A 56,926-nucleotide genomic window follows, 5' to 3' on the forward strand; every position below is an offset into this window, starting at 1 on the left:
CCCCCCCCCCCCCCCCCCCCCCCCCCCCCCCCCCCCCCCCCCCCCCCCCCCCCCCCCCCCCCCCCCCCCCCCCCCCCCCCCCCCCCCCCCCCCCCCCCCCCCGATTTTTTTATTCACGCGGCCCCCACGGTGATATAGTGTGTGTGGGAATGTTTGACCCTCCGCGGGGGTCTGCGGATGTCGAGTGTTTGGTGAGCGGGGTGGGAGGGGGGGGGGGGGGCCGGCCCCCCCCCCGCCCGCCCCCGCCGCTCGCTCCGCGCGCCCGGCGGCGCGCCGATCCGCTTCCCGGGTGCCTCGCACCCTCCCCTGATCTCCCGCTAGGAAGGAGCACGCCATGCTGCAGGGCGCGCTCGCCGGACTCGCCGCCGGCGGACTGTACGCGGTGCTCGCCGTGTGCCTCACCCTCATGTCGCGCCTCGTGCGCGTCGTCAACTTCTCCCAGGCCGCGACCGGCATGTTCGGCGGCTTCGTGGCCGTCTGGCTCGTCACCGAGACCGGGCTGCCGATCTGGCTCGGCTCGGTGCTCGGCGTGCTCCTCGCCGGTGTGCTCTCCGGCGTCATCGGCTGGATCGCCGCGACCTGGCTGTCCGAGGCCGACACCACCACGCGCTCGGCGATGACGGTCGGCCCGCTGCTGCTGCTCATCTCGCTGTCGTTCATCCTCTTCGGCAACAAGCCGCAGCCGTTCGCCTCGATCATCTCGGGACCGGCGTTCACCGTCGGGGGCGTCGTCATCAGCCAGGTCACCCTCGTGACGGTGTCGCTCGCGATCGTCGTCGCCGTGGCGGTGCGGATCCTCCTCACCCGCACCGCGATCGGCACCCGGCTCCGGGCGCTCTCGGAGCGCCCGACGACGGCCGAGCTGCTCGGCATCCCCTCGAAGCCGCTCTCGATCGCCGTCTGGGTCGTCACCGGCGTGATCAGCGCCATCGCGATCGTCATCGTCGCCCCGACGCAGTCGAACGACGCGATCAGCCTCGCGATGCTCATCGTGCCCGCCGCCGCGGCGGCCCTCCTCGGCGGCTTCAAGCGGCTCGACCTCGCCGTCGTCGGCGGCCTCGTGCTGGGCGTGCTCTCGGGGCTCGTGGCGCAGATCGACGAGGTCGCGCTCATCCGCAACTTCCTGCCGTTCCTGTTCATCGTCGTGCTGCTGCTCTGGACGCAGCGGAAGGAGGTGTGGGATGCCGCACGCTGACGTCTCCCCCGCGCGCCCGGTGCCCCGCCCAGCTGCCGGCTCCGCCGGTTCCGCCGGCTCGCGCGCCCTGCGTCTGGCCTGGCCCGTCGGCCTCGCCGTCGTCGGCGTCCTCGCCGGGTACCTTCTGAGCGTCGGGCTCTCCGGCTACTTCGTCTTCCTCGCGGTCTCGGCCGTGACCGCCGCGATCGCGATCCTCGGCCTCGGCATCGTCACGGGCTCCGCGGGGATGATCGCGCTCTGCCAGCTCACCTTCGCCGCCGTGGGCGCCTGGGTGGTGTCGCTCCTGAACGTGCTCGAGGTGCCCGGCGGCTTCGTCGTCTGGCTGATCGCCGGCGGCGTCGCGGCGGGCGTCGTCGGCATCCTCGTCGGCCTGCCCGCGCTGCGGCTGCGCGGGGTGAACCTCGCCGTCGTGACGCTCGGCTTCGCCGCCGCGTTCGACGTCACGCTGCTGCAGGTGCAGTTCCCCGGCTCGAAGGACGGCGTGCCCGTGCTCCGGCCGGAGGGCTTCTCGACGGACCGCGGCTACTTCTTCTTCAGCATCATCGTGCTCGCGGTCTGCGGCCTCGTCGTGTTCTTCCTGCAGCGCGGTCGCTGGGGCTCGAGCTGGAAGGCCGTCGCGTTCAGCGAGCGCGGCACCGCCTCGGTCGGGCAGAGCGTGCAGCAGGCGAAGCTCACCGCGTTCGCGGTCTCCGCCGCCCTCGGCGGCATCGCGGGCGGTCTCCTCGCCGGGCAGGTGCAGCTCCCCTTCGCCTCGAGCTTCACGCCGCTGCAGTCGCTCGCGCTCTACGTGCTCGCGGTGATGAGCGGCGCGTACCTCATCGACATGGCGATCTTCGGCGGCATCCTGTGGGTGCTCGTGCCCGAGCTCCTGAAGCGCTGGGGCGTGCCGCAGGACTGGGGCTTCGTGATCTTCGGCGCACTCGGCGTGCAGGCGCTCACGAGCGGCACGAACCTCGGCCAGGGCATCCGGAACCTCTGGTGGAAGCGCGCGGACCGGCGCGCGGCCGCCGCGCGCGAGGCGGCGAAGGCGGATGCCGCGGAGCACGTCCGGCTCACGGCCGCGGCCGGGGCGGATGCCTCGACGCCGCCGGTCGAGGCATCCGCCCCGCCGGCCGCCGCCGCGGGAGGCGAGCCGGCCCTCTCGGTCGCCGGGCTCACGGTGCAGTTCGGGGCGCTGAAGGCGCTCGACGACGTCAGCCTCGAGGTGCCGGCCGGCACCGTCATGGGGCTCATCGGCCCGAACGGCGCGGGGAAGTCGACCTTCGTCGACGCGATCTCCGGCTTCCTCCCCCAGGCGAGCGGCACCGTGCGGCTCGACGGCGAGACGCTCGGCCGGATGTCGCCGACGCGGCGCGCCCGACTGGGCCTCCGCCGCACCTTCCAGCAGGACCGGGTGCCGCCCGCGCTCACGGTCGACGCCTACGTGCGCTTCGTCGCGCGCCGCCGGGTCACCGCGGAGGAGGTGGCCGAGGTGCTCGACTTCTTCGGCTGCCCGCCCGCGCGCACGCGGCTCTCGGGCGTCGACGTCGGCACCCGGCGCCTCGTCGAGGTCGCCGCGAACGTGCTCGCCCGGCCCCGGGTGCTCATCCTCGACGAGCCCGCGGCCGGTCTCTCCCACGAGGAGCACCTCGAGCTCGGCGTCCGGCTGCGCGAGGCGCCGGCCCGCTACGGGATGTCGATCGTGCTCATCGAGCACGACCTCGACCTCGTGCGCAGCGTGTGCAGCTCGCTCACCGTGCTCGACTTCGGCCGGGTGCTCGCGAGCGGCCCGCAGGACGAGGTGCTCGCGAACCCCGCCGTCATCAAGGCGTACATGGGCGAAACGGAGATGCTGTGAGTGCGTTGACCATCGACGGCGTCGCGGTGAGCCGCGGCGCGGGACCCGTCATCCAGGACGTGTCGTTCACGCTCGAGCAGGGGCGGGTGACCGCCCTCGTCGGCCCGAACGGCGCCGGCAAGACGAGCCTGCTCGACGGGATCTCGGGCGTCGCCCCGATCTCGGCCGGGGCGATCCGGATCGACGAGCAGCCGATCGAGAAGCTCTCCCGGGTCGCCCGCGCGAAGCAGGGCATCGTGCACATCGAGCAGGGGCGGGCGGTGTTCCCCTCGCTCACGGTGCGGGAGAACCTCTCCCTCACCGCGCGCACGGCCGCCGAGATCGATGCGGCCCTCGCCCGCTTCCCCGAGCTCGAGAAGCGGATCGACGCGCCGACGGCTCTGCTCTCCGGCGGCGAGCAGCAGATGGTCGTGCTCGCCCGGGCGTTCGCCGCGCGGCCGCGGTTCCTCCTCATCGACGAGATGTCGCTCGGGCTCGCGCCCGTGGTGTTCATGCGGCTGCTGCCGATCGTCTCGGAGATCGCCGAGCAGGGCGTCGGGGTGCTCCTCGTCGAGCAGTTCACGCACCTGGCGCTGGGACTCGCCGAGGAGGCGCTCGTCGTCGCGAGCGGGCGGGTTAGCTTCCAGGGGCCGGCCGCGACGCTCCGCGAGGACCCGAGTCTGCTGCACCGCGCCTACCTCGGCGGCGCGGCCGCCTGAGCCCGAGCCCGGGCGCGGGACGAACCCGGGCCTGAACCGAGAAACCCCGAGTCGCCCGACGTCCCTGGCCCGCGGGCGTCGGGGGGGTCCGGTCACCTGCCGGCGTGGTCGAACGCGTTGGTCGGCTGGTCGACGACGTGGGGGCCGCCGTCGGCGACGATCACGGAGCCCGTCATGTACGAGGACTCCCCCGAGCCGAGGAAGCGCACGATCGACGCGATCTCCGAGGGCGCCGCAGCCCGTCGCAGCGGGACGTCGGCGGTGACCGCGGCGTAGCCCGCCTCGCGTCCGCCGTCGAAGCCGGCGTGCTTCGCGAACTCGTCCATCTCCTCGTCGGCCATGGGCGTCTGCACCCAGCCCGGGCAGACGGCGTTCACCCGCACCCCGTGGCGGCCGTAGTCCCGCGCGAGCGTGCGGGTGAGGCCGATGAGCGCGTGCTTGCCGACCGTGTAGCCGGCGACCGACGGCCCCGCGAAGAGCCCCGCGAGGGAGGAGATGACGACGATCTGCCCCTTCGACTCGATGAGCGCGGGCAGACTCTCCCTCGCCATCACGAAGGCGGTCGTGAGGTTCGCGCGGATGGCGGCCTCCCACGCGGCGTCGTCGGTGTCCCCGACCGCGGCGAAGCCGTGCCCGCCCGCGTTGGCGACGAGCACGTCGAGGCGGCCGTGCCGGGCGAGCACCTCGGCGACCGCGCGCTTCGCCGACTCGGCGTCGGCGGCGTCGGCCTCCACGGCGAGCGCGCCGATCGCGTCCGCGACCCGCTCGAGCGGCTCCCGGCGGCGGCCGACGACGACGACGTGCGCCCCCTCCGCCGCGTAGCGCTCGGCGATCGCGGCGCCGATGCCGGTGCCGCCGCCCGTGATGACGACGACCTTGCCCGCCGTCGATGATCCCGCGTAGCCCATGCCGGGCTCCTTCCTGTCGTTGCGGTGCTGTGTGGTCGGTCGCGCTCCCGCCGCGTCAGGCTGGGAAGCCCGAGCGGGCGGTGAAGCCGAAGTCGCTGACGAGCGAGGTGCCGGTGATCGCCCGCGCCCGGGGCGAGGCGAGGAAGAGCACCTCGTCGGCGACCTCCTCGGGGCGCTGCACCGGGTAGCCGAGGCCGTCGAATCCGCTCTGCTGGAGGCCCAGGTCGCCGCGGCTCATCGGGGTGTCCACGATCGATGGGCAGACGGTGTTCACCCGGACGCCGGTGCCCGCGGCCTCCACGGCGGCGGCGCGGGCGAGCTGCACCACGGCGGCCTTGGACGCGCAGTACGGCGCCATGCCGGGTGCGGCGACGAGGGCGGAGTCGCTTGCGAGGAGCACGACCGCGGCGTCGCCCGAGCGCGCCGCCTCGGCGCGGAGGGGGCCGGCGGTGTGCTTCAGCAGCAGGAACGAGCCGGTGACGTTCACGGCGAAGACGGCCTGCCAGTCGCCGAGGGCGACGCCGTCGAGCATCGTGCCGACGGGGCCGGAGATCCCGGCGCAGCCGACGACCACGGCGAGCCCGCCGAGCGCGGTGGTCGCCTCGGCGACGGCCGAAGCGACGGATGCCTCGTCGGCGACGTCGGCGGCGATCGGCACGACCCCGTCGGTTCCGGCCCACGCGGCGTGCAGGCGCTCCGCGTCGCGATCGAGGGCGGCGACTCGCGCGCCCTCCTCCAGGAGTCGGTGCACGACCGCCCGGCCGATGCCGCTCGCCGCGCCCGTGACGAGTGCCGGGCGTCCCTCGAGTCCGAGTCTCATCCGGCTGGCCTCTCTGCCGTCGTGCGGTGGTGCGCCGGCGGGCGCCCCCTGATCGGCACCCGCCGGCATCCGCCATCCTGCACCGAGGGGGCGGCCGCCCGGCAGACGCGTCGCGCGACCGTGCGCTGGAACACCACTGCCGTTCGCTCGGCGTCAAGCCGACGCCTCCGCTCCAGCGCCAGAATCGCTGCTACCCCCAAGACGTGCACATCAGTTCCCGAGACCGAAGGACCAGCAGTGAGCGAACACCCTGCCCCCAATGAACTCCGGCGCAACGCCCTCGGCGTCGCCGGCATCGTCTTCCTCGTGCTCGCGGCAGTGGCGCCGCTCACGGGCATCATCGTCGTCGCCTCGCTCGCGATCGCGTTCGGCAACGGCGGCGGCACGCCGGCCTCGTTCTTCATCGTGGCGATCGTGCTGCTGCTCTTCGCGATCGGCTACGGGCAGATGTCGAAGCAGCTCGTGAACGCCGGCGGCTTCTACGCCTTCGTGGTGAAGGGCCTCGGCCGCACCGGCGGCCTCATCGCGGGCCTCATCGCGACGCTCGGCTACAACTTCTTCGTCGTCGGCACGATCGGCACGAGCGGCTTCTTCATGCAGACGATCATCGCCGACCTCACCGGGGTGAACATCCACTGGCTCGTCTGGGGCCTCGCCTCGATCGCGGTGTGCTTCGTGCTCGCCCGGATCGGCGTCGACTTCTCCTCGAAGATCCTCGGCGTCTGCCTCGTGCTCGAGGTGCTCATGCTCGTCGTCTTCGACATCTCGGTGCTCGTGCAGACCGGCTACGACGTGGCCGCGTTCAGCCCCGAGTGGGTCTTCTCCGGCTCGCTGCCGATCGGCCTCCTGCTCGCCGCGACGGGCTTCCTCGGCTTCGAGGCGACCGCGCTGTTCAGCGAGGAGGCGAAGACGCCGCTGCGCACCATCCCGCGCGCGACCTACATCGCGATCACCGCGATCGGCCTCATCCTCGGCGTCACCACGTGGGCGGTCGTGAGCGCCACGGGCGTCGCGCAGGCGCAGCAGACCGCGATCGACCACCTGCCGACGGGCGACCTGATCTTCTCGCTCTCGCAGCAGTACCTCGGCGGCCCGCTCACCACGGTGATGATGATCCTGCTGCTCGTCAGCCTCTTCGCGGCCATGCTCGCCTTCCACAACTCGGCGACGCGCTACCTCTTCGCGCTCGGCCGGGCGCGGGTGCTGCCGCAGGCGCTCGCCCGGACCGGCGCGAACGGCACGCCGAAGATCGCCGGGCTCGTGCAGGCGGCGTTCGCCGCGATCATGGCGGTCGTCTTCTTCCTCGCCGGCGCCGACCCGATCCTCACGCTCGTGCCGGCCATGCTCGGCTTCGGCACGCTCAGCGTGCTGATCCTGCAGGGCCTCGCCGCGCTCTCGATCGTGGTCGCGTTCCGGCGGCAGCGCGACTCGCGGCTCTGGTCGACGTTCATCGCGCCGGGCATCGGCTTCCTCGGCATCGCGGCCATCTCGATCCTCGCGATCTGGAACTTCAACATCGTCGCGGGCTCGGAGGAGCTGTGGATCCGGCTCCTGCCGCTGCTACTCGCGGCGGCCGTCATCGGCGGCGTCGTCTACGCGGCGTACCTCAAGCGCCGGAAGCCGGAGGTCTACGACGGCCTCGAGTCCGACCTCGAGAAGTTCAACGTGCACACCCGCGCGACCGAGGTCGTGGAGTAGGGGCGGCTCTTCGCACGCAAGGTCGAGCATCGACCGGGCCGCGCACGGCCCCGCGGCTCTTCGCACGCAAGGTCGAGCACATCGACCGGGCCGCGCACGGCCCCGCGGCTCTTCGCACGCAAGGTCGAGCATCGACCGGGCCGCGCACGGTCCCACGGCTCGTCGCGCGGCTCTTCGCACGCAAGGTCAAGGCGTCGGCACGCACGGTCAACCGTGCGGCCGGCGCCTCGGCCGATACTGGACGCAACGACCCCTGATCGAGGAACACGATGACGCCCCACGCCGACCTTTCGCTCTCCCCCAGCGGCTCGCACCGCCCCGACGTCACGCACACGCACGGCGCCCGCGTGACCACCCCGGAGCGCGCCGAGCACCCGCTCGACCCGCTGACGGCCGAGGAGATCGCGGCCGCGCGGCGGATCCTCGACGAGGCCGGGCACGTCTCGGCATCCACCCGCGTGCCGCGCATGCTGCCGGTGGACCCGGCGAAGGCGGACCTCGCGGCCTGGCGTCAGGGCGAGCCGCTCGACCGGCGGATCCGCGTCACCCTGCTCGACCGGGACACCGGCGTCGCGAGCGAGGCGATCGTCGCGGTGAGCCGCGGCGAGGTCGACGCGTTCCGCGTGCTGCCGAACACGGAGGCGCCCTACGGGCAGCCGCAGTACCTCTTCGAGGAGTACGACGACGCGGCGACGATCGTGAAGGCCTCGCCGGAGTGGCAGGGCGCGATGCGCCGCCGCGGCCTCGAGGAGCACATGGAGCTCGCGTTCTGCTCGCCGCTCGCCCCCGGCTACTTCGGCCGTGAGGACGAGGTCGGCAAGCGCATCGTGCGCTCGCACACCTACCTGCGGCTGAACGAGCAGGACAGCCCGTGGGCGCACCCGGTCGAGGGCCTCGTCGTGCACGTCGATCTCACCGAGCGCCGCGTGATCCGCATCGACGACGAGGGCGACGTGCCCGTGCCGATGCAGCACGGCAACTACACCGCCGACGCGCAGGGCCCGGCCCGCACCTCGCTGAAGCCGATCGAGATCACCCAGCCGGAGGGGCCGAGCTTCTCCGTCGACGGCAGCCTCGTGGAGTGGGAGAACTGGCGCTTCCGCGTCGGCTTCACCCAGCAGGAGGGCCTGGTGCTGAACCAGATCACCTTCCGCGACGGCGAGGAGCACCGTTCGGTCGCGCACCGGGCGAGCGTGCCGGAGATGGTCGTGCCCTACGGCGACACCTCGATCAGCCGGCACTGGATCAGCTACTTCGACGCGGGCGAGTACCTGCTCGGCAAGAACGCCAACTCGCTCGCCCTCGGCTGCGACTGCCTCGGCGTCATCCACTACTTCGACGCCTTCGTCCCCGACGACCACGGCAACCCGGTGAAGATCCCGCAGGCCGTGTGCATGCACGAGGAGGACTACGGCATCCTCTGGAAGCACACCGATCTCGAGGGCACCCCGGAGACGCGCCGCAGCCGCCGCCTCGTGGTGAGCTACTTCTCCACGATCGGCAACTACGACTACGGCTTCTTCTGGTACTTCTACCTCGACGGCTCGATCCAGGTCGAGGCGAAGGCCACGGGCATCGTGTTCGCGGGCGCCGGCATCCCCGGCAGCGACAACCCGCACGCCCCGGAGATCGCGCCCGGCATCTTCACGCCGGTGCACCAGCACCTCTTCTGCGCGCGCATCGACGCGGCGATCGACGGCGAGGACAACACGCTGCACGAGATCGAGATGGTCGGCATCCCGACCGGTCCCGACAACCCCTACGGCAACGCCTTCACCTGGTCCGACGTGCAGCTCGCGAGCGAGTCGGCGGCGCAGCGCGTCGCGAACGGCCTGACCGGGCGCGTCTGGGAGGTACGGAGCGCGCACCGCACGAACGTCGTCGGCAAGCCGACCGCGTACTGGCTCATCCCCGAGGGGAAGGCGCTCCTCGCGGCGCAGCCCGACTCCTCGGTGTACGCGCGCGCCACCTTCGCGACGAAGCACCTGTGGGGCACCCGCTTCGACCCGGAGGAGCTCTACCCGGCGGGCTTCTACCCGAACGCGCACTCCGGCGACGGCCTGCCGAAGTGGACCGCCGCGGACCGCAGCCTCGACGGCGAGGACCTCGTGCTCTGGCACGTGTTCGGACCGACGCACATCCCCCGCACCGAGGACTGGCCGATCATGCCGGTGGACTACTCGGGCTTCTGGTTCAAGCCGCACGGCTTCCTCGACCAGAACCCGGCGATGGACCTGCCGGACGGCGCGGCCGCGCACTGCGCGCCCGGCGAGGGTCGCGGCACGGATGCCTCGGCCGGCTGCTGCGGCGGCGGCGAGTGCCGCTGCGGCCACTGAGCCTCGCGAACGACTCCGCACTCCCCCCAGAACCCGGCGTTCCCGAACCGGACCACCCCGACGATGACGACGACTGGAGCATCATGACCGACACTGCCACGAACCTGTCCGACACCTCGACCTGGTTGCCGCTCGACGGCCTCGCGCCGGGCTTCGACGCGAACAAGGCCCCGCACTCGCTCGACCTCGTCGGCCGCGAGGTCGCCGTCGTCGACGAGCGCGGCACCCGCATCGTGCACCGCTTCGCCGAGGGCACCGTCGACTGGGAGTACCGGCCGGGCGCGGGCGACCCGACGGAGGCCGCCGCGAAGACCGACGCCTACGAGGCGGTGAAGGTCGACGAGGAGCTGTACTACGTGCAGTTCCACCACGAGTACCTGCCGAACGAGGCCGTCTCGCTCGTGCTCGACTTCCGCAGCGGGCACGCGCTCGCGGTGATCAGCGTCATCCTGCCCGAGCCGGAGGCCGGCAAGACCCGGGTGCAGCAGATCTTCGTGCCCTCGCGGATCGAGGGCGTCGAGCTCACGGGCGACGCGCCCGCGCCGACGACGACGCTCATCGGCCGCCGCGTGCAGTGGGTGTACAGCCCGGTGCACGCCTACGAGCACATCTACCTCTCGCCGCAGTGGTACACCTGGCAGTGCCTCGCGGGCCCCGAGCGCGGCCTCGCCGACACCGACGAGAACTCGGTCTGGCAGATCCGCCCGGGCATCTACGTGTTCGCCTGGCGCGAGAAGGTCATCCCGTGCGGCTCGGTGACGATCGCCGACCACCGCGACGCCCGCGCGATCCGCTCGCACGGCGTGCTGTTCGGCCTCGACGAGTCGGGCGAGGTGCCCACCCACTTCACCTTCGGCGCGCACGGCCGGCTGATCTCGGTCACCGTGCACCCCGACGAGTACGACACCTCCCGCTGATGGCGACGGCGAGCAGCGGTCCCGCCGAGCTCGTGCTCACGGGCGGCCGGATCTGGACGGGCGACCCGTCGTCCCCGTGGGCCGAGGCCCTCGCGGTCGGCGGCGGGCGGCTGCTCGCCGTCGGCACGGATGCCGAGGCGCTCGCCCTCGCGGGCGACGGCACCGAACGGCGCGCGCTCGACGGCGCGTTCCTGATGCCGGGCCTCGTGGACGTGCACAACCACCATGCGCTCGCGGGGCGCACCGACCTCTTCGAGCTGTCGTTCTCCTCGTCCGGCTCGGTCGAGGAGGTGCTCGCGGCGGTCCGCGAGTACGCCGCGGATCTGCCGGCCGACGCCTGGGTCACGGGCGGCGCGTGGGGCAGCAACCTCCGCACCGCGATCTCGAACGACGAGACCCGTGCCCGGCTCGACGAGGCCGCGGGCGGTCGTCCGGTGATGCTGATGGAGGACTCCCGGCACAACCGATGGGCGAACACGCGGGCGCTCGAGCTCGCCGGCATCACCGCCGACTCCGACCCCGGCGAGGGCGGCGTCATCGAGCTCGACCCGGTGAGCGGACGCCCCACGGGGGTGCTGCTCGAGTCGGCCGGCCTCCCGGTCGAGGAAGCGATGGCCCGCACCCGGCGGCTCAGCGCCGAGCAGCACCGCGCCGCCTCGAAGCGCGGCGTAGAGCTGCTGAACAGCTACGGCGTCACGGCGTTCCAGGATGCCGCGGTGTCGCTCGAGATCCTGGAGGCCCTGCGCGCCCTCGACGCGGATGCCGAGCTGGATGCCTGGGTGGTGTCCTCGCTCACCGTGAACGATCAGATCTTCGGCTACGACCCGGTCGGCGAGGGGCTCGTCTGGCGGGGCGAGGCGTTCCGCACCGAGCACCACCGCCCGGATTTCGTGAAGATCTTCCTCGACGGGGTGCCGCCGGCCCGCACCGGCGCCTTCCTCGAGCCCTACCTGCCCGACGATGCGCACGGCGACCACTTCCTCGGCGAGACGACGCTCGCGCCGGAGGAGCTCTGGGACTGGCTGCGGCGCACGGCCGAGCGCGGGCTCTCGGCGAAGATCCACTGCTCCGGGGACGCCGCGGTGCGACTCGTGCTCGACACGGTGGAGCGCCTCCGCGCCGAGGGCTTCACCGAGCCGCGGTACCAGATCGCGCACGGGCAGTTCGTCGCCGACGCCGACATCCCCCGCTTCGCGGAGCTCGGCGTCTCGGCCGACATGTCGCCGTTCATCTGGTTCCCCGGGGTGATCCCGGAGGCGATCGCGACCGTGCTGCCCGAGGAACGGGCGGGCCGGATGCAGCCCAACCGCGCGCTGCTCGACGCCGGCGCCCTCATCGCCGGCGGTTCGGACTGGCCCGTGTCGGAGTCGCCGAACGCCTGGGAGGGCATCCACGGCCTCGTGACCCGCGCCGACCCCGCCGGGGTCTTCCCGGGCACGCTGTGGTCGGAGCAGGCCATCACGCTCGACGAGGCCATGGCGGCGTTCACGGTCAACGCCGCCGAGGCGATGGGCCTCGGCGCGGAGACCGGCTCGCTCGTCGCGGGCAAGTCGGCCGACTTCGTCGTGCTCGACCGCGACCCCTTCGCGCATCCCGCGGCGGAGCTCGTGCGCACCACGGTCGCCGAGACCTGGTTCGCCGGGCGCCGCGTCTACGTGCGCTGAGCGGTTCGCTGAGCTCGTCGAAGCGGGGCGTTCCCTTCGACAGGCTCAGGGAACCACACGTTGGTCCGCTGAGCCCCGTCGAAGCGAGGCGTTCCCTTCGACAGGCTCAGGGAACCACGGGCGGATCGGGGCCGTGCCCTGCCCCGATCCGCCCGGGCATCCGCCCGCCGCCGCCGCTCAGTCCGCGATCGCGGCGACCGCCTCGTCGATCGCGCGGAGCACCCGCCGATCGTGCCGTGACGGCGCGCCGGGCACGTAACGGAGCCGTTCGATCGACCCGCCCGTGAAGCGGAACGCGCCGTGCGCCTCGTGCAGCTCCCAGTCGACCGGTCCGCCGTAGTCGTAGCCGACGCTGATGCCCGTGAACGGCGCCATGCCGAAGAGCATCGGCACCGACGGGACGACCGCGTCCGCCACCCCGTCGACGTCGAGCGACAGGCGCCAGCGCAGCCCGTCGAGCTCGTCCACCCGCAGCCGCAGCCCGTGCGGTCCCGGCCCCACGCGGCCGCCGCGTACCCGATGCATCACGCCGTAGGCGTTGTACGACAGCAGCCAGCGCCCCTCGTCGATCGCGAGGAGGTACCCGCCGCCCTGGTCGCCGTGCGCGACGACGACACCTGCGGCATCCGCGTCGGCGAGCAGCTCCGCCTCCACGGCGAAGGAGCGCAGCACGGTGAGCCGCGAGGCGCGGAAGCGCTCGAGGGGCGGGCGGAACGCGGGCAGCACGACCGGCTCCGACAGGGCCGCCTCCCCCGCGGGCCGCACCTCCTGCAGGGAGCCGTCGTCGTCGAGCGGGAACACCGTGTTGCGCCACGCCTCGGTCCGCCACCGCTCGGCGAGCTCCCGGACGAGCGCGGGCTCGCGCGCGGCGAGGTCGCGGGTCTCGCTCGGGTCGGCGGCGAGATCGTAGAGCTCCCAGCGGCCGCCCGCCGCGCCTTCCTCGCGCCCCGGCGGGGTCGGCGAGAGCGCCTTCCACTCCCCCGCCACGAACGCCCGCCGGCCGACGCACTCGAAGTACTGCGCCTCCCGGCCGGGTCCCTCGGGATTCCGGAGCAGCTCGGCGACGCTGCGGCCGTCCGGCCGCTGGGCGGGCCGGCCGCCGCGCTCGGCGAGCGGGGCGACACCGGTGAGTTCCAGGATGGTCGGCGCGAGGTCCGAGACGAAGACGAACTGCTCGCGCAGCCCCTGCACCGCGCCGGGGGCTGCGGGCCACGAGACCACGAGCGGCGCGTGCACCCCGCCCTCGTACGTCGACGACTTGAACGAGCGGAACGGGGTGTTCGACACCCGCGCCCAGCCCGTCGGGTACTGCCCGAACACGCGCGGGCCGCCGAGCTCGTCGAGCTCCCGGGGCACGTCGGACACCCAGTCCGGCGGCAGCTCCGCCGACAGCCCGAACTGGGCGAAATAGCTGCGGGTGCCGCTCGGGCCGCCCTCGGCGGTGCCGCCGTTGTCGCTCGCGACGAGGATGATCGTGTTCTCCAGCTCGCCGAGCTCGTCGAGACGGGCGACGATCCGTCCGACGCTCTGGTCGACCTCGTCGACCGCGGCGGCGTAGACCTCCATGTGCCGGGCGAACAGCGCCCGCTCGGCATCCGTCAGCGTGTCCCAGTGCGGGATGCGGTCGCCGTCGGCGAGCGCGTCCGGCGGCAGCACCGCGGCGGCCGGCACGACGCCGAGCTCGCGCTGGCGGGCGAACCGGGCCTCGCGCAGCGCGTTCCAGCCGCGCTCGTAGCGTCCCTCGTGCCTGGCGATGTCCTCGGGCTTCGCCTGGATCGGACCGTGCACCGAGGTGTGCGCGTAGTAGAGGAAGAACGGCTTCGCGGTGTCGTTCGCGCGGAGCTCGTCGATCATGGCGATCGCCTCGCACGTGAGCTCGTCGGTGAGGAAGTAGCCGTCGGGGAACTCCGCGACGTCGACGACCGAGTTGTCGCGCACGAGCCGGTGCGGGTGGTGCAGGGAGGTGAAGCCGTCCATGCTGCCGAAGTAGCGGTCGAACCCGCGCTGCACCGGCCAGCTCGAGCGGTCGGCGCCGTCGTGCAGTCGCGACTCGACCGTGAGGTGCCACTTGCCGACCATGAAGGTCGCGTAGCCGCCGGCGCGGAGCGACTCCGCGAGGGTCGGGGCGTCCTCGGGCAGTTCGCACGCGTAGCCGGGATAGCCCGGGTCGATGTGCGCCACGAAGCCGAAGCCCGCACGGTGCGGGTTCAGCCCGGTGAGGAGCGCCGCGCGGGCGGGCGAGCACATCGGCGCGGTGCGGTAGTTCGTGAACACCCAGCCGCCGTCGGCGAGCCGGTCGATGTTCGGCGTCGGGATCTCGCTGCCGAAGGGGCCGAGGTCGCTGAAGCCGAGGTCGTCGACGAGGACGACGACGACGTTCGGGGCCCCCTCGCGCGCCTGCGGCCGCGCCGGCCACGCGGGCCGGGACTCCGAGGCGAACTCGGCCGCCCGGCCGGTGAAGCGTTCGTACCCGCGCCGCACCGGTTCCGCCGCGGCGCCGGCGTCGGCGTGGGTGCCGGTGCCGGCGCCGATGCCGGCCGTCGTGCCCGACGAGGCATCCGCCGCCACCTCAGCCCGCCTTCCGGATCAGCTCGAAGACCTCGCTGCGCAGCTCCGCGAACTCCGGCACGGCCCGCGTCGTGAGCTGGTCGCGCGCGCCGCCGAAGTCGACGTCGATGATCTCGGTGACCCTGGCGGGCCGTTCGCCGAGCACGATCACCCGGTCGGAGAGGTACACCGCCTCGTCGATGTCGTGCGTCACGACGACGATCGTCATGCCGAACTGCTCGCGGATGCGCAGGCACAGGTCCTCCAGTTCGAACCGCGTCTGCGCGTCCACGGAGGCGAAGGGCTCGTCCATCACGAGCACCTCCGGCCGGTAGGCGATCGCGCGGGCGATGGCGACGCGCTGCTGCATACCGCCGGACAGCTGCCACGGGTACTTCGTCTCGGCGCCGGCGAGTCCGACCGCGGCGAGCGCGCCCCGGATGCGCTCCTCGCGCTCGGCGGCGGGCAGCCGCAGGTGCTTCAGCGGCAGGCGCACGTTCTTCTCGACGGTGAGCCAGGGCATGAGCGAGCGGGTGTACTCCTGGAAGACGAGCGCCATCTCCTCGGGCGGCCCGTCGATCGGCCGCCCGTCGATCGTCGCCTGGCCGGAGCTGATCGACTGGAGGCCGGTCAGGCACTTCAGCAGCGTCGTCTTGCCGATGCCGGAGGGGCCGACGATGCAGGCGATCTCGCCGACGCGGACGTCGAAGGTGAGGTCGGCGATCACGGGCACGCTGCCGCGCGCGGAGTCGTAGCTCTTGGCGAGGCCGCGGACGCTGAGCCGCACCGGGGCGTCGCGGAGGGTGTCGGAGGTCATGCGTTCTTCTCCTGCTGTTGCGAGGCGAGGTACCAGCGCAGCACGCGGCGCCGGAAGAGGGTGAACACGGCGGTGGTCGCGTAGCCGATCACGCCGAGGACGAGGATGCCGACCCACATGTCGGCGATCGCGAAGGACTGCTGGGCGAGCAGGGTGGCCGCACCGAGCCCGGTCGAGGAGCCGAGCATCTCGCTCGCGATCATGACGACGAAGGCGGTGATGAGGCTCACCTGCATGCCGGAGAGGATGCGCGGGCTCGCGGCGGGCAGCGTCACCGAGACGAGGCGGTCGAACCAGCCGATCCGGTACACCCGGCTCACCATGGCGAGGGTCGGCTCGGTGCCGCGGATGCCGTCCATCGTGGAGATGAGCACCGGGAAGAGCGCGGCCAGGGTGATCGCGAGGATGCGCGTCTCGTTGCCGAAGCCGATGAGCGAGACGAAGATCGGCACGAGCGCCACGGGCGGGATGGCCCGGAAGAAGTGGATGGTGGGCTCGACGAACCAGGCGAGCGCCGGCACGAGGCCGAGCGCGGCGCCGAGGAGCACCCCGATGATGCTCGCGAGCACGAAGGACAGCAGCAGGTTGCCCACCGAGGAGCCGACGTCGACGAGGAACGTCGGCGTCTGCACGAGCTGCACGAGCCGTTCGAGGATCACCTGCAGCGGCGGGAAGAAGGTGTTCGTGGAGTTCGCCGAGGCGAGCCACCAGAGCCCGAGCAGCACGATCGGCACGAGCACCTCGGCGCCGATCAGCACCCAGCGCGGGGTGCCGGTGCGCCCGGGACGGCGGGCGGCCTTCGTGCGGGCGGGGATGGACGAGGTGAAGACCATCACCTGGCCTCCTTCCGGTACTGCGGATGCCAGTGCAGCAGGCGCCGCTCGCCCCACTGGCTGAGGCCCTGCACGAGCAGGCCGAGGATGCCGAGCGCGAGCACGTAGGCGAAGAGCTGGTCCTGGTTGCCGGAGATCTGCGCGAGGAGCAGGCTCTGGCCGAGGCCGGGGCCGCCGCCGAGGAGCCCGGCGACCACGGCGACGATGAGCGAGGTGGGCGCGGCGACCCGGATGGCGGTGCCGATGTAGGGCAGTGCGCTCGGCAGCACGATGCGCGCGAGGATCTCGCCCCGGCCCATGCCGTAGGAGCGTCCGGTCGCGCGGGCGACCGGGTCGGTGTCGAAGACGCCCGCCGCCGACTGCACGGCGATCGCGACGAAGCAGCCGAAGAAGACGAGGAACACCCCCATCGCCATCGTCGGTCCGAGAACGAGCACGACGACGGGGAGGATGACGATCGGCGGGATCGGCTTCAGGAACTCGAGCGGCACCCGGGTGGCGTGCATCGCGAGCGGCGAGGTGCCGATGCCGACGCCGAGCACGACGCCGACGACCGTCGCGAGCAGGAGCCCGGCGAGCGCCATGACGACGGTGTCGCCGAGCGCGCGCCAGAGCTCGGGGGCGCCGAGGAGCTGCACCAGGGCTGCGATCGAGTCGGCCGCGCTCGGCAGCGGCGAGTCGGCGAGCGGGCCCGCGGTGGCGGCGAGCTGCCAGGCGCCGAGCGCCGCCACCGCGCCGGCGGCGCCGACCCCGGTTCGAAGGAGCGGGACGCGCATGCCGGATCAGCCCGCGACGATCACGCCGTCGAGGTCGACGGGCTTCGCGAGGAATCCGAGCTCGACCATCTTCTCGTTCGGCCGCTCGAGGTCCTCCGGCTTCACCTCGGCCGGCCAGACGGGCACCTTCACCTCGTCGAGGGTCAGCGTCGATCCGGTGTAGTCGAGGCCGGCCTGGATGGCCTCTTCGGGGTGCTCGGTGGCGTAGGCGTTCGTCTTCGCCAGGGCGCGCTGGAATCCGGCGATCGCGTCGGCCTTCTGCTCGAGGGTCGAGGCGCCGACGGTCCAGAGCCCCGTCGCGCCCTCTTCGAAGAAGCCGACGGACGGCGCGGAGATCTGCGTGGCGCCCTCGGCGCCGGCCTCGGTCGTGAAGGGGCTCACGAGCCCGGCGGCGTCGACGGTGCCGTTCTTCAGCGCGGCGACCGCCGAGGTGAAGTCGAGCACGACCCAGTTCACGCCGCTCGCCGGGTCGATGCCGGCCTTCTCGAGCTCGCCCGCGATGACGACCTCGAGCTGCGCCTTGCGCGCCGGCACGGCGATGGTCTTGCCGGCGAGGTCGGCGACCTCGGTGACGCCGCTGCCCGCCGCGGCGAAGAGCCCGGTGTCGTCGAGCGCGGCCGGGTCGTCGGAGGAGGCGGCGCCGTCGGGGTAGCCGTCGGCGGCGCCGATGACCTTCACGGGGACGCCCTGGCTGAGCGCGTTCAGCAGCGGGATGCTCGGCGAGTACGCAATGTCGACCTGGCCGCTCTGCACGGCGGCGAGGCCGGCGGGCGGGTTCGCGACGATCGAGGTCTCGAGCTCGAGCCCCTCCTCCTCGAAGAAGCCCTGCTCGATGCCCGTGAGGAGGGCCCCGTCGGAGGTGAGGCCGATGGTCGCGACCTTCAGGGTCGTGAGGCCGCCGGCGCCCTCGCTCGCGGCGGGCGCGCCGGAGGAGCAGGCCGTGAGCGCGAGCGCGGCGAGGGGGATGGCTGCGACGGCCGCCGCGAAACGGGAGGTGGTCTTCATGAGCGACTCCTTCGTCGTCGGGGGATACGACCGGTTCGATCAGGGAGGGCGGGGATCGCCACGAACGGTTAATCACCGATTGGTGACTAAACGATACCGACGTTCGCGCGGCGCTGGATCACAGAACCGTAACGATAATCACCAAATGGAGACGAAACGCCGAATCCCCGCCCGCTCCGGCGCCCCGCCGGCCCGGGGCATCCGTATGATCGTCGCGACAGGAGGTGCCGATGCCGAAGATCGTGGACCACGACGAGCGGCGCGCGCACATCGTCGAGGCGCTCATGCGGCTCATCGTGCGCGACGGCTTCGAGCGCGCGACCATGCGCGAGATCGCCGCCGAGGCGGGCTACGCGCACGGCGCCATCGCCCGGTACTTCCCCGACAAGCAGAGCGTGCTCACCGCGGCGTTCCAGCGCCTGCACACCCAGGCCAACGAGCGCATCCTCGCCGGCGTCGAGGGCCTCCGCGGGCTCGACGCGCTCCGGGAGATGTGCCTCGAGATCCTGCCGTTCGGCGAGGCCGGACCGCGGTACGCGAAGGTGGTGCTCGCCTTCTGGGACCACGCCGCCCAGGACCGCGAGATCTGGGAGATCCACCGCGAGCACAACCTGCGCTGGCGCGAGCTCATGCAGCGCTTCCTCGGCGAGGCGCGCGAAGACGGCGAGCTCGCGCCCGAGATCGACATCGCGACGGCGGTCAACGAGGTCTCCGCACGGAACGCGGGCTGGCAGATGATCGCCGTGCTGATGCCGGCCGAGGCGGGCGATCTGCACCTCGACCAGGGGCTCGACGCGCTGCTCGACCGCTTCCGCGCCCGCCCCTGACCGTTCGCCGAGCCAGCTTGGTTCGCTGAGCCTGTCGAAGCGACATCCCCTTCGACGAGCTCAGCGAACCAGGGTGGTTCGAAACGCTCGCCCCTGACCGTTCGCCGAGCCAGCTTGGTTCGCTGAGCCTGTCGAAGCGACATCCCCTTCGACGAGCTCAGCGAACCAGGGTGGTTCGAAGCGCCCGCCCCTGACCGTTCGCCTACACTGGTTGACGCGTGAGCGCCGGCGATCTGCGCCGCCCGCGCGACAACGGGAAGAGGGCCGGATGCCGAAGGTGATCGATCACGACCAGCGACGCCGCGACATCATCGACGTCACCTGGAAGCTCATCGTGAAGGGCGGCATCGAGGCTGCGACCATGCGCGAGATCGCCGCCGAGGCGGGCTTCGCGAACGGCGCCCTGAAGCACTACTTCCCCGGTAAGGACGAGATCATCCAGGGCGCCTACGAGCGCTCGCTCGGCATGATGGGCGAGCACATCGAGGCCGAGGTCGACGGCAAGCGCGGCGTCGCCGCGCTCCGGGCGATCTGCTGGGCCGCGATGCCGCTCGACGACGAGCGCGTCACCTCCGGTCGCGTGCTGCTCTCCTTCTGGGAGCGCGCCGTGTCGAACGAGACGCTGCACGAGGCCTACCTCGCCCACCTCGCGATCTGGCGCGCCGGGCTCGCGCGCTACGTCGCGGAGGGCCGCGAGGACGGCGACATCACGACCGAGACGCCCGACGAGCAGCTCGTCGACGAGATCGTGCTGCTGAACGTCGGCGCGAACATCATGAGCCTCATCTCCCCCGAGACCTCGACGCCCGCGCTGCAGGAGGCGCACCTGCGCGCCTTCTTCGAGCGCCTCTAGCTCCAGCCGCGAAACCGAGTCGCCCGACCTCCGGGGAAGTCGGGCGACTCGGTTTCGTTATCGTGGCAGCGCCACTCAGCGCGCCTCGGCGACCAGGATGCGCGGGCTCCCGGGCAGCGCGATCGTCTCGACATAGCTCCAGCCCGCGTCCGCGAGCCACTCGCGCACCTCGGCCTCGGGGAACACGACGGTGCCGTCGATGTTGTAGTACTCCCCCGCGTGCAGCGCGTCGATGCGGCGCTGGCGCGGCTCGTCGTCGAGCGTGAAGTCGAGCACCGCGAGCTTCGCGCCCTGGGCGGCCGCGGCGCGGGCGTTCGCCAGGATGGTCCGGTTCTGCTCGGCCGTGAAGCGGTGCAGCACGTGGTTCACGAAGACGAGGTCGTGCTCGCCGCCCGGCTCGACGGACTCGGTCTCGCCGCCCTCGACGACCGAGCGCGCGGCGAGGCCGGCCTCGGCGACGGCCTGGGCGACCGAGTCGGCGAAGTCGGGGGCGACGACGAAGCGCGTGCTGAGCTCGGGGTTCGCGCGCATCGCGTTGACCGCGAACGCCGGGCTGAGCCCGCCGAGGTCGAGGAGCGAGCGGCGGCCCGCGACGTCGAAGGCGCGCACGAACTCGTCGGCGTGCAGTTCGTTGTACCGCATGACGCCGGCGAGGAAGCGGCCCCAGCCGGCCTCGTCGAGCTCGAGCACGCCGGGGGCGTCGGAGTCGACCGTGCGGTCGTAGCCGCGCCACTGCTCGTAGGAGGTGTCGCCGAGGAACGCGAGGAACGGGCCGAGGTCGATCTCGGCGCGATCGCCGGTGAGGTACGCCGCGGCGTCCGGGGTGAGCGAGTAGCGGCCGGCCTCGCGCTCGAGGAGTCCCTGCGCGTTCATGCTGTCGGCGAGGATGCGCACCTGGCGGGCCGGCACCCCGGTGGCGGCGGCGAGCCCGTCGGCGTCGAGGGGCCCGTCGGCGAGGGCCGCGAACAGGCCGATGCGGCTCGCGGTGATGAGCTGCTTCGCGCCCATGAAGCCGATCGCGATGTCGACGATGGCGGCGGGGCTGGCGGCCCGCTCGGCGGGCTGGAGGGTGTCGGTCATGGCTGCGCTTCCTGTGCGGCCGCCCGCATCCGTGGGGACGGCGATGTCGTGGATTCGAGCACGATGCTACACGTTTTTCTACTAACATAGAAAAACAAATCCACCCGTTCATTCACCGTCGAAAGCGAACGCATGCCACTCACCGTCAGCACCCGCACCCTCCCGGCCGTCGCGAGCGGCGAGCCGTCGCACGCGGCCGCCCCCGTCGTGCTCCTGCACGGCTTCGCCTCCGACGGCGACACCGACTTCGCGGCGAGCGGCCTCGCCGAGGCGATCGCGGCCTCGGGCCGCGACGCGATCGTCGTCGACCTGCCCGGGCACGGCTCGGGCGGATCGATCGGCCCCGACGAGGATGCCTCGACGGGCGCGGTCGTCCGGGCCATCCGCGAGGCGCTCCCCCGGACCGGAGCGATCGACGTCGTCGCCTACTCGCTCGGCGCGCGCCTCGCCTGGGCGCTCGCCGCCGCGGAGCCCCGCGTGCAGCGCCTCGTGCTCGGCGGGCTCAGCCCGTTCGAGCCGTTCGCGGGCGTGGACGTCGCCGCCCTCGGCCGCGTGCTCGACGGCGAGCCGGCGCCCGACCCCATGCTCGGCATGATGGCCGCGATGGTCGGGGCGCCGGGCCGCGACTCGGCGTCGCTGCTGCGCCTCATCGACGGCCTCGCCTCGGCGCCGTTCGACCCCGCGCAGGACGTGCCGGCGGTGCCCGTGCTCTTCGTCGCCGGCGATGCCGACCCGATGACGACCGGCATCGACGGCGTCGCCGCGGGCGTCGCGCGCGGGCAGCTCGTGCGGGTGCCCGGGGACCACCTCGGCGCGCTCGCGAGCCCCGAGTTCCGCCGGGCCGTGCTCGACTTCCTCGCCTGACGCCTGACGCCGCCCAAACCTCGAGTTGCCCGACGTTCCTGAACGTCGGGCAACTCGAGGTTGGAGCAGGCGGGCGCGGCGCGCGCTACGCCCAGACGCCGTCGGAGCGCACGCGCTGGTCGAGCTGCAGGCCCGCCGTCGCCGCACGGATGCCCTCCGCGCCGACGCGATCGAGCAGGGCGAGCGCCCCGAGGTTGTCCTCGAACTGCGCCATCCGGCTGACGCCGAACAGCACGTTCGCCGTCGCGGGGTTCGCGAGGCAGAAGGCGATGCCGAGCTGGGTCGGCGTCGCCTCGAGCTCCGCCGCGATGCGCGCGACCTCCGGGAAGATCGCGACGATGCGCTCGCGGATGCCGCCGACGTCGGCGCCGATCTTCCGGCCGGGCGCGGTCTTGCCGGCGAGGATGCCGCCCTCGAAGGCGTCCGAGGCCTGCAGCGCGAGCCGGCCGGAGGAGAACAGCTCGCCGTACTCGGGCCCCTCCGCCATCGCCCGCCGCACGAGCCCGTACTTCAGCTGCGCGAAGCTCGGCGGCACGAGGCCCTCGCGCTCGGCGTGCTCGAGCGCGAGAACGAGGTCGTCGGCGCGCCAGTTGTTCACCCCCCAGGCGCCGAGCCGCCCGGCCTGGATCTCGGCCTGCACGTCGTCGACGACGCGGCGCACATCGATCGGCTCGAGGTAGTCGCCGACGACGGCGAACTCCGCGCGCTCGACCCCGATCCGCTCGAGCGAGGTGGTGAACTGCCCGGCGAAGCCGACGCGCGGGTACTCCCAGAGCCAGAGCTTGCCGCAGAGCAGGTAGTCCTCGCGGGCGAGGCCGGCCTCGCGCACGGCGCGACCGAAGATGAGGTCGGTGGTCGCCTGTTCGGCGTGCGGGCCCAGGTCGTAGTGCGCCACATCGAAGAACGCGGCGCCCGCCTCGCGAGCCCGGGCGATGAGCGCGACGGCGTCGTCGAAGTCCATGCGGTCCCAGGTGTTCCAGGAGCCGAGGGAGAAGACGGGAACCTCCGGTCCGCCGGGGCCGAGCTGGCGGGTGGGAACGGTGACGGTCATGCGGCCTCCTCGTCGCTTTTTTCTACGCTCGTATAATATAACCATGGCGCGCACCGCCGCGCGCCGACGGCAGAAGGAGATCCCGTGTCCGAACCTCGTATCGTGCTCATCACCGGCGGCGCCGGCGGCATCGGCCGCGGCCTCGCCGCCGCGTTCCGCGACGCCGGCGACCGGGTCGTCGTCGCCGACCTCGACGCCAAGGCCGCACGCGCCGCAGCCGAGGAGCTCGGCGTCGCGCACCTCGCGCTCGACATCACCGACCCCGAGGCCGCCGCCCGCGCCGTCGAACGGGTCGAGGACGAGCACGGACCGATCGGCGTGCTCGTGAACAACGCCGGCATCCTCTCGGTGCACGGGACGCTCACCGAGCTCGAGCCCGCCGCCTACCGCTCGATCGTCGAGGTGAACATCGTCGGCACCTTCGCGATCACCCAGGCCGTCGCCCGTCGCATGATCGCGAACGGCACCCGCGGTGCGATCGTGAACATCTCCTCGATCGGCGGACGCCAGCCGACGCCCGGCATGGGCGCCTACGAATCCAGCAAGGCCGCGGTCGACTCGCTCACCCGCTGGGCGGCGATCGAGCTCGCCGGCCACGGCATCCGCGTGAACGCAGTCGCGCCCGGCCCGGTGCTCACGCCGATGCTGCGGATGGGGATGCCGGAGGGCTCCCCCGCGCGCGAGGCGTGGTCGAGCCGCATCCCGCTCGGCAAGCTCGCCGAGGTCGAGGAGGTGGCGCCCGCGGTCGTCTTCCTCGCGAGCGAGGGCGCCGCGCACATCACGGGCGTGAGCCTCGCCGTCGACGGCGGCCAGCTGCTCGCCTGAGCCGCCCGCCGCGGACGCGGCACCAGGGCCGGCCCACCGCGGCCGCCCAACCCCCGAGTTGCCCGACTTCCCTGGAAGTCGGGCAACTCGGGGTTCGACGGCTGCTCCGGGGCGGCTCAGCGCTCGAAGACGACGTCCCCGTCGACGACGGTGAGCTCGACGCCGACGCCGGGGAGCTCCGCCGGCGCGAGCTCGAGGGGATTCGCCTCGAGCACGCAGAGGTCGGCCGCCATCCGGGGCGCGAGCGTGCCCTTCCAGCTCTCGGCGCCGTCCTGGTGCGCGGGAACGACCGTGTAGGCGCGCAGGAGCTGGAGCATCCGCCGCTCGGTCCCGGCAGGGCCCGCCGCCCCCATCCAGGCATCCGCGTCGGCGATGCCCTGCCGCCAGTCGGGCGCGAGCACCGGGGCGTCCGAGCTCAGCGACACCGGCACGCCCGCCTCGATCGCGCGCGCGATCGGCCAGGCCGCCGCGGCGACCTCCTCGCCGAGCACTCCGGCGACCCACGGCGCGGTCTTCGCGGAGATGCCGGCCTGCACGTTGAGTCCCATGCCGAGTCCGCGCATCCGCTCGAGGGAGGCGGGCGTGACGAGATCGCCGTGGATGACGTAGTGGCGCAGATCGGCGGGCGCCTCCGCCGAGGCGGCCTCGACGGCGTCGATGACGTGCGCGATCGTGCGGTCCCCCGTCGCGTGCACGCCGAGCTGCAGCCCCTGCCGATGCACCGCCCGGATCATCTCGGTGAGGTTCGCGGCCCGCTGCGCGAGATCGCCGCCGCCGACGAGGAGGTCGCCCTGCGTGCCGTCGGGGTAGCGATGCGCGGTCCACGCCTGCAGCATCGGCGGGATGCCGTCGGCGAAGATCTTCACGCCGGCGAGCCGGAGCCACGCGGGCCGCTCGGTCCGCCGGTCGAGCCCGCGGAGCCCGGCGAGGAAGGCGCGCAGCTCGCTCGCACCGTCGAGCACGCCGAAGAGCGCCAGCACGTTCACCCGCGCCCGCAGCGCCCGCTCGGACTCGAGCGCCCGATAGGTGTCGAGCACGGCCTGGCCGAAGCATCCGGTCGCCCCGTCGTCCTCGCCCGGGCCGAGGCCCGGTTCGGTGTAGCTCGTGATGCCGAGCGCGGCGATCAGCTCGCCGGCGCGCAGGATGGCGCGGCGCCGGCCCGCCTCGTCGTCGACGAGGCGGGGCCCGGCCGGGACGTGCGGATCGGCGGCGGATGCCTCGAGCGGCGCCGCCTCGGCGGCCGGCCCGCCGTGGCCGCCGGCGGGCACCTCGGCGCCGGCGCCGGCCTCCATCGCCCCGAAGACCGTGTCGGGCCACATCGCGCCCAGCCACGTCGCGTGCAGATGCGAGTCGTTGATGCCCGGGATGACGGCGCGCCCGGCGAGCTCGACCACGCGGGTGCGCCGGCCGATCAGCGGGGCGATCCGCGCCTCGTCGCCGACGGCGAGCACTCGCCCGTGCCGCACGGCGATCGCGGTGCCGCGGGTGTCGGCGGCGTCGAGCGCGAGCACCGTCCCCCCTCTGAGCACCAGCTCGGCGGGGCCCTCGGCACCCGATCGTTCGACTCCCTGCACGTCTCCTCCTCGAGCGCTGGCAATTTTGGTCAACGTATGTAGAATAACCCACATCGGCGGCCGCTCGACAACGTCGCGACCGGAATCACCGCCCCGAAGGGAGCTTTCGATGACGATCCCCACGACCACCCGCGCCGCCGTGCTCACCGCGCACGGCGAGCCCCTCGAGCTGCAGGAGCTGCCGCTCCCCGAGCACGTCGAACCCGGCGCGGCGCTCGTGCGCATCACCTGCGCGAGCCTCTGCGGCACCGACATCGAGATCTGGTCGGGCCGGATGAGTTTCCCCGGCATGCTGCCGATGGTGCTCGGCCACGAGATGGTCGGCGAGATCGTCGCCCTCGGCGAGGGCACCCGCGACGCCCTCGGCCGCGAACTCGCCGTCGGCGACCGCATCGGCTGGTCGGAGTCGACCTGCGGCGAGTGCTTCGGCTGCACCGTGCTCCGCGAGCCGGTCGCCTGCAGCCGCCGCGGCTACGGCTTCCTGCAGCGCTCCGATGTGCCGCCCTACGCGACCGCCGGGCTCGCCGAGCACGCCTACGTGGTGCCGGGCGCCGCCAAGCTGCTGCTGCCTGCCGAGGTCAAGGACAGCTGGGCCGCGATGGCCGGCTGCGCCGCGAAGACCGTGCTGCGCGCCTTCGGCCGCGCGGGCGGGGTGCGACCCGGCTCCCGCGTCGTCGTGCAGGGCTCCGGGGCGCTCGGCATCTTCGCCACCGCCGTCGCGAAGCTCTCCGGCGCCGGCACCGTCATCACCGTGGGCGCGCCCGCCGAGCGGCTCGCCGTCGCCGAGCGCTTCGGCGCCGACCACGTGGTCGGCATCGAGGGCGGCTCCGAGGCGGTCGTCGCCCGGGTGCTCGAGCTCACCGAGGGGCAGGGCGCCGATCTCGTGCTCGACTTCGCGGGCGCGCCGAGCGTCGGCCCCGAGGCGATCGGCATGGCCGCCCAGCGCGGCACCTTCGTCGTCGTCGGCTCCACCGGCCCCGTCGGCGAGCCGATCGCCCTCTCGGCGATCATGGGCAAGGAGCTCACGGTCGTCGGCTCCCTCAACGGCGACATCGCCGACTACGTGCGCGCCATCGACTTCTTCCGCGCCTTCGCCGAGCGGATGCCGTGGGACGAACTCTTCTCCCCCGCCGTCCCCCTCGCCGAGGCGAGCGCGCACATCGAACGGATGCACGGCCTCGGCGAGATCAAGGCCGTCGTCGACCCGCGCCTGCCCTGAGCCGCGCCACCACGACCCACCGCCCACGACGGGAGCGACCATGACCGGATCCACCAGCACCATCCCCACCCGAGAGATCGGCACGAGCGGCATCCGCACCGGCGTGCTCGCGCTCGGCTCCTGGCACACCTACGACCGGATGGACTTCGAGGACGCCGTCGAGCTCGTCGCGACCGCCGTCGAACGCGGCATCACCCTCTTCGACGTCGGCGTCTACGGCTTCCCCGGCATGCGCCCGCCGGCGATCACCGACGTGCTGTTCTCGGCGATCGTGCGCGGCGCCGGCCTCGCCCGCGAGCACTACCAGCTCTCCGAGAAGCTCTGGCTCGAGGGCTACGGCGAGGGCGGCTTCCGGCCGCAGCTCGAGCGGGCGCTGTTCCGCGTCGGCACCGACTACGCCGACCTCGTCGTCCTCGGCGACCTCCGCCGCGACGACCTCTCGCTCCGCGAGCTCGTGCTCGACCTCGCCGGCCTCGCCGAGTCCGGGCTCATCCGCGCCTGGGGCGTGAACAACTGGTCGGCGACGAACATCCGCACCCTGCTCGAGCTCGCCGAGGCGGAGGGCGTGCCCGGCCCGCAGATCGCACAGCTGAAGTACAGCGTCGCCCGGCGGTCGATCCCCGACGGCGAGCCGTTCGCCGCACTCTGGGAGCGCGGCTTCAGCATGCAGGCCTCCGACGTGATGGAGGGCGGCATCCTCGCCGGCCGCGTCGAGCGCGAGCGCGAGGTCGGCCGCGACCCCGGCGACATCCGCGCCCGCATCGTCGAGCAGGTGCCCGACTTCGTCGCACTGGCCGAGTCGCTCGAGGCCACCCCGGCCCAGCTCGCGGTCGCGTTTACGCTCACGCACCCGGCGAACACGACGACGCTCTTCGGCGCCACGCGCATGGAGCAGCTCGAGCAGAACCTCGCCGCGGTCGAGCTCGCCGAACGCGTGGGCGCGGCCGAGCTCCGCCGGCTCGTCGAACCGTTCTGGGCCGACCGCGGCGTCGTCGACCCCGAGGGCCCCTGAGCGGGCCGAGCCGTCCGCCTCCCCGGCACCGCCGGCCGAGGCATCCACCCCGTTCCCCACCGACCGATCGAGAGCCGAGACCATGACCGCCTACCCGCCCGTGCCGTTCGCCGACGAACTCCTGCCCGCCCTCGAGGCCATGAACGCGAACCCGCAGCCGCCGCTCACGGAGGAGAGCCTCCCGCACACCCGCGACGGCGCCGACCGCATGTTCCCGTCCGCCGCCGAACTCGTCGCCGGCCGCGCCGTCGAAACCGAGGAACGGGTCATCCCCGGCCCCGCCGGCTCCCCCGAGCTCGAGATCACGATCTTCCGCCCCGCCGGGCACGACGCGGCGAGCCCGCCCGTGCCGGCGCTCGTCAACTACCACGGCGGCGGCATGATCGTCGGCCACCGCTCGTGGGAGCACGGGCGGGTCGTCGAGCTCGTCGAGACCCTCGGCGTCGTGGGCGTGAACGTCGAGTACCGCCTCGCCCCGGAGCACCCGTACCCCGCGGGCGTCGAGGACAACTACGCCGCCTTCGTGTGGACGGCGGAGCACGCCGCGGAGCTCGGCGTCGACCCCGAGCGGATCGTCGTCATGGGCGGCAGCGCCGGCGGCGGCTTCGCGGCCGCCGTCGCCCTCATGGCTCGCGACCGGAAGGGCCCGGCCCTCGCCGGCCAGCTCCTCATCTGCCCGATGCTCGACAACACGAACAGCACCGTCGGCAGCTACCAGTACGACGGCATCGGCACCTGGCAGCGCGAGCTCAACCTCCTCGCCTGGCGGATGGTGCTCGGCGCCGAGCTCGCCTCCTCCACCGAGGCGCCCGCCTACGCCGCGCCGAGCCGCGCGGAGGACCTCTCCGGCCTCGCCCCGGCCTTCATCGAGGTCGGTGCCGCGGAGATGTTCCGCGACGAGGACGTCGACTACGCGACGCGGATCTGGGCGACCGGCGGCCAGGCCGAGCTGCACGTCTGGGGCGGCGCCTTCCACGGCTTCGACATGTACGCGCCTGGCACCGAGCTGACCCGCGCCGCGCTCGCCTCCCGGGACTCCTGGCTCCGCCGGGTGCTCGGCCTCTGACCATCGGGCCAGGCCCCGAGGCCCAGGCCCCCACCGACCCCGACGTCCGTGCCGGCGGACCGCCTGCCCCGCCGGCACGGACGACTCGGACCCGCATCGCCATGACCAGCAACGGAACGAGGGAGTCCCGATGACCACCGACGCCGCGCCCGCCCCGGTGCCCTACGACCCCGCCCTCGAGCCCGGCCTCGCCGCCTTCCTCGACCTCGTGGAGCGCATCCCGCTCCGGGCCGACACGATCCTCGCCAACCGGGCGCACTTCGCGACCATCATCCCGTCGGTCGAGGCCCAGATCGGCGAGCTCCCCGTCGACTTCGAGCACCGCAGCATCCCGGGCCCCGCCGGCGCGCCCGAGGTCGAGGTGACGATCATCCGCCCCCGCGAGCGAAGCGCCGGAGCCCCGGGCGTGCTCGGCATCCACGGCGGCGGCCTCGTGCTCGGCACCCGGTTCTTCGGCACCCCGGAGCTCATCGAGCTCGCGCTCCGCTACGGCGCGGTCGGCGTCGCCGTCGAGTACCGGCTCGCCCCGGAGCATCCCGGCCCCGCCGCCGTCGAGGACTGCTACGCCGCCCTCGAGTGGTTCGCCGCGCACGCCGCCGAGCTCGGGGTCGACCCGGAGCGCCTCATCGTCTCCGGCGCGAGCGCGGGCGGCGGCCTCTCCGCCGGGGTCTCACTCCTCGCGCGCGAGCGCGGCGGGCCCCGGCTCGCCGGCCAGCTCCTCAACTGCCCCATGCTCGACGATCGCAACGAGACGGTCTCGGCCCGCCAGTACGACGGCATCGGCGCCTGGGACCGGAACAACAACGACACCGCCTGGACCGCCGTGCTCGGCGAGCGCCGCTTCGGCGCCGACGTCTCCCCCGCCATCGCGCCGGGCCGCGCCGCCGAGCTCGGCGGCCTGCCGCCGGCGTACCTCGAGGTCGGCGCGGCCGAGGTGTTCCGCGACGAGACGGTCGACTACGCCACCCGGATCTGGGCGGCGGGCGGCCAGGCCGAGCTGCACGTCTGGGCGGGCGCCTACCACGGCTTCTCGGGCTTCTCGCCCGACGCGATCGTCTCCCGGGCGGCGAACGAGGTGCGCGACAGCTGGCTGCGACGCATCCTCGGCGTCGAGCCGTTCGAGCCGAACGAGCCGTCCGAGTCGTCCGAGCCGTCCGACACGTCCAAGCCGTCCGAGCCGTCGCCGTGACGCGCGAGGCGGGCGACGCCGGCGCTCGGCCGGACGCGCCCGGAGCGGCGGGCCGCGCCCGGCCGATCATGGGCGTCGGCCGCGCGATGCTCGTCCTCGGCCTCCTCGAGGCCTTCGGCCCGCTCTCGATGGACCTCTACCTGCCGAGCCTGCCGCAGCTCGCGACGAGCCTCGGCACGAGCGACGCGCTCGCGCAGGCGACGATGTCGGTCTGCATGATCGGACTCGGCCTCGGCCAGCTCGTCGCGGGACCGCTGAGCGACCGCTTCGGCCGGCGCCGACCGCTCCTCGTCGGGGTGGCGCTGTTCACCGTGCTCTCGCTCGCCTGCGTCGTGGCGCCGAGCATCGAGGTGCTGCTCGTCGCCCGATTCCTCCAGGGCCTCGCGGGCTCCGCGGGCATCGTCATCTGCCTCGCCGTCGCACGCGACCTCTACTCCGGCGCGGAGCTCAGCCGCATGCTCTCCCTGCTGATGCTCGTGAGCGCCTCGGCGCCGATCGTCGCACCGGTCATCGGCGGCCAGCTCGCGCTCGTGATGGACTGGCGCGGCATCTTCGGGGTGCTCGGCGGCGTGGGCGCGGTGCTGTTCGTGCTGGCGCTCACCCTGATGCGGGAGACGCTCCCGCCCGAACGGCGCCACGGCGGCGGCTTCGCCGCGAGCGGTCGGCACCTCGGCGCCCTCGCGCGCGACGGCCTCTTCCTCGCCGTGCTCGGCGCCTCGGCCGCGGGCGGGGTCGCCTTCTTCGCGTACCTGTCGATGTCGAGCTTCGTGCTGCAGGACGAGTTCGGCCTCAGCCCGCAGCTGTTCTCGCTCTGCTTCGCCGCGAACGCCGTCGCCAATATGGCGGGTGCGCAGCTCAGCCGGGTGCTCGTGCGCCGCACCGGCCCAGCCCGGATGTACCTGATCGGGTTGAGCGTCACGGCGGCGTGCGCGCTGCTCCTCCTCGGCGGGGCGATCGCGGGCGTCGCGCTGTGGGTGATCCTCGCGCTCGGGCTGTTCCTCGCAAGCGTCGGCGTGGGCGGGCCGAACGGCTCGACGCTCGCCCTCTCCGGGCACGGCGAGCGGGCCGGCACGGCATCCGCCGTCCTCGGCACCGCGCAGTTCACCGTCGGCCCGATCGTGGCGCCGCTCGCCTCGCTCACCGGAGCGACCGCCCTCGCGATGGGCTCGACGATCGCGGCGGGCGCGCTCGTCGCGCTCGCGCTCGGCTGGGCGGTCGTGTTCCCCGCGCTGCGCCGTCGCGGCGCCCTCGCCCCCTGACCTCCCACCTCGAACCGCGAACCGCGAGTTGCCCGAACTTCATGGAAGTCGGGCAACTCGGGGGCGTCGGCGCGAGAGCGGGCGGGAGCGGGCGTCAGCCGTCGAGGAGGAAGCGCGCCGCCTGCTCGCCGATGAGCACGGCCGGCGCGTTCGTGTTACCCGTGGTCACGCGCGGCATGATCGAGGCATCCGCGACGCGGAGCCCCGCGATGCCGTGCACCCGCAGCTTCGGGTCCACGACCGCGTCGGGGCCGACGCCCATCGCGCACGTGCCGACCTGGTGGTGGTAGGTGATCGCGGTCGAGCGCACGTAGTCCTCGAGCTCCTCGTCGCTCACCTCGGGACCCGGGTAGAGCTCCGCGGCGCCCCACGCCTCGGCGAGCGCGGGCTGCCGACCGATCCGGCGGCACTGCGCGACCGAGGCGACGAGGGAGCGGACGTCGTCGGGGTGCGAGAGGGCGCCGAGGTCGATGCGCAGCGGGTCGTGCGGCTCGGGTCCGGACAGGCGGATGCTGCCGCGGCTCTTCGGCGTCACGATCCCGGCCATGAGCGAGAAGCCGTCACCGGGTCCGGTCATGCCCTCCTGGTACATCGGCACGCTGAAGTGGATCGGCTGGGTGTCGGGCACCTCGAGCGCGGGGTCGCTCTTCCAGAACAGGTGCGTCTGCGTCACCGACACGCCCTCGTGCGGCGGGCCGACGGGGCGCTCGGTCGTGAAGATCACGGGCGAGAGGAGGTGGTCGTGGAGGTTCCGGCCGACGCCCGGCAGGTCGGCGACGACGTCGATGCCGAGCTCGGCGAGCTCCTCGGCCGGTCCGATCCCGCTGCGCAGCAGCACGCGCGGCGAGTCGATCGCGCCGGCCGCGAGCACGACCTCGTCGGCCCGCAGCTCGTGCAGCTCGCCGCCCTGCTCGTAGACGACGCCGACGACGCGGGGACCGGACGACGCGCCGTCGGCGTCGGCGCGGCCGTCTGCACCGCCGCCCTCGGCACCGCCGCCCTCGGGCTCGGACTCCGCGAAGAGCAGCCGGTGCACGTGGCAGCCGACGCGGACGTCGACGGCGTCGCGCACCGGGGCGAGGTACGCGAGGTAGGTGTTCAAGCGCCGGCCGTCGCGCATCGTCACCTGCTCCTGCGAGACCCCGTCGAGGTGGTCGCCGTTGTAATCGGGGTTGCGCTCGAGCCCCTCCTCCACCGCGGCGTCGATGATGGACGCCTGAACCGGGTCGAGCGGGTAGTCGTCGGTGACGTCGAGGAGCCCGGCGTCGCCGCGCAGCGCGGAAGCACCGCCCGAGAAGCGCTCGATGTCGCGGTAGATCGGCAGCACGTCCGCCCAGGCCCAGCCCTCGTTGCCGAGGCTCGCCCAGTGGTCGTAGTCGGCGGGCGCGCAGCGCACCCAGATCATCGCGTTCAGCGAGTGCGAGCCGCCGAGCACCTTGCCCCGGGGCAGATGCAGGCGGCGGCCGGCCGCCGCCGGCTGCGGCTCGGTGAAGTAGTCCCAGTCGTCGGGGCTGTGCCAGAGCTCGCCCATGCGGCTGGGGTCGTGGATGGCCGGGTTCGTGTCCTCGCCCCCGGCCTCGAGCACGGTGACGGAGACCCCGGCGTCGGCGAGGCGCCGCGCGATCACGCTCCCGGCGGAGCCGGCGCCCACGACGACGACGCGGCGCCCTGCGGTGTCGGGCGCCGCAGCGCCTCGGGACTCGGCGGTGGCGGTGGACTGGGGGGTGACGGCCACGAGCGTTCCTCTCCTTCGGGGATGCCTCGAGGCTGCCAGGCCCGCCCGTGCAGGGCGAGGGGCGGGATGCCCCCGTACGCACACGGTCAACGCTCGTGCTCGCCCGGTCAAGGCCCGCCGCTCGGGCGCTCGTAGCGTGGGATCCGACCGGATTCACCCGGTCTCGACCGGACTCTCTGAGTGGAGGAATCCATGGAAAGCTACGACCGCCTCCTCGAGGCGATCACGCCGGCGTCGGGGCCGTCCCGCGACGTGCACGACCCGGCCACGGGCGAGCTCATCGGCACCGCGCCGGTGCAGGACGTCGCCGACCTCGAACGCGCCATCGACACCGCCGTCGCCGCGCAGCCCGCGTGGGCCGCCCTCGCCGACGAGGAGCGCCGCGGCTACCTGCACCGCGCCGCCGACGCCATCGAGGCTGCGGCCGAGCCGCTCGCCGAGCTCCTCTCGCGCGAGCAGGGCAAGCCGCTGAACGGCCCGAACGCCCGCTTCGAGGTCGGCGCCTGCGTCGCCTGGCTGCGCGCGACCGCCGAGACGCCGCTGCCCGTCGAGGTCGTCGTCGACGACGGCGAGAACTACGCCGAGCTGCACTACCGCCCGATCGGCGTGGTCGGGGCGATCTCGCCGTGGAACTGGCCCATGATGATCGCGATCTGGCAGATCGCCCCGTCGCTGCGGATGGGCAACACCGTCGTCGCGAAGCCCGCGGAGACCACCACGCTCTCGGGGCTCGCGCTCGTCGCCGTCATGAACGAGGTGCTCCCCGAGGGCGTGCTGAACATCGTGGCCGGCCCCGGTCGCACCGTCGGCGACGCGCTCACGAAGAGCCCGAAGGTCGGCAAGATCATGTTCACCGGCTCCACGCCGGTCGGCAAGCGCATCATCGAGGCGAGCGCGAACAACGTCACCCGGCTCACGCTCGAGCTCGGCGGCAACGACGCCGGCATCGTGCTGCCCGACGTCGACGCCGCGGCCATCGCCGAGAACCTGTTCTGGGGCGCCTTCATCAACACGGGGCAGACCTGCGCCGCGCTGAAGCGCCTCTACGTGCACGACTCGGTCTACGACGAGGTCCTCGAGCGGCTCGTCGAGGTCGCGAAGAACGTGCCGATGGGCGTCGGCCTCGACGAGCAGAACGTGCTCGGCCCGCTGCAGAACCGCGGCCAGTACGAGATCGTCGACCGGCTCGTCGAGTCGGCGAAGGCCTCGGGCGCCCGCGTGGTGCTCGGCGGCGACCCCGACCACGACGCCGTCGGCAACTTCTACCCGACGACGATCGTCGCCGACATCGACCCGCACAACGACCTCGTGATCGAGGAGCAGTTCGGGCCCGCGCTCCCCGTCATCCGCTACACCGACCTCGACGAGGTCGTGCGCCTCGCGAACGAGCTCGAGGTCGGCCTCGGCGCCTCGGTGTGGTCGGCCGACCGCGACCGCGCCCGGGAGATCGCCGCGCGCCTCCAGGCCGGCACGGTGTGGATCAACTCGCACGGCGGGCTGCACCCGATGGTGCCGTTCGGCGGCGCGAAGCAGTCCGGCTACGGCCGCGAGTTCGGCGTCGAGGGCCTGAAGGCCGTCGCCGAGCCCCAGGTCGTCAGCGGCTGAGGCGACGACCGCGGCCATCCGCCGCACGAGGAAGGGCCCCGCTCGTCGAGCGGGGCCCTTCCTCGTGCCCGACAGGATCGCGCCGGGCGGGCGGGAACGCCTCGTCAGGCGGCCGTCTCCCCCCGGAGCGCGAGCCAGGCCTCCCGGCGCTCGGCCTGGAGCGCGGGGTCGGCGACGGGCGAGGCCATCAGCAGGCGCCGGCTGTACGCGTCCTGCGGATCGCCGGTCACCTGCTCGCCGTCGCCGGTCTCGACGATCCGGCCCCGGTACATCACCGCGACCCGGTGGCAGACCCGCCGGACGACGCCGAGGTCGTGCGAGACGAAGAGGTACGAGACGCCGGTGTCGCGCTGCAGCTCGATGAACAGGTCGAGGATGGTCGCCTGCGTCGTCAGATCGAGGGCGCTCACCGGCTCGTCGCAGATGATGAGCTTCGGCCGGCGCACGAGGGCCCGCGCGATCGCGATGCGCTGCCGCTGCCCGCCGGAGAACTCGCTCGGGTAGCGGTCGATGACGTGCGTCGGCAGCCGCACCCGGTCGAGCATCTCGCCCACCACGGCCTTCGCCTCGGCCCGGCTCGCCCCCGCGGTCGCGAGCGGCTCGGCGAGGATGTCGCCGACGGTCATCAGCGGATCGAGCGAGCCGTACGGGTCCTGGAACACGACCTGGATGTCGGCGGCGAGCGCCCGGCGGTCGCGGCCCGAGGCGTGCGTGATGTCGCGGCCGTCGAACGCGATCGACCCGCCCGCGACGGGCACGAGCCCGAGGATCGCCTTGCCGAGGGTGGACTTGCCAGAGCCCGACTCGCCGACGAGGCCGAGGCACTCCCCCGGCGCGATGTCGAGGGAGACCTCGTGCAGCACGCGGTTCGGCTTGCGGCGGGTGCCGTACTCGACGACGACGTCCCTGGCGGTGAGGAGCGGTGCGGCGGATGCGGTCGCGCTCATGCGCGCACCTCCTTGCGGTCGGCCTCGGTCGAGGCATCCGGTTCCTGATCGATCGGGGCGCCGACCGCGGCGACGCCGCCGCCGGTCAGGGCGAATGCCCGATCGAGCTCGGCGCGGCTCTCGGCCCCGTCGAGCGAGGCCGCGATGAGCTCGCGGGTGTACGGGTCGTCCGGGTTCGAGAAGAGCTGCGACACCTCGCCGATCTCGACGATGGAGCCGTGCCGCATGACGACGACGCGGTCGCAGATGTCGGCGACGACGCCGAAGTTGTGCGTGACGATGACGAGGGCCATCCGGTACTCCTGCTGCAGCTCTCGGAGGAGCTCCAGCACCTCGGCCTGCACCGTGACGTCGAGCGCCGTGGTCGGTTCGTCGGCGACCAGCACCGAGGGCTTCGCGGCGATCGCGCCCGCGATGAGCACGCGCTGCGCCATGCCGCCCGAGAGCTCGTGCGGGTAGGCGCGCATCACCCGCGGCGGGTCGGCGATGCCGACGCGCTCGAGCATCGCGAGCGCCCGGGCCTTCGCGTCGGCGCGGCTCATGCCGTGCACGCTGCGGAGCGGCTCGGTGAGCTGGTGCCCGATCGTGAAGGAGGGATCGAGGTTCGTCATCGGCTCCTGCGGCACGTAGCCGATCTCACGGCCGAGGAGGCGGGCGCGGTCCCGGCGGGCGAGGGAGGTGACGTCCTCGCCGCCGATCCAGATCGCGTCGGCGGTGTACGCGCCCGTCTTCGGGAGGAGGTCGAGCACCGAGAAGACCGTCTGCGACTTGCCCGAGCCCGATTCGCCGACGATGCCGAGCACCTCGCCGGGCGCGACGTCGAGGGTGATCCCGTGCACGACCTCGACCTCGCCGTCGGGCGTCTCGTAGCGCACCCGCAGGTTCTCGATCTGGATCGCGGAGTCGGCCGCGGCGTGGGCGACGGCGCCCGTCGACGCGGTGACGGCGGCCGGTTCGCCGGAGGCCGCGGCGGCCCGCTCGGCGGCGCGGCGCGCACGCCGCGCCTTCCGGGAGGGCAGCGGAGCGGTCACGCTCACGACGTCGGCGAGCGTCGAGCCGAGCACCGCGAGGGCCGCGATCGAGATGCCGAGCGCGAGCGAGGGCCAGAGCAGCAGGAGCGGGTCGGTGCGCATGACCCGGAAGCCCTCGTTCATCGCGGCGCCCCAGCCGGGCGTGGTGCCGCCGCCGATGCCGAGGAACTGGAGCCCCGCCTGCATGCCCATCGCCATGCCCGCGGTGAGCGCGGACTGGATGACGATCGGCGCGACGACCGGGCGGATGACGTGCCGGCCCATGATGCGCGCGTGCGAGAGCCCGGAGACCTTGGCCGCGTCGACGTAGGCCTCGTTCCGCACGGCGAGCACGGTCGCGCGGGTGAGGCGGAAGTAGCCGGGGGCCATGAACACGCCGACGGTGACCATGAGCAGGTTGAAGTCGTTGCCGGTGTTCGCACCGACGATGAGCAGGATGATCATGCCGGGCACCGACTGCACGGCGTCGCTGATCCAGGTGCCGATGCGGTCGGTCGCGCCGCCGAAGTAGCCCGCCGCGAGGCCGGAGGGCACGCCGATGACGAGCGAGGTCACGATCGCGACGAGCGCGCCCCACAGCGTGATCTGGGTGCCCCAGATCAGCCGGCTCAGCACGTCGCGGCCGGTCGTGTCGCCGCCGAGCGGGTGCTCCGGACTCGGCAGCGCGCGGGTGATGGACAGGTCGACGAAGTTCGGGTCGTACGGCGCGAGCAGGGGCGCGAACACCGCGACGAGCACGATCAGCACGAGGATGCCGAAGGAGATCGCCCCGGCGGGCCGCTTCAGCAGGCGGACGAAGGCGGAGCCGCGCCGGCCGGCGCGGGTGTCGATGTTCTCGGTCAGCGGGGAGGTCACTTCACACGCGCCTTCGGGTTGATCCAGCCGAGCAGGATGTCGAGGAGGAAGTTGATGATGACGACGAAGATCACGGTGACGACCGTGATGCCGAGCAGCATCGGGATGTCGCCGTTCTGCGAGGAGGCCTGGGTGAGCGGCCCGATGCCGGGCAGCGCGAAGATCTGCTCGACGATGATCGCGCCCGAGAGGAGGCCGACGAACATCAGCGCGAGGATCGTCAGCGAGGGCGGCGCGGAGTTGCGCAGCAGGTGCACGATGATGCGCCACTGCGGCAGGCCGCGGCTGCGGAGCGTGCGCATGTAGTCGAGCCCGTCGGCGCGGATGATCGCGTTCCGCAGCTGCTCGGCGATCATCACGACGGCGCCGAGCGCGAGGGCGATCGCGGGCAGCGTGATCGACTGCAGCCATCCGCCGAGCGATTCCTGGGGCTGCACGTAGCCGACGGCCGGGAACCACTTGAGCTGCACCGCGAAGGTCATGACGAGGAGGAGCGCGACCCAGAAGCCGGGGAGCGCGAAGAGGATGACCGCCGCGGCCTTCACGAGCTTGTCGATCCAGGTGCCGGGGCGGAGGCCGGCGAGCACGCCGAGGAGGCCGCCGAGCACCGCGGAGAGGAGCACCGAGGCGGTGACGACGGAGAGCGTCACGGGCAGTTTCAGGGCGATCTGCTGCCCGACCGGCTGGAAGTTCTTCCAGGAGTCGCCGAGATCGCCGCGGAGGAGTCCGCCGATCCAGTCGCCGAACTGCACGATCACGGGGCGGTCGGTGCCGATCTTCGCGGCGAGCGCCTGCTGCGCCTCCGGAGTCGCAGCGCTGCCGAGGAGGCCGAGGGTGGGGTCGGGGATCGCGGCGTGCGCGAGGAAGAACGTCGCGGTCGCCACGGCGACGAGCAGGATCACCCCGGATGCGAGCCGTTTGAGCGTGAAGGTGAGCATGGGAACTCCTGGATGGGTGCGGACTCGGGGGAAGCCGGTGGGACGGGGCCGCGCGGACTGCGCGGCCCCGTCCCGAGGCGGGTCAGCCCACGACCTCGATCTGGCGGAGCGTCGGGAACATCATGCCGATGACCGGCGTCACCTCGAACTCCGAGGTGGAGATGTAGGTGTTCGTCGACTGGCTCCAGACCGAGAAGAACGCCTGCTCGGTGACGAGCTCGTTCAGCTTCTCGATCTCGCCGATCTGCTCGTCGCCGGGCTCGGCGGAGAAGACGGTGTCGATCTGCGCCTGGATCTCGGGGAACGCCTCGAGGCCCGGGTTCGGGTTGTACCACTGCGGCTTCGCGATCTGGCGCTCGACCGTGGCGACGGGGTTGCCGTCCATCGCGATGACCGCGACGAACATCGGGTACTCCGGGGCGACCGACATGTACTGCATGAAGTCGGTCTCCTTGAAGGTGACGCCGATGCCGAGCTCGCCGAAGGTCTGCTCGATGATCGCCTGCCACGGCTGGAACGGCGGGGCCATCGGCATGGTGACGTCGAAGCCGTCCGCGTATCCCGCCTCGGCGAGCAGCTCCTTCGCCTTCTCGATGTTCGCGGGGTACAGGTCGTTCAGCGACTTCACGTAGCCGGGGGTGTCGGCCGGGAACACCTGGTTGGTGGCGACGCCGACGCCCTGACCGATGGTGTCGACGAGCTCCTGCCCGTTGAAGGCGTAGTTCAACGCCTGGCGGACGCGCACGTCGCCGAGCGGCTTGCCCATCTCGGTCGCGCCCAGGCGGTCGCTGAACTGCAGGCCGACCCACATCGAGAGCCCGCTCGCGACGTTCCAGCCGTTGTCGGGAGCCAGGTCCATGGCGGTCTTGTCGCCGTAGATGAGGTTGAACTGGCCGCCCTCCATGCCGTTCAGCATGGCGGTGGCGTCCGAGAGCGGCGAGATGCTCAGCGGGTCGAAGGGGAAGTCCTCCGAGGCCCAGTGGTCGGCGACCTTGTCGAAGTGGTACTCGGCGCCGGGCACCGAGGTGTCGCTCAGCGTGTACGGGCCAGAGCCGACCGGGGCGGTCGCGAGCGAGCCGTCGTCGATCGCAGAAGGGGCCATCATGTAGCTGCGGCCGAGCCCCATGAAGTAGAGGATCGTGTCGTCGCGCTGGGTGAGGTGGATCGCGATGGTGTCCTCGTCGACCGCCTCGAAGCTCTCGACCTTCTGGTAGGCCTCCTGCGAGCGGACGCCCGCCTTCAGGTAGTCGAGGCTCTTCACGGCGGCTTCGGCGTTGAAGGCCTCGCCGTTCGAGAACTCGGTGTCGGTGCGGAGGTTCATCGTGATGGTCGTGAAGTCGTCGGACACCTCCCAGTCGGTCGCGAGGCCGGGCTGCGGCTGGCCGTCGCCGTCGATCGTGAGCAGCGGGTCGTAGACCGCCGACAGGTAGGGCCCGTCGAAGCCGATGTCGGCGAGCGAGGGGTCCCAGGACGTGACGTCCAGGAAGTTGCCGATGCTCAGCGGGTGGACCGTCGTCCCGCCGTCACCGTCGGAGGGCGCGTCAGTACCGGACGTGCACGCGGTGAGCGCGAACGCGGCGGCCGCGGCGAGGGCGACGCCTGGCAGTGCCTTCTTCATGTCTTCTTCTCTCGATTGCGGGGAAACAGGTGGGGTGCTGCGGGACATCGCGGTCAGGGCGAGTGCCGATCCCTCCGGTCGCGTGCTGCGCGTCGACGCGCCGCGGCGCCGTAGCCGTGGAGCTCGAGAGGTCGTCACCTCGATGTGCCGTGCGGGTAAGTCTACAACTGTTGACAAGAAAAACAACACCCGGAGAAAGACGGGGCGGCGGCGCGCCCCCCCCCCCCCCCCCCCCCGCGGTCGAAGCCTGGATCAGACGATGGAGACGGGCTCCACGAAGGAGATCTCCTTCGCCGCGATGCGCTCGGGGACGCCCTCGAACGCGCCCGCCCGCTCCGGCGAGACGACGTACGCCGCCTCGACGCGCTCGAACTCGGCGCGGTCGCCGGGGACGCTCACGGCCCAGACGAACTCGTTCGCCTCGGGGCGCGCGTAGGCGAACTCCAGCTCGAAGCCGGTTGCGCGCCGCACCGCGGGCATCCGGCTCTCGAACCACTCGACGAACGCCTCGAGCTCGCCCTCGACGATCTGATAGCGACGCAACTGCACGGTCTTCATGGCTCAATCATGCCGTGCCCGGCGAGGGTGCGACGACGCCGCCGTATACTCGTTCCGTCCAGGCGCGCCATCCGCGCCGGTGCTCGAAAAATGGGCACGAAGCGAGCCGATGCCGGCGTCGGTTGCGAGACACATACGGAATCCGTCCGTCGCGTCTCGAAAGGCCGCCGCATGCCCACCGTCTCCTCCCACGTCGCCCACGCCCTCTCCGCCCACGTCAGCCACGTCTTCGGCGTGATGGGCAACGGCAACGCCTACTTCCTCGACGCCGTCGAGCGCGAGACCGGCGCCGTGTTCACCGCCGTCCGCCACGAGGCCGGCGGCGTCGTCGCCGCCGACGCCCACTACCGCGCCTCGAAGCGGCTCGCCGCCGCCACCTCCACCTACGGCGCCGGATTCACGAACACGCTCACCTCGCTCGCCGAGGCCGCGCAGGCCAGGGTCCCCCTCGTGCTCGTCGTCGGCGACGAGCCGACCTCCGGCCCCCGCCCCTGGGACGTCGACCAGATCGCGCTCGCCTCCGCGGTCGGCGCGCGCACCTATACCGTCGGCCGGACGGATGCCGCGGCGACGACGGTCATCGCGATCGAGCACGCCCTGCAGTACCGGCTCCCCGTCGTGCTCGCCATCCCCTACGACGTCGCGGCCGCCGAGGCCGGCCCGCTCGCCCCGGCGCCGGCACCGACCCTGCCCGCCACGGTCGCGCCAGCCGGGGAGTTCGCCCGCGCGCAGATCGCGGAGATCGCGCGCGCGCTCGCCGCCGCCGAGCGCCCGTTCCTCCTCGCCGGCCGCGGCGCGTGGCTCGCCGACGCCGGTGCGGCGCTCGGCGAGCTCGCGGCGGCGACGGGCGCCCTCACGGCCTCCACGGCGCTCGGCCGCGGCATCTTCCCCGACGCCCGCTTCGACCTCGGCGTCGCGGGCGGCTTCGGCGCCGACCGGGCGATGGCGCTCGTGCGCGAGGCCGACGTCGCGGTGGTCTTCGGCGCCTCGCTCAACCAGTTCACGATGCGGTTCGGCGAGCTGTTCGCGCCCGGCACCCGCGTCTTCCAGGTCGACGTCGCCCCGGCGGCCACCCACCCGAACGTGGGTGGCTACGTGCGGGCCGACGCCGGGCTCGTCGCCCGCGAGCTCGTCGCGCAGCTCGCCGCGTCCGGCGACGCGGTGCGCGCCGGCGGCTGGCGCGAGACGGCCGAGCTCGCCGACGCCCGGGCGTACGAGCCGGGCGAGGTCGCCGCGCCCGACGGGCGGCTCGACCCGCGCAGCACCGCCCGCCGGATCGCCGAGCTGCTGCCGGAGGACCGGGTCGTCGTCTCCGACGGCGGGCACTTCATCGGCTGGGCGAACATGTACTGGCCGGTCGCCGCGCCCGACCGGATGATGATGGTCGGCACCGCGTTCCAGTCGATCGGGCAGGGCTTCCCGAGCGTCGCGGGTGCGGCGGCCGCCCGGCCGGACGCGACGATCGTCCTCACCACGGGCGACGGCGGCGGGCTCATGGCGATCGCCGATCTCGAGACCGCGATCCGCACGGCGGGCGGTCGGGGCGTCGCCGTCGTCTGGAACGACGCCGCCTACGGCGCGGAGGTGAACCTCTACGGGCTGAAGGGGCTCGCCGAGGGCCCGATGCGCATCCCCGAGGTCGACTTCGCCGCCGCGGCGCGCGCGTACGGCGCGGAGGGGGTCGTGGTGCGCGAGCTCGCCGAGCTCGAGGCGCTCGCGGACTGGGCCGCCCGCCCCGTCGCCGAGCGCCCCTTCCTGCTCCTCGACTGCCGCATCTCGGGCGACGTGATCGCCCCGTACCAGCAGGAGATCATCCGCGTGAACTCCCGCTGACCCCGCACAACTCAGGAACATCTGGCGGTTATGCGGGTCGTCGATTCGGGCGACCCGCGCCGTCGCTGGGCTCCGCCGCGAGGCTTCCTGAGTTGTCGTGGGGGCGGATGTCGGAGCAGCCTCGCGCGCAGGGCGCTGGATCGTATACGATCAACGCAAGCGCCCGACGAGGAAGTGGAGCACGCGTGCTGAACCAGTCCACCATCGAGGCGATCGCCGACGAACTGTTCATCGCCGATCGCGACCGCAGCATCGTGCCGCGGCTCACCGCCCGCCACGACGGCATGACCGTCGAGGACGCCTACGCCGTGCAGAAGCTCTGGGCCGAGCGCCGCGCCGCCGCCGGCGCGCGGCTCGTCGGCCGGAAGATCGGCCTCACCTCGAAGGTGATGCAGGTCGCGACCGGCATCACCGAGCCCGACTACGGCGTCATCTTCGACGACATGGTGTTCGAGTCCGGCGCGACCGTCGAGTACGACCGCTTCTCGAACGTGCGCATCGAGGTCGAGCTCGCCTTCGTGCTCGCGAAGCCGCTCGCCGGCCCGAACACGACGATCTTCGACGTGCTCGACGCGACCGCCTACGTCGTCCCGGCGCTCGAGATCCTGAACTCGCACATCGAGCTCGAGGGCCGCACGATCGTCGACACGATCAGCGACAACGCCGCGATGGGCGGCATGGTGCTCGGCGGCCGGCCGGTGAAGGTCGACGAGCTCGACCTGCGCTGGGTCGGCGCCCTGCTCTACCGCAACCAGACGATCGAGGAGTCGGGCGTCGCCGCGGCCGTGCTCGGCCACCCCGCGATGGGCGTCGCCTGGCTCGCGAACAAGCTCGCGCAGCACGGGCAGTCGCTCGAGGCGGGCGAGATCGTGCTCGCGGGCTCGTTCACCCGCCCGATGTGGGTCGAGCGCGGCGACACCGTGCACGCCGACTACGGCCAGCTGGGGGCGATCACGTGCCGATTCGAATGAACGCGCCGGAGACCTTCGCCGCACGCCTCGCGGGCGCCGACCGCCCGCAGATCGGCATGTGGGTCTGCTCGGCCAGCCCGATCGTCGCCGAGGTCGCGGCCGGCAGCGGGGTGGACTGGGTGCTGCTCGACGCCGAGCACTCCCCGAACGACCTCCAGTCGATCCTGCACCAGCTCTACGCGATGTCGGCCTACCCGGTCTCGGCCGTCGTGCGGCCGCCGATCGGCGACACGGTGCTGATCAAGCAGTACCTCGACCTCGGCGTGCAGAACCTGCTGGTGCCGATGGTCGACTCCGCCGAGCAGGCGCGCGAGCTCGTCCGTGCCGTGCGCTACCCGGGCCCGGCTGGCGCCGGCACCGCGCCCGCCGAGCACGGGGCCCGTGGTGTCGGCGCCTCGCTCGCCCGTTCCTCGCGCTGGAATCGCATCGAGGGCTACCTCGGCCGCGCGACCGGGACCGTGAGCCTCATCGTGCAGATCGAGTCGGCCGCCGCCGTCGCGAACGTCGAGGAGATCCTGGCGGTCGACGGCGTGGATGCGATCTTCATCGGGCCCGCCGACCTCGCCGGTTCGATGGGCCTGCTCGGCCAGCCGAGTCATCCGGACGTCGTGGCGGCGGCCCTCACCGCGATCCGCGCGGCCCGCGCCGCGGGCAAGCCGGCGGGCATCAACGCCTTCGTCCCCGAGGACGCCGACCGCTATCTCGCCGAAGGCGCGGCCTTCGCCGCGGTCGGGGCGGATGTCGCGATCCTCGCCCGGGCCTCGGAGGCCCTCGCCGACCGCTTCATCGGGGCGCATCCGGCGAGCGCCGCGGCATCCGGCGCCGCCGCCTCCGCCACGGGCGCGGATGCCGCGGACGCGACGCCGCCCGGCTCCCCCGCACCCCGCGCCAGCTACTGAGCACCGGCGCTTCCGCCGGATCGCCAGATCGTATATCATTTCAGATACAACGAGACGAGGACGTCAATGACCTTCGGTATCCCCACCCCGGGCAAGATCATCGCGGTGCACCTCAACTACCCGTCGAGGGCCGCCCAGCGCGGTCGCACCCCCGCCCAGCCGAGCTACTTCTTCAAGCCGGCCTCCTCGCTCGCCGCGACGGGCGGAACGATCGAGCGCCCCGCGGGCACCGAGCTGCTCGCCTTCGAGGGGGAGATCGCGATCGTCATCGGCGCCCCCGCCCGCTGGGTCTCCCCCGAGAACGGCTGGTCGCACATCGCCGCCGTCACGGCGGCCAACGACTTCGGCCTCTACGACCTCCGCGCCGCCGACAAGGGCTCGAACGTGCGCAACAAGGGCGGCGACGGCTTCACCCCGATCGGCCCGGCCGCGATCCCCGCCTCGGTCGCCGGGGAGGACGGCTGGCGCGTCCGCACCTGGGTGAACGGCGAGCTCGTGCAGGAGGACACCTCCGACACCCTGCTCTTCCCCTTCGGCCGCCTCGTCGCCGACCTCTCGCAGCACCTCACCCTCGAGACGGGCGACGTCATCCTCACGGGCACCCCCGCCGGCTCCTCGGTGGTCGTCCCGGGCGACGTCGTCGAGGTCGAGGTCGACGCCCCTGCCGCCCCCGGTGCCCCGTCGACGGGCCGCCTCGTCACCACCGTCACCCAGGGCGAGCACGCCTTCGGCGACTTCGGCACGAAGCCCGCCATCGACGACGACCAGCGCATCGAGGCGTGGGGCAGCGAGGCCGAGCTCGCCGCCGCCGTGGCCGACGGCCGGGCGAGCGCCCTCGACTCCGCTGCAGCGACCGCCGACGCGGCCCCCGCCGGCCTCGACCCCGAGGTGCGGGAGCTCCTCTCCCAGGCGGCCGTCGCGACGATCTCGGCTGCGCTCCGCAAGCGCGGCTACCACGACGTCTTCATCGAGGGCGTCTTCCCGAACCACCCCGGCGACCGCATCGTCGGCACCGCGAAGACCCTCCGGTTCATCCCCTTCCGCCCCGACCTCTTCAAGGAGCACGGCGGCGGCTTCAACGCCCAGAAGCGCGCCTTCGACCAGGTCGCCCCCGGCGAGGTGCTCGTCGTGGAGGCCCGCGGCGAGCGCGGCACCGGCACCGTGGGCGACGTGCTCGCCCTGCGCGCCCAGGTCCGCGGCGCCGCCGGCATCGTCACCGACGGCGGCGTGCGCGACTTCGACGCGGTCGCCGAGTTCGAGATCCCGGTGTTCTCGCAGGGCCCGCACCCGAGCGTGCTCGGCCGTCGGCACGTGCCGTGGGAGACCGACGTCACGATCGCCTGCGGCGGCGCAGCGGTGCAGCCGGGCGACGTCATCGTCGGCGACGGCGACGGCGTGCTCGTCATCCCCGCCGCCATCGCCGCGGAGGTCGCGGTCGAGGCCGCCGCGCAGGAGCGCGAGGACGCGTGGGTCGCCGAGCAGGTCGCGGCCGGGGCATCCGTCGACGGCCTCTTCCCCATGAACGCCGAGTGGCGTGCGAAGTACGAGGCCGAGCGCGCGGAGGCGTCCCGATGAACGAGAGCAAGGCGCAGCAGGCGTACCGCTTCATCCGCGAGCGCATCGACGACGGCCGCTACGTCCCCGGGTTCCGGCTCGTGCTCGGCACCATCGCGCGGGAGCTCGGCGTCTCGGTCGTCCCCGTCCGCGAGGCGATCCGGCTGCTGGAGGCCGAGGGCCTCGTGACCTTCGAGCGCAACGTCGGCGCGCAGGTGGCCCTCATCCAGGAGACCGAGTACCTGCACACCATGCAGACCCTCGCCCTCGTCGAGGGCGCCGCGACCGCGCTCGCCGCGCCGACGCTCACGGCGGAGCACGTCGCCCGGGCCCGCGCCGTCAACGAACGGATGCGCGAGAGCCTCGACGCCTTCGACCCGCACCGCTTCACCGCGTTGAACCTCGAGTTCCACGCGGTGCTGTTCGAGGAGTGCCCGAACCCGCACATCCTCGACCTCGTGCACCGCGGCTGGAACCGCATGAAGGTGCTGCGCGACTCCTCGTTCAGCTTCGTCCCCGGCCGTGCCCAGTCCTCCGTCGAGGAACACGAGGCCATCCTGCGCCTGATCGAGGACGGCGCCGCCGCCATCGAGATCGAGCTCGCCGCCCGCGGCCACCGCACCGCCACCCTCGACGCCGTGCTCGCCTACCAGGCCGAGCAGCACGCGCACACCCCGACCCCCTGAGCCCCACCGGCGCCGCCGCCCCGGGCCCGGCGCCACGACACGATGAAGGTGAGAACCGCATGACCGACGCGTACCGCCCGGCGGACCTGCCGGCGAAGATCCAGCACTACATCGACGGCGAGTTCGTCGACTCGCTCGACGGCGACACGTTCGAGGTGCTGAACCCCGTCACGAACGAGACCTACGTGCACGCCGCCGCCGGCAAGAAGGCCGACGTCGAGCGCGCCGTCGCCGCCGCGAAGCGCGCCTTCGAGGAGGGCCCCTGGCCCCGCATGGTGCCGCGCGAGCGCTCCCGCGTGCTGCATCGGATCGCGGACATCGTCGAGTCGCGCGACGCGCGCCTCGCCGAGCTCGAGTCCTTCGACTCGGGGCTGCCGATCACGCAGGCCCTCGGCCAGGCACGTCGCGCGGCCGAGAACTTCCGCTTCTTCGCCGATCTGATCGTCGCGCAGGCCGACGACGCCTTCAAGGTGCCCGGCCGCCAGATGAACTACGTGAACCGGAAGCCGATCGGCGTCGCGGGCCTCATCACGCCGTGGAACACCCCGTTCATGCTCGAGTCGTGGAAGCTCGGCCCCGCGCTCGCGACGGGCAACACCGTCGTGCTGAAGCCCGCCGAGTTCACCCCCCTCTCCGCGTCGCTCTGGGCCGGCATCTTCGAGGAGGCGGGCCTGCCGAAGGGCGTCTTCAACCTCGTGAACGGCCTCGGCGAGGACGCCGGCGACGCGCTCGTGAAGCACCCCGACGTGCCGCTCATCTCCTTCACGGGCGAGAGCCGCACCGGCCAGATCATCTTCGGCAACGCCGCGCCCTACCTGAAGGGCCTGTCGATGGAGCTCGGCGGCAAGAGCCCCGCCGTCGTGTTCGCCGACGCCGACCTCGACGTCGCGATCGACGCCTGCATCTTCGGCGTCTTCTCGCTGAACGGCGAGCGCTGCACCGCCGGCTCCCGCATCATCGTGCAGCGCGAGGTGTACGACGAGTTCGTCGAGCGCTACGCGGCGCAGGCGAAGCGCGTGAAGGTCGGCCACCCCCACGACCCGGCCACCGAGGTCGGCGCGCTCGTGCACCCCGAGCACTACGACAAGGTGATGAGCTACGTCGAGCTCGGCAAGAGCGAGGGCCGCCTCGTCGCCGGCGGCGGCCGCCCCGAGGGCTTCCCCGAGGGCAACTACGTCGCCCCGACCGTCTTCGCCGACGTCTCCCCCGACGCGCGCATCTTCCAGGAGGAGATCTTCGGCCCGGTCGTCGCGATCACCCCGTTCGACACCGAGGAGGAGGCCCTCGCCCTCGCGAACAACACCCGCTACGGGCTCGCCGCCTACATCTGGACGAACGACCTGAAGCGCGCCCACAACTTCGCGCAGTCGGTCGAGGCCGGCATGGTGTGGCTGAACTCGAACAACGTGCGCGACCTGCGCACCCCGTTCGGCGGCGTCAAGGCCTCCGGTCTCGGTCACGAGGGCGGGTACCGCTCGATCGACTTCTACACCGACCAGCAGAGCGTGCACATCACGCTCGGCGCCCCGCACAACCCGACGTTCGGCAAGCAGGAGGTCCACGAATCGGACCTCGACGACCCGGACCCCCGCTGACCGGCCCACGCCCCAGACTCCACCCCAGGCAAGGAAGCTGACATGACCCACCGCGATGAAATGACCCTCACCTCCTCCGGCTTCTACGTGAGCCAGGAGGCCCCGATCCGAAGCGACAACCCGGTGCCGACCCCCTCGGTGCCCGCTCCCGACATCCTGCGCTGCGCGTACATGGAGCTCGTCGTGACCGACCTCGCGGCCTCCCGCGTGTTCTACGTCGACGTGCTCGGACTGTACGTCACCGAGGAGGACGACGAGGCGATCTACCTCCGCTCCACCGAGGAGTTCATCCACCACAACCTCGTGCTGCGCCAGGGCCCGGTCGCGGCGGTCGCCGCGTTCTCGTACCGCGTGCGCACGCCGGAGGACCTCGATAAGGCGGTCGCCTTCTACTCGGAGCTCGGCTGCCGCGTCGAGCGCCGGGCCGGGGGCTTCACGAAGGGCATCGGCGACTCGGTGCGTGTGGAGGACCCGCTGGGCTTCCCGTACGAGTTCTTCTTCCAGACGGAGCACGTCGAGCGGCTCTCGTGGCGCTACGACCTGCACACGCCGGGCGAGCTCGTGCGCCTTGACCACTTCAACCAGGTGACCCCCGACGTGCCGCGCGCCGTGAACTTCATGCAGTCGCTCGGCTTCCGCGTCACGGAGGACATCCAGGACGAGGAGGGCACGGTCTACGCGGCGTGGATGCGTCGCAAGCCCACCGTGCACGACACCGCGATGACGGGCGGCGACGGCCCGCGCATGCACCACGTCGCCTTCGCCACGCACGAGAAGCACAACATCCTCGCGATCTGCGACAAGCTCGGCGCGCTCCGCCGCTCCGACGCGATCGAGCGCGGCCCCGGACGCCACGGCGTCTCGAACGCGTTCTACCTGTACCTGCGCGACCCCGACGGCCACCGCGTCGAGATCTACACGCAGGACTACTACACGGGCGACCCGGACAACCCCGTCGTCACCTGGGACGTGCACGACAACCAGCGCCGCGACTGGTGGGGCAACCCGGTCGTGCCGAGCTGGTACACGGATGCCTCGCTCGTGCTCGACCTCGACGGGAACCCGAAGCCCGTGGTCGCCCGCACGGACGACAGCGAGATGGAGGTCACCATCGGCGCCGACGGCTTCTCGTACACGCGCAAGGGCGACGAGGAGCAGGGCTTCAAGCTCGGCAACACGCTCTGACGCGGTCGCGCCTCCCGCGCTCGCAGGAACGCCGCCCGGCGGTCCCCGGTCTCCCGGGGGTCCGCCGGGCGGCGTTCCGCGTCTCGGCCCGATGCGCCGCGTGCGGTGCCGCTCGGGCGGCGCCGCTCAGGCGGTGCGGCGTCGGCGCAGGGCGACGAGCCCGGCGCCGGCCGCGACGAGGAGCACCGCTCCGAGCGCGAAGGGCAGCGGCTCCGCGCCGGTCTCGGCGAGCTGCGGACCCGTGGGCGCAGCCGGCGGCGCCGGGGCGACCGGGGTCTGCGGCTCCGGTTCGGGCTCCGGCTCGGGCTCGGGCTCGGGCTCGGGGAGCGGCGGGAGCGACCAGACGAGGGTCACGGACCCCGCGCCCGTGTTCGGCTCGCCGGCCACCGCGGTGAGCCCGTCGGCGAGGAAGCCCGATCCGCCGCCGCCCGCGCCGACGACGTCGATCATGATCTCGTCCCCGCCGTCGACGGCGTCGAGCGCGACCGCGCCGCCCCCGCCGCCGGTGTAGCCGCCGCCGCCGGCGCCCGCCTGGAAGCTGTCGTCCTGCACGGAGAGCGCACCGCCGGCACCGCCCGCGGAGAGCGTGATCGTGCCGGGCGCGCTCGAGGTGCTCGCGTCTCCGGCATCCCCGTTCGCGCCGCCGGTTCCGCCGGCACCGCCCGCGAGGGCGCCGCCCGCGCCGTTGAACGCGCCGGTGCCGAACGTCATCCCGTCACCGCCGGGCGCCACGCCGGGCGCGCTCGGCGCACCGCCCGCGCCACCCGGGTAGGCGGCGAACAGCTGGTCGGGGAGCTCGAAGCGGCCGGCGTAGCCGCCGTCGCCCCCGCCGCCGGCCACGACGAGCAGCCCGCCCGCGGCATCCGCGACCGCGCTGCCCCCGCCGGCCCCGCCGACGAGGACCGTGAGCGTCGTGCCGCCGAGGCCCGTGCCGAGCGTCGCGGTGCTGACGCCGCCCGCGCCGCCGACGGCGTCCGGGAAGAGCCCGAGCGCCGCCGCCGCGGGCGAGCCCGCCGCGCCCGACACGGTCGCCTGCAGTGCGACGATCCCGGCCGGGATGGTGATCGTGTGCGGGCCCGCGGTGTCGAACACCGTCGTGCAGTTCGTGCGGCAGTCGGCCGCGGGCGCCGAGTCGGCGGCGGCCGGAGCCGCTGCCGAGACCGCGGCGAGCAGCAGACCGGCGGCGAGCGCGGCCGGGACGAGCCGGGCAGGGGACGAGGTCACGGGGGAAGCTCCTCTCGCGGGCACGCGCATCGGGCCCGGGCGAGGACGACTCTAGCGCGCCGCCGACTCGCGGACCGGGCTCCAGCACCCCCAAGACGGGGGCACGGCCTGCCGGGCGGATGCCGGGCGAGGCGCGGGCCCGGTTTCAGGCGAGGAAGCGGATGACGGCGTCCTTGAACGCGCGCGCGGTGAGCGTCGAGACGTGGTCGCGCCCCGGGATCCCGACGAACTCGGCTCCGCGACGCCGGGCGAGCTCCGAGACCCCGCGCGGCACCGGGTCGAGCTCGCCCGCGACGAAGAGCACGGGCACCGTCGCCGGCAGCTCGAGCGAGGCGCCCGCGATGCCCTCGACGCACGCGAGCAGCGCCGCCGGATCGGCGCCGGAGCGGAGGGCCGGCTCGATCACGGCGCGCATGAGCGCCGCGTCGGCGTCGACGTCTCCGGTCTCGCCCATGCGGGCTCCGGCCGCGGCATCCGCGCCCTGGTCCGCCCCGAGCAGGAGGCGCCGCGCCAGCGGGAGATCCCAGCTCGCGAAGAGTTCCTGCGGGCCCGCCCCGCCGATGACGATGCGGCGCACCCGTGCGGGCTCGGCCCGCGCGAACGCGGCGGCGACCCGGCTGCCGAGCGAATAGCCCACGACGTCGGCCCGGGGCGCGCCGAGCGAGTCGAGCACCGCGGCGAGGTCGGCGCCGAGCACCTCGGCGCGGTAGGCCTCCGCCTCGATCGGGGCGTCGCTGTCGCCGTGGCCGCGGAGATCGACCGTCACGACCTCGCGCCCGGCGCGGCGGAGGGCGTCGACCCAGCCCGTGTCCTGCCAGGTGATCGCGCCGGTGGCGCCGAAGCCGTGCACGAGCAGCACGGGCGGCAGCCCGCCCGCGGCATCCGCCCGGACGCCGGGCGACCCGGCGGGCGCGTCGGCTCCCGCCGCCGTCCTGCGGTAGGCGATGAGGGAGCCGTCCTCGGCTTCGGCGTGCAGCGCCGGGCCGGCGGCCCCGGGGAGGGCGGGGCTCACGCCCCGGCCGCGACGATCTCGGCGCCGGCGTGACCGAGCTCGGCGAGCGCGGCCGCCGACGACTCCGGCGCGACCCCGGCCACGAGCCCTGTCAGAACCCGGACGTGCTGACCGTGCTCGATCGCGTCGAGCGCGCTCTGCCGCACGCAGTAGTCGGTCGCGATGCCGACGACGTCGACCGCGGTGATGCCGCGCTCCGCGAGGATCTCGGCGATGCCGCGCCCGGCCTCGTCGCTGCCCTCGTAGATCGAGTACGCGGGACGCCCTTGCCCCTTGCGGATGTGCACGTCGACGCCGGCGACGTCGAGCGCCGGGTGGTACTCGGCCCCGGCCGTGCCCGCGACGCAGTGCACGGGCCAGGTGTCGACGAAGTCGGGACCGGCCTCGCCCGCGAAGTGGCCGCCGTTGTCGGTGTCGCCGTCGTGCCAGTCCCGTGAGGCCACGACGAGCTCGTACTCGCCCCGGTGCCCGGCGAGGTACTCGGTGACGCCGGCCGCGACCGCCGCCCCGCCGTCGACGCCGAGGGCTCCGCCCTCGGTGAAGTCGTTCTGCACGTCGATGATGAACAGCGCCTTCGTCATGACTCCATTGTGCCTCCGACCGGACGCCCCGGCACCCGGGCCGGCGCACCTCGGGGCGGCTCAGCGGTTCGACAGCTGGGCGCCGCAGCGGTAGAAGCCGGTGGCGAGCGTGTCGATCGCCTGCTTCGCGTCGTCCGACACGTCGCCAAGCGCGTAGATCGCGAAGGTGAGCGTCGTGCCGTCCGCGGCGTGGATGACGCCCGCGAGCGTGTAGCCGGTGTCGATCCAGCCGGTCTTCGCGATGACCTGCCCGTCGGCCACCGCGTTGTCGCCGGTGAACCGGTCGTCGTAGGAGAGGGAGCCCCGCTCGCCGGCGACCGGCAGGCCGTCGAGGAGCACGCCGAGCTGCCCCTCGCGGGCGGCGATCTTCTGGAACAGCCGGGTCAGGTACGACGGCGGCACCGCGTTGTCGTCGGACAGCCCGGAGCCGTCGACGATCGTGATGCCGGTCGTGTCGACGCCGTAGCCGGCGAGGCCCGCGAGCACGCCGGCGTTGATCGCGTCGAAGCCGTTGCCCGCGCCGCTCCGGATGGCGACGAGTCGGGCGAGCATCTCCGCCACGGTGTTGTCGGAGACGACGAGCGCCTTGTCGACGAGCTGGGCGACGGTCGGCGAGGAGACTGCGCCGAGCTGCGCGGCCCCGGCGGGCGCGGTGCCCCGCTCGATCGTCTCGATGCCGCCGAGCTCCTCGGCGAACGCCTCGCCCGCGCGGCCGATGGGATCGTCGCTGCGGAACGAGGTGTTCGAGTACGGGTCGTCGCGGTCGCCGTCGACCATGAGGGCCGTGATGTTCGACATGTAGCCGTCGTCGCGCTCCTTCAGGTTCCAGCTCGGCTGCCACTCCTCGCCGCCGAAGTAGCTCGCGTCGAGCACGAGACGGGTGAGCGGCGGATTCGCCGGGTCGGCGTCCCACGCGGTGCGGACCTGCGCGGCGAGGTCGTCGAGGTGGGCGGCACCGGGGTAGACGCCCTCGTCGCCGCTCGGCGTGCGGGAGAGGGTGACGTCGCCGCCGCCGACGAGCACGGCGGTGCCCGGTTCCGCCCCCTTCACCACGGTGGTCGTGGCGCGGAAGTCGGGCCCGAGCACGGCGAGCGCGGCCGCCGAGGTGAGCACCTTCATGACGCTCGCGGTGCGCGACGGCGTGCTGCCGCCCCGGTCGAAGAGCACCTCGCCGGTGCCCGCGTTCACGACCTGCGCCTGCAGCTCGGCGAGGCGCGGGTCGCTCGCGAACTCGGCCACCGAACAGATGCGGAGGGCCACGGCCGCCGCGGCGGCCTCGGGCGTCGGGCGCGGGTCGGGCGTGGGCGCCGCGGGGGTCGTCGCGGCGACGGGTGTGGCCGCGGGCGGCGTGCGGACGGCCGCGCCGATCGCGAGCGCGCCGCCGCCGAGCAGGAGGAGGCCGAGCGCACCGGCGCCGATCGCGGTCGCGAGCCGGTGGGCGCCGAGGACGGCCTGGATCCGGCTCAGGACGCCGGACGAGCGGTCGGCGGATGCCTCGGCGGGCACGCCGTCGCCCCGGGCAGGATCGACGGCGGCGCGCTCCATGGGCGCGCTCGCGTCATCCGGCTCCTCGTTCACCCGGGCATTCTACGGAGCGGTCGCCTCCATGCTTCCTGTACGCCGCCGCCGCGCGGCGCCCGGGAGCACCGGCCGCCGCCGCTGCGTCGCGACCGCGCAGGGCCCGCGTCACTCCCCCGGGTACCGGAGCCCGATCTGGGCGCGGACCTCGTCGAGCGTCCCCATGATGCCCACGGTCTCGTCGATCGACAGGACTTCGCCGCCGTCGAGCCGCCCCGCGGCGACGAGCGCCTCGAACGCGGCCGCCTGGTACTGCATACCGCGGCCCTCGACGTCGGAGACGTACGTCTCGAGCACCGCGTCGTCGGGCCCGATCAGCCGGAACGTCGTCGGCGAGTACCAGACGGTGTCGATCTCGATGCGCGCGGCGGTGCCGATGACGGCGGCGCGGTTCGGCCCCTGGGTGTCGCTCGCGGAGTAGGTGGTCGCGGTGCGGCCGCCCGCGTACTCGAAGATCGTCGCGACCTGCGCGTCCACCCCGGTCTCCTTGAAGACCGCGGAGGAGCGGATGACTGCGGGCTCGCCGAAGAGGTCCCAGGAGAACGAGACCGGGTAGATGCCGAGGTCGAGCAGCGCGCCGCCGCCGAGCTCCGGCGCGTTGATGCGGTGCGCGGGGTCGTCGCTCAGCAGCTGGGTGTGGTCGGCGATGAGCGAGCGGACCTCGCCGAGCGCGCCCGAGGCGATCAGCTCGCGGATGCGCACCATGTGGGGCAGATAGCGGGACCACATCGCCTCCAGCGCGAGCCGGCCGTTCGCGGCCGCCGCGGCCCGGATGCGTTCGGCCTCGGCGCGGTTCAGCGCGAAGGGCTTCTCGACGAGCACGTGCTTGCCGGCCTCGAGCGCGGCGACCGCGTTCTCGGCGTGGAGCGGATGCGGCGTCGCGACGTAGACGACGTCGACCTCGGGGTCGGCGAGGAGCGACTCGTAGCTGTCGTGCGCCGTGGGGATCCCGAACTCCTCGGCGAACGCGGACGCGGACGCCGCGCTGCGCGAGCCGACGGCGCGCACGTCGAAGCCGGTGAGCTTCAGGTCTGCGGTGAAGAGTCGGGCGATGCCGCCCGTCGCGAGGATGCCCCAGCGGAGTCGATCGGTCATGCGCTCAGCCTAGAGCGCTCGGCGCGCCCGCGCGGGCTCGCCCTGCCCGGCGGTGCCCCCACATCGGGGAGGCTGCGGATTCCCCGCCCCTCCCCTAGCGTGCAGGCATTCCCGATCCTCCGCGGGAACGTGCGAACGGCCCGGCGATCCCGGGCCTTTCGTGTTGGCCGCCTCGTATACTTCCGGGATGGCAGCGCCGCCCACCATCCGCACCCTCCTCGATTTCGGCGGCGACCGCCTCCGGCTGCTGGTTCCCGGCGAGTCCGCCGACGCGATCGATCGCCCCATCGCCTGGGTGCACGGATCCGACCTCCCGGATCCCACGCCGTTCCTCGCGGCCGGCCACCTGCTGCTCACCGACGGCGCGCAGTTCCCGCCGGGCACGGCTCCCGCCGAGCTCTACGACGCGTATGTCGCTCGCCTGCAGCGGCACGGCATCGTCGGCCTCGGGTTCGGGGCCCGACTGCACCACGGCGAGACCCCGGACGCCCTCATCGCCGCGTGCCGCACCCACGGCATGCCGCTCGTCGAGATGACCGACCTCACCCCGTACCTCGCCTACATCCAGTTCGTGGCGGAGGCGCTCGACCAGCAGCGCACGGAGCGGATCCGCTGGTCCGTCGCCGCGCAGCGCGCCCTCACGAAGGCCGCCCTCCGCCCGGACGGACTCGCCGCCATCGCCGCCGAGCTGGAACGGCAGCTCGACTGCCGGGTGCTGCTGTTCGACGCGGCCGGATCGCAGCTCGCCTCCGACCTCGCCCGCCCGGCGGGCCCCGGCCTCCGCGCCGCCGTCGCCGAGGCGCTCGGCCGCGGCTCCCGGGGCTCTTCCCGGCTCGAGGTCGACGGGGAGGAGTACGCGATGCAGACGATCGGCATCGAGCACCTCGACGGCGCGATCGTGCTCGCCGGGCTCCGTGCGCGGGATCACTCCGCGACCGACCTCGTGAACAGCGTCATCGCCTTCGCGAGCCTCGCGCTGGCGCAGCACCGCGCACTCGCCACGGCCCGGTTGCAGCTGCGCGACGGCGTGCTGCAGCAACTGCTCGGCGGGGCGGTGGAGCTGGCCGGGCGCACAGCCAAGGACGCCTGGGGCGAGCTGCCGAGTCCCCCGCTCGGCGTCTTCGTGCTCGACGGGGCGCTCGAGTCCGATCTCGTGCTCGACGCCCTCGAGCTCGCCGCGACCGGACACGAGGGCGGGGTGTTCTTCGCCCGCCACGACCGCGGGATCGTGGTGCTGACCGACGAGGCGTCCGACCAGGCGGTGCGTCGGCTGATCGCGCAGCATGCGCTCCGCGCGGGACGCACGACGGCGACTCGCTTCGACGGCCTTCCCGCCGCCCTCGAGGAGGCGCGGCTCGCACTGCGCCGCGCACCGCAGGACGCCGCACCGCCGCAGCTCGCCGAGTACCGCGACCTCGCCGCCGACGGCGTGCTCGGCGCGCTCGCCGAGCACGGCGCGGGAGACGTCGCCCGAGCGATGCTGCGCACGCTGCAGGAGCACGACGAACGCACCGGGAGCATGCTCCGGGAGGCGGTCGAGGCGTGGATCGAGCACGACTGCGCGTGGGATCCGGCCGCCAGGCAGCTCGGCGTGCACCGGCACACCCTCCGCCATCGGATCGACGCGGCCGGCGAGCTGCTCGACCTCGACCCCTCGGGCCTCCGCGGCCGGCTCGAGCTCTGGACGGTCGTGCAGCTCAGCCGGCGGTGACGGCCCGCTCGCCGCGCAGCTGCTCCGCCATGATGCCGAGCAGCTCGTAGGCGAGGTTCGCCGCCGCGACGGCGGTGATCGCCGCATGATCGAACGGCGGGGACACTTCGACGATGTCCGCCCCGACGAGCTTCAGCCCGCGCATCCCCCGCAGGATCTCGAGCAGCTCCCGGCTCGTCATCCCGCCGGCCTCGGGCGTGCCGGTGCCGGGCGCCATCGAGGGATCGAGGACGTCGATGTCGATCGACACGTAGACGGGCGCGTCGCCGACGCGGTCGAGGATCCGCTGCAGCACGCCGGGCGCGCCGATCGCGTCGAGTTCCCGGCTGTGCACCGCCGTGAAGCCGAGCCGCTCGTCGTCGAGCAGGTCCTCGCCGCTGTAGAGCGATCCGCGCAGCCCGACGTGCGCCGAGCGGTCGCGCCGCAGCAGCCCCTCCTCGCTCGCGCGGCGGAAGGGCGAGCCGTGGGTGTACGCCTCGCCGAAGTAGGTGTCCCAGGTGTCGAGGTGGGCGTCGAAGTGCACGAGCGAGACGGGTCCGTGGACGTCGGCGACCGCGCGGAGCGCCGGCAGGGCCACGGTGTGATCGCCGCCGAGCGCCACGAACCGCCGATCGGGTGCGCTGAGCGCCCGGAACCCGCGCTCCATCTCCCCGAGCGCCGCCGCGATGTCGAACGGGTTCGCGTCGAGGTCGCCGGCATCGGCGACCTGCACGAGGTCGAAGGCCGCGACGCCGAGCGCCGGGTTGAACGGGCGGAGGAGACGGGAGGCCTCGCGGATCGCCGAGGGGCCGAAGCGGGCGCCGGGCCGGAAGGTGACCCCCGCGTCGAACGGCACCCCCACGATC

The 56,926-nt window shown here is 73.3% G+C and carries 47 protein-coding genes (1 of these 47 cut by a window edge); 25 read left to right on the top strand and 22 right to left on the bottom strand.

Going from position 1 to position 56,926, the window contains the following annotated elements:
• Nucleotides 1-334 precede the first annotated feature (334 nt).
• Genes ROT00_RS16935 through ROT00_RS16945 form a run of 3 tightly spaced genes read left to right on the top strand, consistent with a single transcriptional unit; the run spans nucleotide 335 to nucleotide 3,730 of the window.
• Nucleotides 335-1,195: an ABC transporter permease subunit gene (locus ROT00_RS16935; protein ID WP_404776211.1), complete on the top strand. Its 861-nt coding sequence runs from the start codon at nucleotides 335-337 to the stop codon at nucleotides 1,193-1,195.
• Nucleotides 1,182-3,032, top strand: a complete 1,851-nt coding sequence (locus ROT00_RS16940) for a branched-chain amino acid ABC transporter ATP-binding protein/permease (RefSeq protein WP_404776212.1) — start codon at nucleotides 1,182-1,184, stop codon at nucleotides 3,030-3,032. The genes ROT00_RS16935 and ROT00_RS16940 overlap by 14 nt, the downstream gene beginning before the upstream one ends.
• Nucleotides 3,029-3,730: an ABC transporter ATP-binding protein gene (locus ROT00_RS16945; RefSeq protein WP_404776213.1), complete on the top strand. Its 702-nt coding sequence runs from the start codon at nucleotides 3,029-3,031 to the stop codon at nucleotides 3,728-3,730. Before ROT00_RS16940 ends, ROT00_RS16945 begins: the two co-directional genes overlap by 4 nt.
• Before the next feature lie 92 nt (nucleotides 3,731-3,822).
• On the opposite strand, the gene ROT00_RS16950 is transcribed toward ROT00_RS16945, so the two are convergent.
• Both ROT00_RS16950 and ROT00_RS16955 read right to left on the bottom strand, forming a co-directional pair.
• A complete protein-coding gene (locus ROT00_RS16950) occupies nucleotides 3,823-4,638 on the bottom strand; it encodes an SDR family NAD(P)-dependent oxidoreductase (RefSeq protein ID WP_404776214.1) in 816 nt (271 codons plus the stop codon).
• Between the two features lie 55 nt (nucleotides 4,639-4,693).
• Nucleotides 4,694-5,458, bottom strand: a complete 765-nt coding sequence (locus ROT00_RS16955) for an SDR family NAD(P)-dependent oxidoreductase (protein ID WP_404776215.1) — start codon at nucleotides 5,456-5,458, stop codon at nucleotides 4,694-4,696.
• 237 nt (nucleotides 5,459-5,695) lie between these two features.
• On the opposite strand from ROT00_RS16955, the gene ROT00_RS16960 reads away from it, so the two are divergent.
• From ROT00_RS16960 to ROT00_RS16975, 4 genes are all read left to right on the top strand, one after another.
• Nucleotides 5,696-7,156: an APC family permease gene (locus tag ROT00_RS16960; RefSeq protein WP_404776216.1), complete on the top strand. Its 1,461-nt coding sequence runs from the start codon at nucleotides 5,696-5,698 to the stop codon at nucleotides 7,154-7,156.
• Nucleotides 7,157-7,425: 269 nt separating this feature from the next.
• The gene (locus ROT00_RS16965; RefSeq protein ID WP_404776217.1) at nucleotides 7,426-9,492 is read left to right on the top strand and encodes a primary-amine oxidase; all 2,067 of its coding nucleotides are present in this window, start codon (nucleotides 7,426-7,428) and stop codon (nucleotides 9,490-9,492) included.
• Nucleotides 9,493-9,575: 83 nt separating this feature from the next.
• Nucleotides 9,576-10,409 carry a molybdenum cofactor biosynthesis F family protein gene (locus tag ROT00_RS16970; protein WP_404776218.1) on the top strand — a complete coding sequence of 278 codons (834 nt, stop codon included), beginning with the start codon at nucleotides 9,576-9,578 and terminating at the stop codon, nucleotides 10,407-10,409.
• Nucleotides 10,409-12,073: an amidohydrolase gene (locus ROT00_RS16975; RefSeq protein ID WP_404776219.1), complete on the top strand. Its 1,665-nt coding sequence runs from the start codon at nucleotides 10,409-10,411 to the stop codon at nucleotides 12,071-12,073. Before ROT00_RS16970 ends, ROT00_RS16975 begins: the two co-directional genes overlap by 1 nt.
• A gap of 177 nt (nucleotides 12,074-12,250) precedes the next feature.
• On the opposite strand, the gene ROT00_RS16980 is transcribed toward ROT00_RS16975, so the two are convergent.
• From ROT00_RS16980 to ROT00_RS17000, 5 genes are read right to left on the bottom strand one after another with little or no spacing between them, the layout of a single operon-like run.
• The gene (locus ROT00_RS16980; protein ID WP_404776220.1) at nucleotides 12,251-14,641 is read right to left on the bottom strand and encodes an arylsulfatase; all 2,391 of its coding nucleotides are present in this window, start codon (nucleotides 14,639-14,641) and stop codon (nucleotides 12,251-12,253) included.
• A 1-nt stretch (nucleotide 14,642) separates the two neighbouring features.
• The gene (locus tag ROT00_RS16985; RefSeq protein ID WP_404776221.1) at nucleotides 14,643-15,437 is read right to left on the bottom strand and encodes an ABC transporter ATP-binding protein; all 795 of its coding nucleotides are present in this window, start codon (nucleotides 15,435-15,437) and stop codon (nucleotides 14,643-14,645) included.
• Nucleotides 15,434-16,270 (bottom strand): ABC transporter permease, encoded by an 837-nt coding sequence (locus ROT00_RS16990; RefSeq protein WP_404776222.1) that lies wholly within the window; start codon nucleotides 16,268-16,270, stop codon nucleotides 15,434-15,436. Before ROT00_RS16990 ends, ROT00_RS16985 begins: the two co-directional genes overlap by 4 nt.
• Nucleotides 16,270-17,046, bottom strand: a complete 777-nt coding sequence (locus tag ROT00_RS16995; RefSeq protein ID WP_404776223.1) for an ABC transporter permease — start codon at nucleotides 17,044-17,046, stop codon at nucleotides 16,270-16,272. The genes ROT00_RS16990 and ROT00_RS16995 overlap by 1 nt, the downstream gene beginning before the upstream one ends.
• A gap of 6 nt (nucleotides 17,047-17,052) precedes the next feature.
• A complete protein-coding gene (locus tag ROT00_RS17000) occupies nucleotides 17,053-18,051 on the bottom strand; it encodes an ABC transporter substrate-binding protein (RefSeq protein ID WP_404776224.1) in 999 nt (332 codons plus the stop codon).
• A gap of 230 nt (nucleotides 18,052-18,281) precedes the next feature.
• Between ROT00_RS17000 and ROT00_RS17005 the strand changes: the two genes are divergently transcribed.
• Both ROT00_RS17005 and ROT00_RS17010 read left to right on the top strand, forming a co-directional pair.
• Nucleotides 18,282-18,878, top strand: coding sequence for a TetR/AcrR family transcriptional regulator (locus ROT00_RS17005; protein ID WP_404776225.1), 597 nt, complete (start codon nucleotides 18,282-18,284; stop codon nucleotides 18,876-18,878).
• Between the two features lie 268 nt (nucleotides 18,879-19,146).
• Nucleotides 19,147-19,731, top strand: coding sequence for a TetR/AcrR family transcriptional regulator (locus ROT00_RS17010; protein WP_404776226.1), 585 nt, complete (start codon nucleotides 19,147-19,149; stop codon nucleotides 19,729-19,731).
• Nucleotides 19,732-19,806: 75 nt separating this feature from the next.
• Here ROT00_RS17010 and ROT00_RS17015 read toward each other — a convergent pair whose 3' ends face one another.
• Nucleotides 19,807-20,811: a methyltransferase gene (locus tag ROT00_RS17015; protein ID WP_404776227.1), complete on the bottom strand. Its 1,005-nt coding sequence runs from the start codon at nucleotides 20,809-20,811 to the stop codon at nucleotides 19,807-19,809.
• 132 nt (nucleotides 20,812-20,943) lie between these two features.
• Between ROT00_RS17015 and ROT00_RS17020 the strand changes: the two genes are divergently transcribed.
• Nucleotides 20,944-21,675, top strand: coding sequence for an alpha/beta fold hydrolase (locus ROT00_RS17020; RefSeq protein ID WP_404776228.1), 732 nt, complete (start codon nucleotides 20,944-20,946; stop codon nucleotides 21,673-21,675).
• A gap of 85 nt (nucleotides 21,676-21,760) precedes the next feature.
• On the opposite strand, the gene ROT00_RS17025 is transcribed toward ROT00_RS17020, so the two are convergent.
• Nucleotides 21,761-22,726 carry an aldo/keto reductase gene (locus ROT00_RS17025; protein ID WP_404776229.1) on the bottom strand — a complete coding sequence of 322 codons (966 nt, stop codon included), beginning with the start codon at nucleotides 22,724-22,726 and terminating at the stop codon, nucleotides 21,761-21,763.
• Between the two features lie 84 nt (nucleotides 22,727-22,810).
• On the opposite strand from ROT00_RS17025, the gene ROT00_RS17030 reads away from it, so the two are divergent.
• A complete protein-coding gene (locus ROT00_RS17030; RefSeq protein ID WP_404776230.1) occupies nucleotides 22,811-23,551 on the top strand; it encodes an SDR family NAD(P)-dependent oxidoreductase in 741 nt (246 codons plus the stop codon).
• Nucleotides 23,552-23,667: 116 nt separating this feature from the next.
• Here ROT00_RS17030 and ROT00_RS17035 read toward each other — a convergent pair whose 3' ends face one another.
• Nucleotides 23,668-25,125, bottom strand: a complete 1,458-nt coding sequence (locus ROT00_RS17035; protein WP_404776231.1) for an amidohydrolase — start codon at nucleotides 25,123-25,125, stop codon at nucleotides 23,668-23,670.
• A 109-nt stretch (nucleotides 25,126-25,234) separates the two neighbouring features.
• On the opposite strand from ROT00_RS17035, the gene ROT00_RS17040 reads away from it, so the two are divergent.
• The 5 genes from ROT00_RS17040 (at nucleotide 25,235) to ROT00_RS17060 (ending at nucleotide 30,870) form a co-directional block, all read left to right on the top strand.
• Nucleotides 25,235-26,344 carry a zinc-binding dehydrogenase gene (locus tag ROT00_RS17040; RefSeq protein WP_404776232.1) on the top strand — a complete coding sequence of 370 codons (1,110 nt, stop codon included), beginning with the start codon at nucleotides 25,235-25,237 and terminating at the stop codon, nucleotides 26,342-26,344.
• 40 nt (nucleotides 26,345-26,384) lie between these two features.
• A complete protein-coding gene (locus ROT00_RS17045; RefSeq protein WP_404776233.1) occupies nucleotides 26,385-27,356 on the top strand; it encodes an aldo/keto reductase in 972 nt (323 codons plus the stop codon).
• Between the two features lie 82 nt (nucleotides 27,357-27,438).
• Complete coding sequence (locus ROT00_RS17050) at nucleotides 27,439-28,422, top strand: alpha/beta hydrolase (RefSeq protein ID WP_404776234.1); 984 nt, start codon at nucleotides 27,439-27,441, stop codon at nucleotides 28,420-28,422.
• Nucleotides 28,423-28,552: 130 nt separating this feature from the next.
• Nucleotides 28,553-29,611: an alpha/beta hydrolase gene (locus tag ROT00_RS17055; protein WP_404776235.1), complete on the top strand. Its 1,059-nt coding sequence runs from the start codon at nucleotides 28,553-28,555 to the stop codon at nucleotides 29,609-29,611.
• Nucleotides 29,608-30,870 carry a multidrug effflux MFS transporter gene (locus tag ROT00_RS17060; protein WP_404776236.1) on the top strand — a complete coding sequence of 421 codons (1,263 nt, stop codon included), beginning with the start codon at nucleotides 29,608-29,610 and terminating at the stop codon, nucleotides 30,868-30,870. Before ROT00_RS17055 ends, ROT00_RS17060 begins: the two co-directional genes overlap by 4 nt.
• Nucleotides 30,871-30,964: 94 nt before the next feature.
• On the opposite strand, the gene ROT00_RS17065 is transcribed toward ROT00_RS17060, so the two are convergent.
• Nucleotides 30,965-32,521, bottom strand: a complete 1,557-nt coding sequence (locus ROT00_RS17065; protein ID WP_472974912.1) for a GMC family oxidoreductase — start codon at nucleotides 32,519-32,521, stop codon at nucleotides 30,965-30,967.
• A gap of 276 nt (nucleotides 32,522-32,797) precedes the next feature.
• On the opposite strand from ROT00_RS17065, the gene ROT00_RS17070 reads away from it, so the two are divergent.
• Nucleotides 32,798-34,210 (top strand): aldehyde dehydrogenase family protein, encoded by a 1,413-nt coding sequence (locus ROT00_RS17070; RefSeq protein ID WP_404776238.1) that lies wholly within the window; start codon nucleotides 32,798-32,800, stop codon nucleotides 34,208-34,210.
• A gap of 104 nt (nucleotides 34,211-34,314) precedes the next feature.
• On the opposite strand, the gene ROT00_RS17075 is transcribed toward ROT00_RS17070, so the two are convergent.
• The 5 genes from ROT00_RS17075 to ROT00_RS17095 form a co-directional block, all read right to left on the bottom strand.
• Nucleotides 34,315-35,157 (bottom strand): ABC transporter ATP-binding protein, encoded by an 843-nt coding sequence (locus tag ROT00_RS17075; RefSeq protein ID WP_404776239.1) that lies wholly within the window; start codon nucleotides 35,155-35,157, stop codon nucleotides 34,315-34,317.
• A complete protein-coding gene (locus tag ROT00_RS17080; RefSeq protein WP_404776240.1) occupies nucleotides 35,154-37,043 on the bottom strand; it encodes a dipeptide/oligopeptide/nickel ABC transporter permease/ATP-binding protein in 1,890 nt (629 codons plus the stop codon). Before ROT00_RS17080 ends, ROT00_RS17075 begins: the two co-directional genes overlap by 4 nt.
• A complete protein-coding gene (locus tag ROT00_RS17085; protein WP_404776241.1) occupies nucleotides 37,040-37,981 on the bottom strand; it encodes an ABC transporter permease in 942 nt (313 codons plus the stop codon). The genes ROT00_RS17080 and ROT00_RS17085 overlap by 4 nt, the downstream gene beginning before the upstream one ends.
• 82 nt (nucleotides 37,982-38,063) lie before the next feature.
• Nucleotides 38,064-39,599: an ABC transporter substrate-binding protein gene (locus tag ROT00_RS17090; RefSeq protein ID WP_404776242.1), complete on the bottom strand. Its 1,536-nt coding sequence runs from the start codon at nucleotides 39,597-39,599 to the stop codon at nucleotides 38,064-38,066.
• A gap of 252 nt (nucleotides 39,600-39,851) precedes the next feature.
• Nucleotides 39,852-40,157: a hypothetical protein gene (locus ROT00_RS17095; RefSeq protein ID WP_404776243.1), complete on the bottom strand. Its 306-nt coding sequence runs from the start codon at nucleotides 40,155-40,157 to the stop codon at nucleotides 39,852-39,854.
• A gap of 171 nt (nucleotides 40,158-40,328) precedes the next feature.
• Here ROT00_RS17095 and ROT00_RS17100 point away from each other — a divergent pair, with 171 nt between their 5' ends.
• From ROT00_RS17100 to hpaD, 7 genes are all read left to right on the top strand, one after another.
• Nucleotides 40,329-41,990, top strand: a complete 1,662-nt coding sequence (locus ROT00_RS17100; protein ID WP_404776244.1) for a thiamine pyrophosphate-binding protein — start codon at nucleotides 40,329-40,331, stop codon at nucleotides 41,988-41,990.
• Nucleotides 41,991-42,175: 185 nt separating this feature from the next.
• Nucleotides 42,176-42,961, top strand: a complete 786-nt coding sequence (gene hpaH, locus ROT00_RS17105) for a 2-oxo-hept-4-ene-1,7-dioate hydratase (protein ID WP_404776245.1) — start codon at nucleotides 42,176-42,178, stop codon at nucleotides 42,959-42,961.
• Nucleotides 42,946-43,860 (top strand): aldolase/citrate lyase family protein, encoded by a 915-nt coding sequence (locus ROT00_RS17110; protein ID WP_404776246.1) that lies wholly within the window; start codon nucleotides 42,946-42,948, stop codon nucleotides 43,858-43,860. The genes hpaH and ROT00_RS17110 overlap by 16 nt, the downstream gene beginning before the upstream one ends.
• Nucleotides 43,861-43,926: 66 nt before the next feature.
• The gene (locus tag ROT00_RS17115) at nucleotides 43,927-45,435 is read left to right on the top strand and encodes a fumarylacetoacetate hydrolase family protein (RefSeq protein WP_404776247.1); all 1,509 of its coding nucleotides are present in this window, start codon (nucleotides 43,927-43,929) and stop codon (nucleotides 45,433-45,435) included.
• Nucleotides 45,432-46,100 (top strand): GntR family transcriptional regulator, encoded by a 669-nt coding sequence (locus ROT00_RS17120; RefSeq protein WP_189084449.1) that lies wholly within the window; start codon nucleotides 45,432-45,434, stop codon nucleotides 46,098-46,100. The genes ROT00_RS17115 and ROT00_RS17120 overlap by 4 nt, the downstream gene beginning before the upstream one ends.
• Before the next feature lie 59 nt (nucleotides 46,101-46,159).
• Nucleotides 46,160-47,695 (top strand): 5-carboxymethyl-2-hydroxymuconate semialdehyde dehydrogenase, encoded by a 1,536-nt coding sequence (hpaE, locus tag ROT00_RS17125; protein WP_404776248.1) that lies wholly within the window; start codon nucleotides 46,160-46,162, stop codon nucleotides 47,693-47,695.
• A 42-nt stretch (nucleotides 47,696-47,737) separates the two neighbouring features.
• A complete protein-coding gene (gene hpaD, locus ROT00_RS17130; RefSeq protein WP_404776249.1) occupies nucleotides 47,738-48,880 on the top strand; it encodes a 3,4-dihydroxyphenylacetate 2,3-dioxygenase in 1,143 nt (380 codons plus the stop codon).
• A 126-nt stretch (nucleotides 48,881-49,006) separates the two neighbouring features.
• Here hpaD and ROT00_RS17135 read toward each other — a convergent pair whose 3' ends face one another.
• The 5 genes from ROT00_RS17135 to ROT00_RS17155 form a co-directional block, all read right to left on the bottom strand.
• A complete protein-coding gene (locus ROT00_RS17135) occupies nucleotides 49,007-50,104 on the bottom strand; it encodes an LPXTG cell wall anchor domain-containing protein (RefSeq protein ID WP_404776250.1) in 1,098 nt (365 codons plus the stop codon).
• Between the two features lie 145 nt (nucleotides 50,105-50,249).
• Nucleotides 50,250-51,116, bottom strand: a complete 867-nt coding sequence (locus tag ROT00_RS17140; RefSeq protein WP_404776251.1) for an alpha/beta fold hydrolase — start codon at nucleotides 51,114-51,116, stop codon at nucleotides 50,250-50,252.
• Nucleotides 51,113-51,697: an isochorismatase family protein gene (locus ROT00_RS17145; RefSeq protein WP_404776252.1), complete on the bottom strand. Its 585-nt coding sequence runs from the start codon at nucleotides 51,695-51,697 to the stop codon at nucleotides 51,113-51,115. Before ROT00_RS17145 ends, ROT00_RS17140 begins: the two co-directional genes overlap by 4 nt.
• A 60-nt stretch (nucleotides 51,698-51,757) precedes the next feature.
• The gene (locus tag ROT00_RS17150; RefSeq protein ID WP_404776253.1) at nucleotides 51,758-53,275 is read right to left on the bottom strand and encodes a D-alanyl-D-alanine carboxypeptidase/D-alanyl-D-alanine-endopeptidase; all 1,518 of its coding nucleotides are present in this window, start codon (nucleotides 53,273-53,275) and stop codon (nucleotides 51,758-51,760) included.
• A gap of 108 nt (nucleotides 53,276-53,383) precedes the next feature.
• Nucleotides 53,384-54,370: a Gfo/Idh/MocA family protein gene (locus ROT00_RS17155; RefSeq protein WP_404776254.1), complete on the bottom strand. Its 987-nt coding sequence runs from the start codon at nucleotides 54,368-54,370 to the stop codon at nucleotides 53,384-53,386.
• A 187-nt stretch (nucleotides 54,371-54,557) separates the two neighbouring features.
• On the opposite strand from ROT00_RS17155, the gene ROT00_RS17160 reads away from it, so the two are divergent.
• Nucleotides 54,558-56,081, top strand: coding sequence for a PucR family transcriptional regulator (locus ROT00_RS17160; protein ID WP_404776255.1), 1,524 nt, complete (start codon nucleotides 54,558-54,560; stop codon nucleotides 56,079-56,081).
• Here ROT00_RS17160 and speB read toward each other — a convergent pair.
• On the bottom strand, nucleotides 56,068-56,926 hold the 3' portion of the coding sequence (gene speB, locus ROT00_RS17165; protein ID WP_404776256.1) for an agmatinase. 104 nt of this gene lie beyond the right edge of the window; only the last 859 of its 963 coding nucleotides appear in the window; its start codon lies beyond the right edge, outside the window — the gene reads right to left on this strand; it ends in the stop codon at nucleotides 56,068-56,070. The two genes, ROT00_RS17160 and speB, sit on opposite strands and share 14 nt — an antisense overlap.

Source organism: Agromyces mediolanus, from assembly GCF_044917495.1.
GTDB classification, from domain to species: Bacteria; Actinomycetota; Actinomycetes; order Actinomycetales; family Microbacteriaceae; genus Agromyces; species Agromyces mediolanus_B.

Bases quoted from the DNA above. Each gene is read 5' to 3' on its own strand.
- ROT00_RS16935 (WP_404776211.1), top strand. From the start codon at position 335: ATGCTGCAGGGCGCGCTCGCCGGACTCGCCGCCGGCGGACTGTACGCG.
- ROT00_RS16940 (WP_404776212.1), top strand. From the start codon at position 1,182: ATGCCGCACGCTGACGTCTCCCCCGCGCGCCCGGTGCCCCGCCCAGCT.
- ROT00_RS16950 (WP_404776214.1), bottom strand. From the start codon at position 4,638: ATGGGCTACGCGGGATCATCGACGGCGGGCAAGGTCGTCGTCATCACG.
- ROT00_RS16955 (WP_404776215.1), bottom strand. From the start codon at position 5,458: ATGAGACTCGGACTCGAGGGACGCCCGGCACTCGTCACGGGCGCGGCG.
- ROT00_RS16965 (WP_404776217.1), top strand. From the start codon at position 7,426: ATGACGCCCCACGCCGACCTTTCGCTCTCCCCCAGCGGCTCGCACCGC.
- ROT00_RS16970 (WP_404776218.1), top strand. From the start codon at position 9,576: ATGACCGACACTGCCACGAACCTGTCCGACACCTCGACCTGGTTGCCG.
- ROT00_RS16975 (WP_404776219.1), top strand. From the start codon at position 10,409: ATGGCGACGGCGAGCAGCGGTCCCGCCGAGCTCGTGCTCACGGGCGGC.
- ROT00_RS16985 (WP_404776221.1), bottom strand. From the start codon at position 15,437: ATGACCTCCGACACCCTCCGCGACGCCCCGGTGCGGCTCAGCGTCCGC.
- ROT00_RS16990 (WP_404776222.1), bottom strand. From the start codon at position 16,270: ATGGTCTTCACCTCGTCCATCCCCGCCCGCACGAAGGCCGCCCGCCGT.
- ROT00_RS16995 (WP_404776223.1), bottom strand. From the start codon at position 17,046: ATGCGCGTCCCGCTCCTTCGAACCGGGGTCGGCGCCGCCGGCGCGGTG.
- ROT00_RS17000 (WP_404776224.1), bottom strand. From the start codon at position 18,051: ATGAAGACCACCTCCCGTTTCGCGGCGGCCGTCGCAGCCATCCCCCTC.
- ROT00_RS17005 (WP_404776225.1), top strand. From the start codon at position 18,282: ATGCCGAAGATCGTGGACCACGACGAGCGGCGCGCGCACATCGTCGAG.
- ROT00_RS17010 (WP_404776226.1), top strand. From the start codon at position 19,147: ATGCCGAAGGTGATCGATCACGACCAGCGACGCCGCGACATCATCGAC.
- ROT00_RS17015 (WP_404776227.1), bottom strand. From the start codon at position 20,811: ATGACCGACACCCTCCAGCCCGCCGAGCGGGCCGCCAGCCCCGCCGCC.
- ROT00_RS17020 (WP_404776228.1), top strand. From the start codon at position 20,944: ATGCCACTCACCGTCAGCACCCGCACCCTCCCGGCCGTCGCGAGCGGC.
- ROT00_RS17025 (WP_404776229.1), bottom strand. From the start codon at position 22,726: ATGACCGTCACCGTTCCCACCCGCCAGCTCGGCCCCGGCGGACCGGAG.
- ROT00_RS17040 (WP_404776232.1), top strand. From the start codon at position 25,235: ATGACGATCCCCACGACCACCCGCGCCGCCGTGCTCACCGCGCACGGC.
- ROT00_RS17045 (WP_404776233.1), top strand. From the start codon at position 26,385: ATGACCGGATCCACCAGCACCATCCCCACCCGAGAGATCGGCACGAGC.
- ROT00_RS17050 (WP_404776234.1), top strand. From the start codon at position 27,439: ATGACCGCCTACCCGCCCGTGCCGTTCGCCGACGAACTCCTGCCCGCC.
- ROT00_RS17055 (WP_404776235.1), top strand. From the start codon at position 28,553: ATGACCACCGACGCCGCGCCCGCCCCGGTGCCCTACGACCCCGCCCTC.
- ROT00_RS17070 (WP_404776238.1), top strand. From the start codon at position 32,798: ATGGAAAGCTACGACCGCCTCCTCGAGGCGATCACGCCGGCGTCGGGG.
- ROT00_RS17075 (WP_404776239.1), bottom strand. From the start codon at position 35,157: ATGAGCGCGACCGCATCCGCCGCACCGCTCCTCACCGCCAGGGACGTC.
- ROT00_RS17085 (WP_404776241.1), bottom strand. From the start codon at position 37,981: ATGCTCACCTTCACGCTCAAACGGCTCGCATCCGGGGTGATCCTGCTC.
- ROT00_RS17090 (WP_404776242.1), bottom strand. From the start codon at position 39,599: ATGAAGAAGGCACTGCCAGGCGTCGCCCTCGCCGCGGCCGCCGCGTTC.
- ROT00_RS17095 (WP_404776243.1), bottom strand. From the start codon at position 40,157: ATGAAGACCGTGCAGTTGCGTCGCTATCAGATCGTCGAGGGCGAGCTC.
- ROT00_RS17100 (WP_404776244.1), top strand. From the start codon at position 40,329: ATGCCCACCGTCTCCTCCCACGTCGCCCACGCCCTCTCCGCCCACGTC.
- ROT00_RS17115 (WP_404776247.1), top strand. From the start codon at position 43,927: ATGACCTTCGGTATCCCCACCCCGGGCAAGATCATCGCGGTGCACCTC.
- ROT00_RS17120 (WP_189084449.1), top strand. From the start codon at position 45,432: ATGAACGAGAGCAAGGCGCAGCAGGCGTACCGCTTCATCCGCGAGCGC.
- hpaE (WP_404776248.1), top strand. From the start codon at position 46,160: ATGACCGACGCGTACCGCCCGGCGGACCTGCCGGCGAAGATCCAGCAC.
- hpaD (WP_404776249.1), top strand. From the start codon at position 47,738: ATGACCCACCGCGATGAAATGACCCTCACCTCCTCCGGCTTCTACGTG.
- ROT00_RS17145 (WP_404776252.1), bottom strand. From the start codon at position 51,697: ATGACGAAGGCGCTGTTCATCATCGACGTGCAGAACGACTTCACCGAG.
- ROT00_RS17155 (WP_404776254.1), bottom strand. From the start codon at position 54,370: ATGACCGATCGACTCCGCTGGGGCATCCTCGCGACGGGCGGCATCGCC.
- ROT00_RS17160 (WP_404776255.1), top strand. From the start codon at position 54,558: ATGGCAGCGCCGCCCACCATCCGCACCCTCCTCGATTTCGGCGGCGAC.